This is a genomic window from Pseudomonas plecoglossicida NBRC 103162 = DSM 15088 (assembly GCF_000730665.1).
GTDB lineage: Bacteria > Pseudomonadota > Gammaproteobacteria > Pseudomonadales > Pseudomonadaceae > Aquipseudomonas > Aquipseudomonas plecoglossicida.
Genome location: NZ_BBIV01000040.1, coordinates 1 through 51,805, shown reverse-complemented (window position 1 = coordinate 51,805; position 51,805 = coordinate 1). Strand labels below are relative to the sequence as shown.

The window sequence follows — 51,805 nt, the reverse complement described above, 5'->3', positions numbered from 1 at the left end:
ACATAGCTGATCCTGTGTGAGCCGGCTTGCCGGCGATGAGGCCGGTACAGACGGAAGAGGACGCCATGCCCGAACGCACCCCGCTGGACCCCATCACCGCCCGCTGGATCCCCTGGGTCGTGGCGATCGCTTTCTTCATGCAGTCCCTGGACGGCACCATCCTCAACACCGCCCTGCCGGCCATGGCCCGCTCCCTGGAGGAAGACCCGCTGCGCATGCAGGGTGTGATCATCGCCTACATGCTCACCGTCGCCCTGCTGATCCCCACTTCGGGCTGGATCGCCGACCGCTTCGGCACCAAGCGCATTTTCTTCAGCGCCATCCTGCTGTTCAGCTTCGGCTCGCTGTTGTGCGCCGCAGCCAACAGCCTCGGCTTCCTGATCTTCGCCCGGGTCGTGCAAGGCCTGGGCGGCGCACTGATGCTGCCGGTCGGGCGGTTGGTGGTGCTGCGCGCCTATCCGCGCACCGAACTGGTACGAATCATGAGCTTCATCACCATCCCCGGCCTGCTCGGCCCGCTGCTCGGCCCGACCCTGGGCGGCTGGCTGGTGGAGATCCTCAGCTGGCACTGGATCTTCCTGCTCAACCTGCCGGTGGGCGCGCTGGGCTGCTATGCCGTGTGGCGCTTCATCCCCGACCTGCACGGCGCCGAACGCACCAGCTTCGACGGCCCGGGCTTCATCCTGTTCGGCGCGGCGATGGTGCTGATCACCATCGCCATGGAGGGCCTGGGCGAACTGCACTTGCCGCACTTGCGGGTGATGCTGTTGCTGTTCGCCGGCATGGCTTGCCTTGCCGCCTACTGGCTGCGCGCCGGGCGTGATACGGAGGCGCTGTTCGCGCCCAGCCTGTTCCGTGTGCGCACCTTCGCCATCGGCATCCTCGGCAACCTGTTCGCACGCCTTGGCAGTGGCGCCCTGCCATTCCTGGTGCCGTTGCTGCTGCAGGTGGCGCTGGGCTATTCGCCGGCCCAGGCCGGAATGAGCATGATCCCGTTGGCGGCAGCGGCGATGTTTGCCAAGTCTGTCGCCCGCTCGCTGATCGAACGCCTTGGCTACCGCATCGTGCTCACCGGCAATACGCTGCTGCTGGGCTTGCTGCTGGCGAGCCTCGGGCTGGTCGACGAACAGACGCCGTATGTCCTGCTGCTGGTGCAACTGGGCTTGCTGGGCGCGGTCAACTCGATGCAGTTCACCGCCATGAACACCGTGACCCTGATCGACCTCGACGATTCCTCTGCCAGCAGCGGCAACAGCCTGCTGTCGGTGGTGGCGCAGCTATCGCTGAGCCTGGGCGTGGCCTGCGCCGGCGCGTTGCTCGGCGGCTTCACGGCAGCGGGCAGCGCAGAGGGCGTGGAGACCACCCTGGAAGCCTTCCATCTGACGTTCGTGACCATCGGCATCATGGCCATGCTGGCGGCGGCAATCTTCCTGCAACTGGCGCCGACGGACGGAAGGCGTGCCCGTCGTCCGGAACCGCACGTGGAATCGTAGGGCGAATAGCCACGAGGCTGGTAGACTGTGCGGCATTTTTCGCTTCGCACCGCAGGCCCGCCTCGTGACCACCGACTCCACCGCCTTTGCTACCTTGCCGCTGTCCGCCGCCATGCTGGCCAACCTGGACGCCCTCGGCTATGCCTCGATGACGCCGATCCAGGCCCAGAGCCTGCCGGTCATCCTCAAGGGCCAGGACCTGATCGCCCAGGCCAAGACCGGCAGCGGCAAGACCGCCGCGTTCGGCATCGGCCTGCTCAACCCGATCAACCCGCGCTACTTCGGTTGCCAGGCGCTGGTGCTGTGCCCGACCCGCGAGCTCGCTGACCAGGTGGCCAAGGAACTGCGCCGTCTGGCCCGCGCCGAAGACAACATCAAGATCCTCACCCTGTGTGGAGGTGTCTCGCTGGGCCCGCAGATCGCTTCGCTGGAGCACGGCGCGCACATCATCGTCGGCACCCCGGGGCGCATCCAGCAGCACCTGGACAAAGGCACCCTGGTGCTCGACGGGCTCAACACCCTGGTGCTCGACGAAGCCGACCGCATGCTCGACATGGGCTTCTTCGACGCCATCGCCAGCATCATCGGCAAGACCCCGTCGCGCCGCCAGACCCTGCTCTTCTCGGCCACCTACCCGGCCGGTATCGAGCAGCTGGCCGCCGATTTCATGCGCAAGCCGCAGCAGGTCAAGGTCGAGAGCCTGCACGCCGACAACCAGATCGAGCAGCGCTTCATCGAGATCGACCCGCAGCAACGCCTGGACGCCGTCACCCGCGTGCTCGGCCACTACCGCCCGCAGTCCTGCGTGGCGTTCTGTTTCACCAAGCAGCAGTGCGAGGACGTGGTTGCCCACCTGACCGCCAAGGGCATCGTCGCCCAGGCCCTGCATGGCGACCTGGAGCAGCGCGACCGCGACCAGGTGCTGACCATGTTCGCCAACCGCAGCAGCTCGGTGTTGGTGGCCACCGACGTGGCCGCCCGCGGCCTGGACATCGATGGCCTGGACATGGTCATCAACGTGGAGCTGGCGCGTGATGCGGAAATCCACGTGCACCGTGTCGGCCGTACCGGCCGCGCGGGCGAGAAAGGTATCGCCGTGAGCCTGGTGGCGCCGGCCGAAGGTCATCGCGCCCAGGCCATCGAGGCGCTGCAGAAGAGCCCGCTGCGCTGGGACCAGCTGGACAGCCTGAAGAACAAGGGTGGCGAACCGCTGCTGCCGGTGATGACCACCCTGTGCATTGCCGCTGGGCGCAAGGACAAACTGCGCCCAGGTGACATTCTGGGTGCGCTGACCGGTGATGCCGGTATTCCGGGCAAGCAGGTGGGCAAGATCGCCATTTTCGACTTCCAGGCGTTTGTTGCGGTGGAGCGGGCGCTGGCCAAGCAGGCCATGCAGCGGCTGAACAGCGGCAAGATCAAGGGCCGCGCCCTGAAAGTCCGCATTATCTGAAGATTCTTTGGGGCTGCTTTGCAGCCCAATCGCCGGCAAGCCGGCTCCCACAGGAGGCTTGTATTGCTTTTTGTGGGAGCCGGCTTGCCGGCGATTGGGCCGCAACGCGGCCCCGGTTACTTGAAAGAGGTTACCCCGTGCACACCACCGACGTGATCATCCTCGGCGCCGGCGCCGCAGGCCTGATGTGCGCCCAGCTCAGCGCCCGCCGTGGCCGCCGGGTACTGCTGCTCGACCACGCCAACAAGCCAGGCAAGAAGATCCTCATGTCCGGCGGCGGGCGCTGCAACTTCACCAACATGTACACCGAGCCGGCCAACTTCCTGTCGCAGAACGCACACTTCTGCAAATCGGCCCTGGCCCGCTACACCCAGTGGGACTTCATCGAACTGGTGGCCAAGCACGGCGTGCCCTACCACGAGAAGAAGCTCGGCCAGCTGTTCTGCGACAACAAGGCCAGCGACATCCTCGACATGCTGCTGACCGAGTGCGACGACGCCGGCGCAGAACTGCGCATGCACACCAGCATCGAGCATATCGAGAAGACCGAAGACGGCTACCTGCTGCAAACCAGCGCCGGGCAGTTCGCCTGCCAGTCGCTGGTGATCGCCACCGGCGGCCTGTCGATCCCGACCTTGGGCGCGACCGGTTTCGGTTACCAGGTGGCACGCCAGTTCGGCCACACCCTGCTGCCGACCCGCGCCGGCCTGGTGCCGTTCACCATCACCGAGCCCCAACTCAAGGCACTGTGCACCGAGCTGTCCGGCACTTCGCTCGATTGCACGGCCAGCTGCAACGGCACCAGCTTCCGCGAAAACCTGCTGTTCACCCATCGCGGCCTGAGTGGCCCGGCAATCCTGCAGATCTCTTCGTTCTGGGAAGCCGGCGACACCGTCGAGATCAACCTGTTGCCCGATCGTGACGCACTGAGCTGGCTGCAACAGCAGCAGACCGAACGCGCCAACGCCGAACTCAAGACGGTATTGGGCGAAGTGTTCACCCGCAAGCTGGCCAACCTTCTGGCCGAGCAGTGGTTCGAGTCCAAGCCGATGAAGCAGTACACGCCGGGGGAACTGGCGCAGATCGCCGACAAGCTGGCGGCCTGGCAAGTGGTACCGGCCGGCACCGAAGGCTACCGCACCGCCGAGGTGACCCTGGGCGGCGTGGATACCCGCGAAGTGTCGTCCAAGACCATGGAATCGCTGAAGAGCCCGGGGCTGTACTTCATCGGTGAAGTGCTGGACGTCACCGGCCACCTGGGCGGTTTCAATTTCCAGTGGGCCTGGGCATCGGCCAACGCCGCGGCGCAGTTCGTGTAGAGTAGAATCCATTCAGCAGCACGGAACGCTTCTTGCTGGTCCGTGCGGCAATGCATTCATTCGATCACTGCCCAAGGCCATCATGTCATCGAGCTCGTTCCGTCAGTCACTGCGTCGCCTGTGGGGCCAAGACAAGTTCAGCTACAGCATCCGGGTGACCATTGCCCTCACCGGCAGCCTGGCCTTGTGCTGGTACCAGAACGAGATGGGCCTGCTGATTCCGCTGTTTCTCGGCATCATCGCCAGCGCCCTGGCCGAGACCGATGACAGCTTGCAGGGCCGCCTCAGCGCCCTGGCCGTGACCCTGGTGTGCTTTGCCATTGCCGCGCTGGCGGTCGAGCTGTTGTTCCCCTACCCCTGGGTTTTCGTCATCGCACTGGCCTTGGCGGCCTTCGGCCTGACCATGCTCGGTGCCTTGGGCGAGCGCTATGGCGCGATCGCCTCGGCAACGCTGATCACAGCGGTGTACACCATGATCGGCGTCGACCAGCGCGGCGGCCAGGTGACCGACTTCTGGCACGAGCCGATGCTACTGGTGGCCGGCGCAGCCTGGTATGGCCTGCTGTCGGTGCTGTGGCAGGCGCTGTTCTCCAACCAGCCGGTGCAGCAGAGCCTGGCCAAGCTGTTCTTCGAGCTGGGCCGCTACCTCAAGCTCAAAGCCAACCTGTTCGAACCCATCCGCAACCATGACCTGGAAGCCCGGCGCCTGGAACTGGCCCAGCAGAATGGCAAGGTGGTCGCAGCGCTCAACGCAGCCAAGGAAATCATCCTGCACCGGGTCGGCAACAGCCAGCCCAACTCCAAGGTCAGCCGCTACCTGAAACTGTACTTCCTGGCCCAGGACATCCACGAGCGCGTCAGCGCCTCGCATTACCCCTACAACGCCCTGGCCGATGCGTTCTTCCACAGCGACGTGATGTTCCGCTGCCAGCGCCTGCTGCGCCATCAAGGCTCGGCCTGCCAGGACCTGGCGCGCTCGATTCGCCTGCGCCAGCCGTTCGTGCTCGACAGCCGGTTCGCCGACACCCTGGAAGACCTCAACGCCTCGCTGGAACACCTGCGCAACCAGAACAACCCGGCCTGGCGCGGCCTGCTGCGCTCGCTGCGCGCATTGGCCGCCAACCTGGCCACCCTCGACCGCCTGCTGGGCGCCGCGAGCAACCCGGACAGCCTGGCCGATGCCAGCGACAGCAGCCTGCTCGACCGCTCGCCGCGCAACCTCAAGGACGTCTGGACCCGCTTGCGCACCCAGCTGACACCCACTTCGCTGCTGTTCCGCCATGCCTTGCGCCTACCCTTGGCGTTGTCGATCGGCTACGGCATGGTGCACCTGATCCACCCGACCCAAGGCTACTGGATCCTCCTCACCACGCTGTTCGTCTGCCAGCCCAACTATGGCGCCACCCGGCGCAAGCTGGTGCAGCGGGTATTCGGCACGGCGATCGGCCTGACCGTCGGCTGGGCATTGTTCGACCTGTTCCCCAACCCGCTCATCCAGTCGCTGTTCGCGGTGGTCGCGGGGGTGGTGTTCTTCGTCAATCGCACCACCCGCTACACCCTGGCCACGGCGGCGATCACGCTGATGGTGCTGTTCTGCTTCAACCAGATCGGCGACGGCTATGGCCTGTTCCTGCCGCGGCTGTTCGATACCCTGGTGGGCAGCCTGATCGCGATCCTCGCGGTGTTCCTGTTCCTCCCCGACTGGCAGGGCCGTCGCCTGAACAAGGCGCTGGCCAATACCCTGGCCTGTGCCAGCGTGTACCTGCGCCAGATCATGCAGCAGTACGCGCACGGCAAGCGCGACGACCTCGCCTACCGCCTGGCCCGGCGCAATGCCCACAACGCCGACGCCGCGCTGTCCACCACGCTGGCCAACATGCTCATGGAGCCGGGGCACTTCCGCAAGGAGGCCGATGTGGGCTTCCGCTTCCTGGTGCTGTCGCACACCTTGCTCAGCTACCTCTCCGGACTGGGCGCGCACCGTGACAGTGCGTTGCCGACCGAGGTCCAGGAACACTTGATCGAGGGCGCCGGGCAAAGCCTGGCCAACAGCCTGGACGAGATCGCCAACGGGCTGGCGGCGCGCTTGCCAGTGGCGATTCACAGTGATGCCGAGGAAGCGCTGGCCACGGCGCTGGAGCAGATGCCGGATGAGGTGGATGAGCATCAGCGGCTGGTGCAGACGCAGCTGGCATTGATCTGTCGGCAGCTCGGGCCGCTGAGAACGCTGGCTGCGCATCTGATCAAGGAAAGTGCACCGGCCTGAGTGGTTGTATTGCCTTTACTGGCCCTATCGCCGGCACAGGCACCGCCACTCGTCGCCGACCGGCAGATTTGCGATGATCGACGATCATTTTCAGGAGTTATCCATCATGTCCATCGACTGGGTCTGCAAGCACCACACCGACCTGAGCAAAGAGCAGCTCTACGCCATCCTGCAATTGCGCAGCGAAGTGTTCGTGGTCGAGCAACGCTGCGCCTATCAGGACGTCGATGGCCAGGACCTCGCGGGCGACACCCTGCACCTGATGGCCTGGCAGGATGACCAGTTGGTGGCTTACCTGCGCGTGCTCGATCCGCAATCGCAAGGGGGTGACACGGTCATTGGCCGGGTCGTGACCTCACCACGTGCGCGTGGGCTGAAGCTGGGCCACCCGCTGCTGCTCAAGGGGCTGGAGGCTGCCGCGCATTGCTGGCCGGGCATGCCTGTCTACCTGTCGGCGCAGGCACATCTGCAAGGCTTCTATGGCCAGCACGGCTTCGAGGCAGTGGGTGAGCAATACCTGGAAGACGACATCCCCCATATCGGCATGCGCAAGGTCTGAATCCGGCCCGCGCCTCACGGATAGCCAAGCACCTCGCGGATCTGCCGCAGGTGCTGGATGATCCATTGCTTGTCGATCGCCCCCCAGTCATGGATGCGGTAGTGCCCGGCATGGTTGCGCGCGCCCTCCTGCTGCTCGAACTCGCAGACGATGTCCAGGTCGGCCAGGGCAGCGATGGTGTCCTGGGCCGTGCGCCGCGGCATGCCGGTGGCCTCCATCAGGGCCGGTACGCTGGTGGCGGTCTGGCTGTCGATCAGCCAGGCCACATACAGGCGACGATAGAAGCTGCTCTTGGTCTTGCTCACTTCCATGCTGCGTGGTCCTTACAGGTTGCCTGGCAGTTCCCGATAGGTCAGGTAGACGCGCAGGTCGAATTCCAGTTGGTGGTAGTCCGGTTCCATGTGCTGGCACAACTGATAGAACGCCTTGTTGTGGTCACGCTCACGCAAGTGCGCCAACTCATGCACCACGATCATGCGCAAAAACGCCGGCGCCGCTTCCTTGAACAGCGAAGCGATGCGGATTTCCTTCTTGGCCTTGAGGTTGCCGCCCTGCACCCTCGACACCGCGGTATTGAGGCCCAGCGCGCGGTGGGTGAGGTCCAGGCGATTGTCGAACAGCACCTTGTCCAGGCTTGGCGCGGTGCGCAGGTACTGCTGGCGCAGTTCCTGGGCGTAGCTGTAGAGCGCCTTGTCGCTTTGCACGTCATGGCGGCCTGGGTAGCGACGCTGCAGGTACTCGCCCAGGCGGTCACTGTCGATCATTTGCTGCACCTGTTGCTGCAGGTGCGGCGGGTAGGCTTGCAGGTAGCGTAATACGGTCATGGCACGGCTTTCGGCGTAACGAATGCCGATTCTAGCCAATCAGCGCCGTGGCCAGGGAAAAATTGCCGGAAAACCGCTGGCATCCGCCGCGGTCATGGGGTGGGCGACCAGGAAGCCTTGCACATAGGCACAGCCGTTGGCTTTCAACCAGGCTGCCTGGGCCGGCGTTTCCACACCTTCGGCGATGACCGTGATGCGGTAGTCCGCGCACAGGCCGATGACGCTGCGCACCAGCGCCGCGTCCTGCGCCGAGTCCGGCAGGCGCGCCACCAGGTGCCGGTCGAGCTTCAAGGTGTCGATCGGCAGGTCACGCACCATGCGCAACGAGCAGTCACCCGAACCGAAGTCATCCAGCGCCACCCGCACACCCAGTTCACGCACCCGCTGTATCTGCCTGATCGCAGTGTCGAGGTTGGTCAGCGACGTCTCGGCGACTTCCACTTCGAGCTGCGCCGGGTTCAACCCATACTCCTGGATCACCCGCCGCAGCTCATCGACCAGGCTGGGCACGGCGAACTGCGCCCGGCTCAGGCTGATACCCAGGACCAGGTCGGGGGCAAAGCACTGGCGCCAGGCCTGGCGCTGGGCCGCACCCTGGCGATAGATCCAGCCGGCCAGGCGGTTGATCAGCCGGGCTTCCTCCAACAATGGAATGAACAGCCCTGGTGGCACATCGCCAACGCTGGGGTGCTGCCAGCGCAACAAGGCCTCGAAACCGCGCAAATGGCCGTCGACGAAGCCGACCTGGGGCTGGTACACGAGGCTGAAATCCTGCGCCTCGACCGCGGCGCGGACACTGTCTTCGAGCATCAGCCGGGAACGCGCCCGGCCATTGAGTTCCTGGTCGTAGAAGCGGTACTGCTGACGCCCCGCCTGTTTGGCCGCGTACATCGCGGCGTCGGCCGCACGCAGCAGGCCTTCGACCGTGGCGCCGCATTCCGGGTAGGTGGCGATACCGATGCTCACCCCCAGGCACACGTCCATCCCCTCCAGCTGCTGCTGGATCGACACTCGCTCCAGCAGTTGCTCGGCAAAACGCCCGGCCTGTTCGGGATAGGGCAGGCTGTCGAACAGCGCGGTGAACTCGTCACCGCCCATGCGCGCCAGCAGCGCCTCGCTGCCCAAGCAATCCTTGAACTGCTCGGCGACCCAGCGCAACACTCGGTCACCGGCCTCATGCCCTAAGGAATCGTTGATGCGCTTGAAGCCATCCAGGTCCATGTACATCAGGGCCTTGGCCTTGCCGGAGCGCTCGTTGCGCAGCAGCACGCTTTCGGCAGCCTGGTAGAAGCCTCGGCGGTTCAGCAGCCCGGTCAGCGGATCGGTGACGGCCTGGTACTCGAGTTGCTGGTGCAGGTTGCGCACCACCGACATGTCGAGCACCGTGACCACCATCGCCTGCTGGTCGGCAGGCAATGGCGCGCAGGACAGCGCCACGGGCACCAGGTGGCCGTCAACCGTGCGCAAATGGGCATCGTGGACGCGGAATATGCGCCGTGCCAGATAGGCCTGATGGAACTCGGAATCGTGCCACAGGGTGGCATTGGGCAACTGCACAAGGTCCAGCAGGTGCACGCCCTGAAGCTGCTCCACCGGCGCCTGCAGCAAATGTGAAATCGCCGGGTTGGCAAAGCTGATGGTACCCGCGGCATCGACTACCAGGATGCCCTCGGCGGCATTTTCCAGGATCGACGCATTGAACGCCCTGGCGGCTTCCAGCTCGCGGGTCAGGCGCTGCAGCATGCGCCGATTGCGCTGCTGGTCGAGCTGCGCCTGAACCTTGGGCTTGAGAATCTGCGGGTCGAACGGTTTGAACAGGTAATCCACCGCACCACTGGCATAGCCCTTGAGCACGGCGGCATCGGACTGCTCGTTGGCAGTCAGGAAAATGATCGGGGTGAGGCGGGTACGCTGGCTGCCACGCATCAGCCGGGCGACTTCGAAGCCGTCCATTTCCGGCATCTGCACATCCAGCAGCACCAGGTCGACGTCGTGCTCGAGCAAGGCACTGAGGGCTTCCATCCCCGAGCTTGCCGTCAACACCTGCCAGTCCTTGCGGGCCAGCAGTGCGCGCATGCTGATGAGGTTTTCCGGGTAATCGTCTACCACCAGAAGTACGGAGTTGCTCTCCAGCGGTTGAGGGTAAGCGCCATCCATGCTGCTTCTCTTTTTTGACCGACTTCAACTTGCTTTTGGATCCGATTATAACTCTAGCCTTGGATACCAAACACGCAATGTCCACAGATGGCGAAAAGCCATTCACGACGACGTTAGCCGACTGCCGGTGAGTAAGCAAAGACGAAAAAGGCCCGCGTCGAGCGCGGGCCTCGTGTGGTTGGGAGCATCAGGCGATATTGAACCGCACGAGCAGCCTTGGCGTGCGGCCGGATTCAACCTTGAACAACAACCGGTCACCCTTGCGGATCGGCTGCACGGTCGTGCCATACCTGATCTCGCTGCCGTAGTCCGCATCGCTGGCAATCACCTGGATCGAGGTGGATCCGGAAGTATTGGAGGAAAAATCCAACGACCGCTCCCAGTTGCCATTCGCCAGGTTGTAGATGCCGTAGGACTGTGTCTGAACCCGTGCCCCCGCCGTATTCGGCGAAGACTGAATCACATGCGCACCACGCTGGCGAGCGCGCACAGCGTTTGCGTAGATGATGTTGTCGGCCACGCGGCAGCGAAGCGACCAGTCGGTATTGATGATGTAGTGGGACGCGATGGGGCCCCCTTCTTTCGTGGCGGCAAACCAACTCATGATATGGCCCGAAATATCCTTGGGGGTGAAGAACGGGTTGGAGTAACGCGCCGCCTGAACGGCACGCAAGTCACCGAACACTTTTGGTTCGCTGCCGACTTGCCGAACAAACTTCCCGAGGCTATCGAAACTCGGCGTATTCCTGCCGATCCAGCGCTGATTGACACCGGGCCAGAACGAAGCATCCCTGGCGGCGTTGTTATAGGAAACCACCGTGTTCTTGTTCAATGCCCAGAGCTGCACAATCGCCGCTTCTTTACAGGAAGGCGGAATGATCGATTGACCCAATACACGCTTCAACAGCGCACCGAGTTCTGCATGCGCCGCAGACGTGAAGTTTTTGAAACGATGGAAGTTGAGGATCACGATTTCCTTGTCGGCTTTGGCATTACGTCGGTAACGGAGCAACTCCTGCAGAATATCAGTTTCGATATGCCGTCCATTGGTTGTACTGTGAAAGATGGCGAATCGTTTGGCGCCCGTCGCACCACTGAAGAACTGTACACGCAAGTCGAGTGCACGCACGCCCCACATCAATTGATGGTAGATCTTGACGTCCTGGCAGGTTTCACTCGATGGGGTGCGTGGCGCTTCCTGGTCATACGCCGCGTTGTGCGTACCGAGCAACAGCGTTTCACCGATGGGCAGGACGCGCGCACCCGAGTAACGTTCCATCCAGTTGCTTCGATTGTTGTTTGCCGGCTTGCAGATGTCATCCGGCGACAAACGCCCGTTTGGGCACCAGCCGGTCATTGTTGCTCTCCTTGCATGAGGTGGTCGCAGACGTCCTGGCAACCCCACTCACACGATTGGTGTTCATCGTCGGAAACCTCATCGTGCTCAGCCTGCAGTAATTCTTCCTCACCCGGAAGTTGCAGTTCCGGGGAAAGAAACTCTTCACCCGTTGTTGCGGTAATGAAATGCATCTTCGTTGATTCTCTGTTGACTAAAGGAGACAACAAAGTAACCACTACCGCGGATTTAAGAACCCCGTAGATCTACGAGTAAAGATCGAAACTAATTGACAAGGAAATCATTCCTTATAGCCAAATAAAAAGCCCGCATGAATGCGGGCTTCTCAATCATTTCAGCGCAAATCAGTTGACCTTGGCGGCCAGCTCACCTTTCAGGTAACGCTGGAACATGCCTTCCAGAGAGATCGGCTTGATCTTCGAGGCATTGCCGGCGGTGCCGAAGGCTTCGTAACGGGCGATGCACACATCACGCATGGCCTTCACGGTTTCACCGAAGAACTTGCGCGGGTCGAACTCGCTCGGGTTCTGCGCCATCAGGCGACGCATGGCGCCGGTGGAAGCCAGGCGCAGGTCGGTGTCGATGTTGACCTTGCGCACGCCGTGCTTGATCCCTTCGACGATCTCTTCGACCGGTACGCCGTAGGTTTCCTTGATGTCGCCGCCGTACTGGTTGATGATCGCCAGCCACTCTTGCGGTACCGAGGAAGAACCGTGCATCACCAGGTGGGTGTTGGGGATGCGCTTGTGGATTTCCTTGATGCGGTCGATCGCCAGCACGTCACCGGTAGGTGGCTTGGTGAACTTGTAGGCACCGTGGCTGGTACCGATGGCGATGGCCAGGGCGTCGACCTGGGTCTTCTTGACGAAGTCGGCGGCTTCTTCCGGGTCGGTCAGCATCTGGCTGTGGTCCAGCACGCCTTCGGCGCCGATGCCGTCTTCCTCACCGGCCATGCCGGTTTCCAGCGAACCCAGGCAGCCCAGCTCGCCTTCCACCGAAACGCCGCAGGCGTGGGCCATGGCCACGGTCTGCTGGGTCACGCGGACGTTGTACTCGTAGTCGGTCGGGGTCTTGCCGTCTTCACCCAGCGAGCCGTCCATCATCACCGAGCTGAAGCCCAGCTGGATCGAGCGCTGGCAGACGTCAGGGCTGGTGCCGTGGTCCTGGTGCATGCACACCGGAATGTGCGGGAATTCTTCGATGGCGGCCAGGATCAGGTGGCGCAGGAACGGGGCACCGGCGTATTTGCGGGCGCCGGCCGAAGCCTGGACGATCACCGGGGAGTCGGTCTTGTCGGCCGCTTCCATGATGGCGCGCATCTGCTCGAGGTTGTTGACGTTGAAAGCCGGAACGCCGTAACCGAACTCGGCGGCGTGGTCCAGCATCTGGCGCATGCTAATGAGTGCCATTGTGTATCTCTCTCCCGACAAGCGTCGTTTGTTTCGTGCAAGCCTGCCGCAGGGGCGGTTGCTGTTCAAGTAGTGTGGGCCGCCTGCGCGGCCCGGCCAGTCACGGTGCCTTGCAGCCCCGCCCTATCAGATCGTTGGTTGCCACCCAGTACACCAGGCCTTCTTCGCCCTTGGTGTGGAAGGCCAGCACGCCGTCGCTGTACATCGCACCCGATGCACTCGGCTCGGACTTGAGCCGGTAGACCTGGTCACCGCCGCCGAGGCGAACGTCGACCGCGTCCTGTTGCGTATCGGCGAAGCGCCACAGCACTTCGGTCTGGGTGTCGCAGACCCAGCGGGTCCAGTTGTCGGCCGGGGCGGGTTGCGCCGGCTGCAGCAGCGAGCATCCTGCCAGTGTCGCCAGGGCCGTAACGGCCAAGAGCGCTTTCATCAAATTACTCCGCTTGGGGCTGCTTTGCAGCCCAATCGCCGTCGCCGCTGTACCTGTGGGAGCCGGCTTGCCGACGATGGGCCGCACAGCGGCCCCCTGTTCAAGACCACAAAACAGCCTTCAGGTTGCCAGCTACCCGATCAAGGGCAGCCCGGCGCCTTGCGCTGGTGGTCCTCATCATACTTTTCCAGGCCTTCCGGACCCACGCGCTTGCTGATCACCGGCACCGTCTCGGCCTGCCACTCGGACTGGTAGCAACCGCCCTTGGGCGCTTGCGCCGGGTCGCTGTCCGGGGACGGACTGCTGGAGCAGGCGCCCAACAGCCCCGCCAGGATCATCACAGGCAATCGCTTGACCATCAGGTCGCTCCCTTTGCCAGGCGCTGCCATTGTCAGGCTTTTGCCCGCTCTTCCAGGATCGCCACGGCCGGCAGCACTTTGCCTTCGACGAACTCCAGGAAGGCACCGCCACCGGTAGAAATGTAGGAGATATCCTTGCTCACGCCATACTTGTCGATGGCAGCCAGGGTATCGCCACCACCGGCGATGGAGAATGCCGCGCTGTCGGCGATGGCCTTGGCCAGCACCTTGGTGCCGTTGCCGAACTGGTCGAACTCGAACACGCCGACCGGGCCGTTCCACAGGATGGTCTTCGACGACTTCAGCAGCTCGGCGAAGTTGGCAGCGGTTTGCGGGCCGATGTCCAGGATCATGTCGTCGGCGGCGACGTCGGCGATGGCCTTGACGGTGGCTTCGGCGTCTTCGGCGAAGGCCTTGGCAACCACCACATCGACCGGCAGCGGCACGCTGACCTTGGCGGCGATGGCCTTGGCGGTATCGACCAGGTCAGGCTCGTACAGCGACTTGCCGACCGGATGACCGGCAGCGGCGAGGAAGGTGTTGGCGATGCCGCCGCCGACGATCAGCTGATCGCAGACCGCGCTCAGGCTGTTCAGCACATCCAGCTTGGTGGACACCTTGGAGCCGGCAACGATGGCCGCCATCGGCTTGGCCGGGGCCTTCAGGGCCTTGCCCAGGGCATCCAGCTCGGCCGCCAGCAGCGGGCCGGCGGCAGCGACCTTGGCGAACTTGGCAACACCATGGGTGGAGCCTTCGGCGCGGTGAGCGGTGCCGAAAGCGTCCATGACGAAGACGTCGCACAGGGCAGCGTACTTCTGCGCCAGCTCGTCAGCGTTCTTCTTCTCGCCCTTGTTGAAGCGCACGTTCTCGAACAGCACCAGGTCACCGGCCTTGACCGCGACACCGTCCAGGTAGTCGGCGACCAGCGGCACGTCGCGGCCCAGGGCCTTGGTCAGGTAGTCGGCTACCGGCTTGAGGCTGTTTTCGACCGAGAATTCGCCCTCGGTGGGGCGACCCAGGTGCGAGCAGACCATTACCGCCGCGCCCTTTTCCAGGGCCAGCTTGATGGTCGGCAGCGCTGCCAGGATACGCGCGTCGCTGGTTACCACACCGTCCTTCACAGGCACGTTGAGGTCTTCGCGGATCAGTACGCGTTTACCTTGCAGGTCGAGGTCGGTCATCTTCAACACGGTCATGAATGCAGTCCTTCAGGGCTGTTTGCTGCGGGTTGGGTGGACGACGTGCAGATAATGTTCGGCAACGTCGAGCATACGGTTGGCGAACCCCCATTCGTTGTCGAACCAGGCCAACAGGTTCACCAGGCGAGGGCCTGAGACGCGGGTCTGGCTGGCATCGACGATCGCCGAATGCGGGTCATGGTTGAAATCACAGCTGGCGTGGGGCAGCTCGGTGTAGGCCAGCAAGCCTTTCAGCGGGCCGTCCAGCGCCGCCTCGCGCAGTACCCGGTTGACCTCCTGTGCACTGGTGTCGCGGGCGGTCTGCAGGGTGATGTCCAGGCACGAGACGTTGACGGTCGGCACGCGTACCGCTTTGGCCTGGATTCGCCCGGCAAGTTCCGGGAGCAGGCGCTCGATACCCCGCGCCAGGCCGGTGGACACCGGAATCACCGACTGGAAGGCCGAGCGCGTGCGGCGCAGGTCTTCGTGGTGATAGGCGTCGATCACCGGCTGGTCGTTCATGGCCGAGTGGATGGTGGTGATCTGCACGTACTCGATGCCAAAGGCCTGGTCCAGCACGCGCAACAGCGGCACGCCGCAGTTGGTGGTACAGGAGGCGTTGGACACCAGGCGTTCGGTGCCGGTCAGGCAATCCTGGTTGATGCCGTAGACCACCGTGGCATCCACGTCGGCCTCGCTGGCCATGGGCTGGGAAAACAGCACCCGTGGCGCGCCGGCGTCGAGAAAACGCTGGCCGTCGGCGCGGGTGTGGTAGGCACCGGAGCACTCCAGCACCAGGTCGATATCCAGGGCCGCCCAGTCGACGCCCTCAGGGCTGGCACTGCGCAAGACCTTCACGCAGTCGCCATTGATATGCAGGCAATCGCCATCGACCTTCACCTCGCCGGGGAAACGCCCGTGGGTGGAGTCGAAGCGTGTCAGGTATTCAACGCTGGCCTGGTCGGCCAGGTCGTTCAGCGCGACGATCTCGAAACCGGCCTTTGCCCCTCGCTCGAACAGTGCGCGCAGGACACAGCGGCCGATGCGGCCATAACCGTTGAGTGCAACTTTGTAAGGACGCGGGTGGGGCATTGGTGGCTCGCTAACGGGCATTAGGGGCCGCTTTGCGGCCCATCGCGGGCAAGCCCGCTCCTACAGGGAGTGCGAAAATCCTGTAGGAGCGGGCTTGCCCGCGATGAGGCCATCAAGGCCGCATAGGTCTATCAGTCTTCCAGCAGCTCTTCGGCAGTACCCAGGATGTTCTCCAGGGTGAAGCCGAACTCCTCGAACAGTGCAGCAGCCGGAGCCGATTCACCGTAGGTGGTCATGCCGATGATACGACCTTCCAGGCCGACGTACTTGTACCAGAAGTCGGCGTGAGCGGCCTCGATGGCAATACGCGCGCCCACTTCAAGCGGCAGCACGGACTGCTTGTAGGCAGCGTCCTGAGCGTCGAACACGCTGGTGCACGGCATGGAAACCACGCGCACCTTGCGGCCCTGCTCGGTCAGCTTGTCGAATGCCTGAACCGCCAGGCCCACTTCGGAACCGGTGGCGATCAGGATCAGCTCAGGCTCGCCGGCGCAGTCCTTGAGGACGTAGCCGCCACGGCTGATGTCGGCGATCTGCTGGGTGTCGCGGTCCTGGTGCTGCAGGTTCTGACGCGAGAAGATCAGCGCCGAAGGGCCGTCCTTGCGCTCCAGGGCGTGCTTCCAGGACACGGCCGATTCGACCGCGTCGGCTGGGCGCCAGGTGTCCAGGTTCGGCGTGCTGCGCAGGCTGGTCAGCTGCTCGATCGGCTGGTGGGTCGGGCCGTCTTCGCCCAGGCCGATGGAGTCGTGGGTGTAGACATGGATCACGCGCTGCTTCATCAGCGCCGACATGCGCACCGCGTTGCGGGCGTATTCCATGAACATCAGGAAGGTCGCGCCGTAAGGCACCAGGCCGCCGTGCAGGGCAACACCGTTCATGATCGCGGTCATGCCGAATTCGCGCACGCCGTAGAACACATAGTTGCCGCTGGCGTCATCGGCTTCGACACCCTTGCAGCCCTTCCACAGGGTCAGGTTGGAACCGGCCAGGTCAGCCGAGCCGCCGAGGAACTCGGGCAGCAGCGGGCCGAAAGCGTTCAGGGCATTCTGGCTGGCCTTGCGGCTGGCGATGGTCTCGCCCTTGGCGGCCACTTCATTGATGTAGGCCTGGGCCTTCTCGCTGAAGTCGGCCGGCAGCTCACCGCTGTCACGGCGCTTGAACTCGGCAGCCAGCTCCGGGTAGGCCTTGGCGTAGGCATCGAAACGCAGGTTCCAGTCGGCCTCGGCCTTGGCACCGGCAGCTTTGGCGTCCCACTCGGCATAGATGTCGGCAGGGACTTCGAACGGACCGTGGTTCCAGTTCAGTTCCTTGCGGGCCAGGGCGATTTCGTCGTTGCCCAGCGGCGCGCCGTGGCAATCTTCCTTGCCCTGCTTGTTCGGCGAACCGAAACCGATGATGGTCTTGCAGCAGATCAGGGTCGGACGGTCGCTCTTGCGCGCGGTCTCGATGGCCATCTTGATCTCGTCGGCATCGTGACCGTTGACGTTGCGGATGACCTGCCAGTTGTAGGCTTCGAAACGGGCCGGCGTGTTGTCGGTGAACCAGCCGTGCACTTCGCCGTCGATGGAGATGCCATTGTCGTCGTAGAAGGCGATCAGCTTGTTCAGGCCCAGGGTGCCGGCCAGCGAGGCGACTTCGTGGGAGATGCCTTCCATCATGCAGCCGTCACCGAGGAACACGTAGGTGTTGTGGTCGACGATGCTGTGGCCTTCACGGTTGAACTGGGCACCCAGTACCTTTTCCGCCAGGGCAAAGCCCACGGCGTTTGCCAGACCTTGGCCGAGCGGGCCGGTGGTGGTCTCCACGCCTGGGGTGTAGCCGTATTCCGGGTGGCCCGGGGTACGGCTGTGCAGCTGGCGGAAGCCTTTGATGTCATCGATGGTGACGTCGTAGCCGGTCAGGTGCAGCAGCGAGTAGATCAGCATCGAGCCGTGGCCATTGGACAGCACGAAGCGGTCACGGTCGGCGAAGTTCGGGTTGCTCGGGTTGTGCTTCAGATAGTCGCGCCAAAGCACTTCAGCGATATCCGCCATGCCCATGGGGGCACCTGGGTGGCCGCTGTTAGCCTTTTGCACGGCATCCATGCTGAGGGCACGAATGGCGTTGGCACGTTCACGACGGCTGGGCATCGCTTATCTCCTGGGGCTTGAATAGGTGGTGTCACGAAAAAGGCGGCCATTTTCGCCCACAGGCGGGCCCCGGGGCAATGACGTATGGTCGCAGTTGGGTATTTTTCCTGTGATTGGTCGCCAAAGCGGGTGAAATCCGGGAATCCACGGCGACCACCGCACCCGCCCATCAGCCAATATCAAAACTTTTTGATATTGATCTTGCGAGGGCAACGATGCCTGTCTAGACTGCCGCCCCATGAATCAGCGCGCGCAATCGATCCCGTCCCAGCAAAGCGACACCCTGGCAGCCCTGTGCAAGGCCAGCGGCGACGAGCTGCGCCTGAACGTCCTGCGGGTACTGGCCAGCGACTCGTTCGGCGTGCTGGAGCTGGCGCAGATCTTCGACATCGGCCAGTCGGGCATGAGCCATCACCTCAAGGTGCTGGCCCAGGCGGAGCTGGTGGCCACGCGTCGCGAAGGCAATGCCATCTTCTACCGCCGCGCCCTGCCCCATGGCCGCCTGCACACGGCGCTGCTCGAAGAAGTCGACGAACTGGCCCTGGCGCAGGATGTCCAGGCCCGCATCGCGCAGATCCAGCAACGCCGCGCGGCCACCAGCCAGGACTTCTTCCTGCGCGTGGAAGAGAAGTTCCGCGCTCAGCAAGACCTGATCGCCGGCCTGCCGCAGTACCGCGAAAGCCTGCTGGCACTGCTCGACAAGCTGAATTTCGCGTCAAACGCCAGTGCGCTGGAAGTAGGCCCCGGCGACGGTGGCTTTCTGCCCGACCTGGCCCGGCGCTTCGCCCGCGTCACGGCCCTGGACAACAGCCCGACCATGCTCGAGCTGGCGCGCCAGGTCTGCGATCGCGAAGGCCTGGATAACGTAAACCTGCAGTTGGCCGATGCACTGGGTGCAACGGATGTGGAAGCCGACTGCGTTGTGCTGAACATGGTCCTGCACCATTTCAGCGACCCGGCCCAGGCCCTGCGCCTGTTGGCCAAACGGGTGAAAGCGGGCGGCAGCCTGCTGGTCACCGAACTGTGCAGCCATGACCAGGGTTGGGCGCGGGACGCCTGCGGCGACCTCTGGCTCGGCTTCGAACAGGACGACCTGGCCCGTTGGGCCAATGCGGCAGGGCTGGCCCCCGGGGACAGCCTCTACGTGGGCTTGCGTAACGGTTTCCAGATACAGGTCCGCCATTTCCAGCGGACGACTGGCGACACACACCATCGGTAAATTTTAGGAACCCGTCGAGATGAGCGAATACTCCCTTTTCACCTCCGAGTCCGTGTCCGAAGGGCATCCGGACAAGATCGCCGACCAGATTTCTGACGCGGTCCTGGACGCCATCATCGCCCAGGACAAGTACGCCCGCGTGGCCTGCGAAACCCTGGTCAAGACCGGTGTCGCCATCATCGCCGGCGAAGTCACCACCTCGGCCTGGGTCGACCTGGAAGAGCTGGTGCGCAAAGTCATCATCGACATCGGCTACAACAGCTCCGACGTCGGCTTCGACGGTGCCACCTGCGCCGTGATGAACATCATCGGCAAGCAGTCGGTGGACATCGCCCAGGGCGTCGACCGCTCCAAGCCGGAAGACCAGGGCGCGGGCGACCAGGGCCTGATGTTCGGCTACGCCAGCAACGAGACCGACGTGCTGATGCCGGCACCGATCTGCTTCTCGCACCGTCTGGTCGAGCGCCAGGCCGAAGCACGCAAGTCCGGCTTGCTGCCCTGGCTGCGCCCGGACGCCAAGTCGCAGGTCACCTGCCGCTACGAGAACGGCCGCGTGGTTGGCATCGACGCCGTTGTCCTGTCGACCCAGCACAACCCTGAGGTCTCGCAGAAAGACCTGCAGGAAGCGGTGATGGAGCTGATCGTCAAGCACACCCTGCCTGCCGAACTGCTGCACAAGGACACCCAGTACCACATCAACCCGACCGGCAACTTCATCATCGGTGGCCCGGTGGGCGACTGCGGCCTGACCGGCCGCAAGATCATCGTCGACTCCTACGGCGGCATGGCCCGCCACGGTGGTGGCGCGTTCTCCGGCAAGGACCCGTCCAAGGTCGACCGCTCCGCCGCCTACGCCGGCCGCTACGTGGCCAAGAACATCGTCGCCGCGGGCCTGGCCGAGCGTTGCGAGATCCAGGTGTCCTACGCCATCGGCGTAGCCCAGCCGACCTCCATCTCGATCAACACCTTCGGTACCGGCAAGGTATCCGACGACAAGATCGTCCAGCTGGTGCGCGAGTGCTTCGACCTGCGTCCGTACGCCATCACCACCATGCTCGACCTGCTGCACCCGATGTACCAGGAAACCGCTGCCTACGGTCACTTCGGCCGTACTCCGCAGCAGAAGACTGTTGGCGACGACACCTTCACCACCTTCACCTGGGAGCGCACCGACCGCGCCCAGTCGCTGCGTGACGCTGCCGGCCTGTAAGCTTCCTGCAACGGTAAATGAAAGCCCCTGCCGAGCGATCGGCAGGGGCTTTTTTCATGACATACAGGCTGACAACTGCGCCGTGCACGGACCGCAGCCATTGCCTAGGCTCGGGAACTCCACCCCGCCACGCAAGGATGCTGGCCATGCCCTGGATGCTGCTGATCCTGCTGCTGCACGCCTTCCCCGCCTACGCCCGTGACTGCCCGACCTGGACCGCCCAGCAAGCCGACGCTGAAATCGCCAGGTTGCGCGACACCCTTGGCCACTGGGACGACCACTACCACCGCCTGGGCAAGGCACTGGTAGCCGATGAGCTGTACGACCAGAGCCGCCAGCGCCTGCTGAACCTGCAGCGCTGTTTCGCGGTAGTGACCGAACTGGACTCGCTGGCCAGCTCACGCGGCCCGTCAGCCCACCCGGTTCCCCATACCGGCGTCGACAAACTGCCCGATGAAGCGGCCGTGAGGCGCTGGATGACGGGCAAGACTGGCGTCTGGGTCCAGCCGAAGGTCGACGGTGTTGCCGTATCGCTGATCTACCGGCAAGGCCGGCTGGTGCAACTGCTCAGCCGCGGCGACGGCCTTCAGGGGCACGACTGGAGCCGCCATGTTCCGAACCTCGAGTCGATCCCCCGGCAGCTATCGCGACCGCTGGACCTGACTCTTCAGGGCGAGTTGTACCTGCGCCTGGAGGCGCACGTGCAGGCCCAGGCAGGCAGTGCCAATGCCCGCGGCACCGTGGCCGGCTTGCTGGCGCGCAAGCAACTGGGGCGCGAGCGCGGTGCCAGCATCGGCCTGTTCGTCTGGGACTGGCCACACGGCCCGCCCCGCCAGGCCGAGCGGCTGGAACAACTGACAACGCTGGGGTTCCCGGACAGCCAGCACTACAGCAAAGCCATCGACAGCCCCGAGCAGGCCGCCCACTGGCGGCAGCAGTGGTACCGCTCGGCACTGCCCTTCGCTACCGACGGCGTGATCCTGCGTCAGGACAGCCGCCCGCCAGCCGAGCGCTGGCAGGCCAATGCGCCTTACTGGATCGCAGCCTGGAAGCATCCCTTTGCACAGGCGCTGGCTGAAGTCCGCGCAGTGCATTTCCGGGTTGGCCGCACAGGCAAGATCACCCCGCTGCTGGCACTTCGGCCGGTCGAGCTGGGTGATCGACGCGTCTCCCAGGTAAGCCTGGGCTCGCTGTCCCGCTGGCAGGCGAGCGACATCCGCCCCGGGGATCAGGTGGCGATCAGCCTGGCCGGGCTGACCATCCCGCGCTTCGAACAGGTCGTGCACCGTGCAACCGAGCGCCAACCCGTCACGCCGCCCGAGCCGGGCCGGTACGACGCCCACAGTTGCTGGCAGGCTAGCGCAGGTTGCGAGGAGCAGTTCATCGCCAGGCTCACCTGGCTGGGTGGCAAGCATGGCCTGGCCATGCCCGGCACCGGCCCGGGCACTTGGCAACGGCTGGTGGAAAGCGGCCGGGTGACCACCATCACCGACTGGCTGGCGCTGGATTCCGAGCAGCTGATGAGCGTGCCTGGCATCAGTCAGGCAACGTCCAGGCGCTTGCTGCACGGCTTTGCCGCCGGCCGTTCGCGGCCGTTCGCGCAGTGGCTTCGCGCACTCGGGGTACCGGCGCCACGCGCAGTATCGCTAGACGGAGACTGGCCGGCGCTGGCCAAGCGCTCTGCGCACGACTGGCAAACGCTGCCGGGAGTAGGCCAAATGCGAGCGCGACAACTGGCGAACTTCTTTTCCACAGCCGATGTTCAGCGCATTGCCGAACGGCTGGGTGACTACGATGTAGATGGATTCGGGCTGGCGAACCCCGGCGAAGCGCAATGAGTTTTCACAAAAACAGGTATGAAATGGGCTGGTTTGTTCTAGAAAGTTCCAACAAGGGTTTCTAAATCGGCAAAACCAAGGCAGCATTTGCCCCAACTTTTTGCTGCCCCGCCCCGTCAAGGAGGCCTTGATGAAACGTATTTCCACCCTCGTTCTGCTGGCAACGCTCGGCCTGACCGCAGGCATTGCCCAGGCTGCCCAGCCGGATGCCGGCCTGACTGGCTGCGCCGCCAAGCGCAGCGCCATCGAGAACCAGCTGAAGATCGCGCGTGACCACGGCAACAGCGACCAGGTCGCAGGCCTCGAAGAGGCGCTGCGCGGCGTCGACAACTGCACCGACGCGAGCCTGCGCAAGGAACGCGAGCAGAAGGTGCTGGATGCCCGTCACGAAGTGGCCCAGCGCGAAAAAGACCTGAAGAAGGCCGAGAAGAAAGGCGACGCTGAAAAGATCAACAAGCGCAAGGACAAGCTGGCCGAATCGCGCAAGGAACTGCAGGAAGCGGTCGACGAACTCGACCGCTGATCTGCATGCCCGTGAGGGCCTCATCGCCGGCAAGCCGGCTCCTACAGGATCACCACAGGCCTCAGCGTGGGAGCCGGCTTGCCGGCGATGAGGCCCTCACAGGCAATCAATGATTGCGGAACTCGGTATGGCAGGCCTTGCACGCGGCCTCGACCTTGTCCATCGGCCCCTTGAGCTGCGCAACGTCCAGCGGCTGGTTGCGTGTCACATCGACCAGTTCGCCGGTGACCCCTTCGAGCTGTCGTGCAAGGTCATGGAAGCGCGCCTGCCGCTCCCACACCTCAGGCCGTGCGCTGCTGTCACCGTCATCCCGGACCTGGGGAAAGTGCTGCCATGGCTCATGGGACAAGGCGTCGAGCGTGACCGCGCCGCCGGCGAATTTCACGCCGTCGAACGGCAAGCGCCCGCGCAACATGCCATGGTCTTGAGCATGTCCTTGAAAATCGCCTTGCGCTTGCCCAGTGGCGAGTTCGGGTCGACACGGTCACAGGCAGTCAGGGCAAGGGCGGCGAGCAGTACTACGGTCAATCGCTTGAACATCACGGTCACTTGGGCCTTCGCAAATGGGCGGCCAGTATCGCCGCCCCCCGGCCAAAGACCAATAGCCACATAAAACACAGGGGCGAATCTTCATGTTCGGCCCTGACAGGAAGCTTCCAATGAAATCTGCCCTGCGCCACCTGGCCTGGACACTCCCGGCCCTGGCATTGCTGGCCGGCTGTAACGACGGTGAAAACGCCAAGTCCGAACCCCATGCCATCGCCACCTACGCCCCGGCCGCCTGGAACGACCTGCCCAATGTCAGCGACAGCGACCTGCTGGCGGGTTTCGCTGCCTGGCGGGTTGGCTGTGAAAAACTCAAGCGCGACCCCGTGTGGGCCCCTACCTGTGAAGCCGCGCAGACGGTTGCCCAGGACCCCACCCAGGTACGCACCTTCCTGCAGGAGCAACTGCAGGTCTACGGCCTGCGTTCTGCCGAGCACAATGCCAACGGCCTGATCACGGGCTATTACGAGCCGGTCTACCCTGGCAGCCTGAAGCGTACCGAAGCGGCGCAGGTGCCGGTGTACGGGGTGCCGGAGGACATGATCGTGGTCGACCTGGCCAGCGTGTACCCCGAACTCAAGGGCAAGCGCCTGCGTGGCCGCATCGACGGCCGCGTACTCAAGCCCTACGACACCGCCGAGGTCATCTACCGCGACGGCGCCAAGGCACCCGTGCTGGCCTGGCTGACCGACCCGATGGACCTGCAGTTCCTGCAGATCCAGGGCTCGGGGCGCGTGCAACTGGACGATGGCCGGCAACTGCGCCTGGGCTACGCCGACCAGAACGGCCACCCGTACCGACCGATTGGCCGCTGGCTGATCGAACAGGGCCAGCTGAAGAAGGAAGACGTGAGCATGGGCGCCATTCACGCCTGGGCCCAGGCCAATCCGCAGCGCGTACCGGAACTGCTGGCCAGCAACCCCAGCTACGTGTTCTTCAGCGCGCGCCCTGACAGCAACGAAGGGCCACGCGGCTCGCTCAACGTGCCGCTCACCGCCGGCTACAGCGTGGCCATCGACCGCAAGGTGATACCGCTGGGCAGCCTGCTGTGGTTGTCCACCACGCGACCTGATGGCAGCCCTGTGGTCCGCCCGGTCGGAGCCCAGGATACCGGCGGCGCGATCACCGGTGAGGTGCGCGCAGACCTGTTCTGGGGGACGGGCCCGGAGGCCGGGGAACTGGCTGGCAACATGAAGCAGCAGGGGCAGATCTGGATGCTGTGGCCCAAGGGCAAGCCATTACCCGAGGTGCCGAAGGTTCTGTGAACCTGCACTGGCCTCAGACAGAAACCACGAAGAACGAAACGATCAGCGCCAGCCCGCCGAACCACACCAGCGAGCGCAACGCCGCCCAGTCCGCCAGATAGCAGATGATGTACAGCAGGCGGCTGGTGATATACATCACCGCCAGCACATCCTGCGTCACCTGCTCGGCATTGCCGACGACATCCGCCACCAGCACCGCCGCCGCGAAGGCCGGAAACGCTTCATAGCTGTTCTGCTGCGCGGCATGGGCCCGGCGCGGCAGCCCCGACAGCGTGTCGAGGAAGGCGCGCGGGTCGTGATTGTCCTTCAGACCGAAGCGGCCGCTAGCGACCTTGGCGATCAACGCACAGAGCGGCGCCAGCACCAGCGCGATCAGGATGCACCACAGGGCAACGGTCATGCTCATGACTCCTTGTTCGAAAATGGATTAGAGCTTCATCACCAGCATGCCTGCCAGGACCAGCCCGCAAGCTAGGAGTCTTGGCCCGCCAAAAGGTTCTTTGAGGTAGCGCATGCCCAGCAGCACCACCAGGATCACGCTCAGCTCACGCAACGCTGCTGCCTCGGCCACCGAGCCCAGGTGCATGGCCCACAGCACCAGCGCGTAGCTGAGCAGCACGCACAGTCCCACCGCCAGGCCCAACCGCCATTGCATGCGCCAGAACAGCACGAACGGTGCCCGCCGCGCCACGCTGGCCAGCAATGGGAATGGCCAGGCGCTGAGCAAGGTCAGCCACACCAGGTAGTCCCAAGGCTTGCCCCACAGCCGCACGGCCTGCCCGTCGAACCAGGTGTAGCAGCCGATGCACAAGCCGATCAGCGCCACCACCGGCAACATCGACCAGGGCAGCCGATCTCCGCCGCCGCCCTGCCACAACAGGCAGGCCATGCCGCAAGGGATCAGCAGGATGCCGATGATCTGCTGCTGGCTCAGCGACTCGCCGGCGAACGCCAGGGTCAGCCCCAGCACCACCAGCGGCGACAGCCCGCGCATCAGAGGATAGACCAGGCCCAGGTCGCCAACCCGGTAGGCCTGGATCAGCAGGAAGCGGTACAGCTGCTCGGCCAGCGCCGAGGCCAGCAACCAGGGCCAGATCTCGGCCGGGGGAAATTCGGTGAACGCCACGGCGAACACGGCGAAGACCAGCGCCACGGTGTCCATGCTGGCGATCACCAGCAAGCGCTCACCGCTGAATTTGATCAAGGTGTTCCAGGTCGCGTGCAGCAGGGCGGCGATCAGAACCAGGGAAGTTGCCAACACGCGGGGCGCTCCTTGCAGTCAGAGCTGGCAACGATACAACGCTTCCGGTCCGGAGGGAGCCATGGAACGAAAAGAACAAATCCGGTCAAAGCTGTGTCCCGAAACCATCGCCAGGCCATCAAACAACTGCCCGATGCCCCTCGGGTACGACTTGGAAGCCATCGTTACAGGATTTGGGATGCTTGAATTAGTAGCCGCGTTTATCTGCCTCACCACCCTCCTCACCTACGTCAACTACCGCTTCATCGGCCTGCCGCCCGCGATCGGCGTGATGGTCACGGCACTGCTGTTTTCCCTGATGCTTCAGGGCCTGAGCCTGATCGGCTTCCCGGGCCTGGAAGAACGCGTCGAAGGGCTGATGAACCAGATCGACTTCAATGACCTGCTGATGCACTGGATGCTCGCGTTCCTGCTGTTCGCCGGCGCACTGCACGTCAACCTTGCGGACCTGCGCAGCTACCGCTGGCCCATCGGCCTGCTGGCCACCCTGGGTGTATTGATCGCCACCGTGGTGATCGGTTATCTGTCGCACTGGGTATTCGCCCTGTTCGGCTGGCAGGTGCCGCTGATCTACTGCCTGCTGTTCGGCGCGCTGATCTCCCCGACCGACCCGATCGCCGTGCTCGGCGCCCTGCGGACCGCCAACGCCTCCAAACCGCTGAAAACCACCATCGTCGGCGAGTCGCTGTTCAACGACGGCACTGCGGTCGTGGTATTCACCGTGCTGCTGGGGATCATCCAGCTGGGCGAAACGCCGAGCTTTTCCGACACCGCGCTGCTGTTCGCCCGCGAAGCCATCGGCGGCGTGGTGTTCGGCGGGCTGATCGGCTACGCCACCTACCGCATGATCAAGAGCGTCGAGCAGTACCAGGTCGAGGTCATGCTGACCCTGGCACTGGTCATCGGTGGCTCGGCGATGTGCTACGAGCTGCACGTCTCGGCGCCGATCGCGATGGTGGTGGCCGGCCTGATCATCGGCAACCTGGGTCGCAACCTGGCGATGAACGACATGACCCGCCGCTACATGGACGGTTTCTGGGAACTGATCGACGACATGCTCAACGCCTTGCTGTTCGCGCTGATCGGCCTGGAGCTGTTGCTGCTGCCGTTCAACTGGCTGCACCTGGCGGCGGGCGGTGTGCTGGCGGTGGCGGTGCTGCTGTCGCGCTTGCTGACGGTGGCGCCGGCCATCCTGCTGCTGCGCCGCTGGCGCAGTGTGCCGAAGGGCACGGTGCGGGTGCTGACCTGGGGTGGCTTGCGCGGCGGGGTTTCGGTGGCGCTGGCGCTGTCGTTGCCGCAAGGCAGCGAGCGCGACCTGCTGCTGTCGATCACCTATATCGTGGTGCTGTCGTCGATTCTGGTGCAGGGGTTGAGCATTGGCGGCGTGGTGCGAAGGGTCAGCGCACAGCCTTGAGTATGGCAGGGGCCGCTTGCCGGCGATTGGGCTGCAGAGCAGCCCCAAAGCCATCACTCCACCGCCGAATCCGGGAACTGGTCCTGCACGTACTTGATCTCGGTCCGCCCGTGGGCCGCCGGCAGGCCATCCTCGCCCAGATTGACGAAGACCATCTTGTCGACCGTCAGGATGCTCTTGCGGGTGATCTTGTTACGCACTTCACACTTGAGGGTGATCGAGGTACGGCCGAACTCGGTGGCGGTAATGCCCAGTTCGATGATGTCGCCCTGGCGCGAAGCGCTGACGAAGTTGATTTCCGACATGTACTTGGTCACCACGCGCTGGTTGCCCAGCTGGACGATGGCGTAGATCGCCGCCTCTTCGTCGATCCAGCGCAGCAAGCTGCCGCCGAACAGGGTGCCGTTGGGGTTGAGGTCTTCGGGTTTTACCCATTTGCGGGTGTGAAAGTTCATCAGTACTCCTGACCTGCGTGGCTAACGTGAAGCAATGATGGCAGAGCCGCGACGGGTGCTCCATTGAACATCGACTATCGTCTCGATTAATCGACAGAAAGCCTTTGGTGTGTCACACAGCCACGGCTATAATCCCTGCCGATTCACATGGCAGCCCGTAGCGGTGCCATGCCCGCCACCCACCCGAGGGGCGCTGCAGCAGGGTCTTCCTGTCAGGCTCGGATGGGGCGTTGTCCGCTCCCGCGGACGCTCAACGCACAACGGCGCCCATTCGCACACTACGAATGGAGGCTCTCATGAGCGCTGTAAACACGCCTGCAGGTTTTACCGATTTCAAGGTCGCCGACATCTCCCTGGCCGCCTGGGGCCGTCGCGAAACCATCATCGCCGAGTCGGAAATGCCTGCCCTGATGGGCCTGCGTCGCAAGTACCTGACCGAGCAGCCGCTCAAGGGTGCGAAGATCCTGGGCTGCATCCACATGACCATTCAGACTGCCGTGCTGATCGAGACCCTGGTTGCCCTGGGTGCCGAAGTGCGCTGGTCGTCCTGCAACATCTTCTCCACCCAGGACCAGGCCGCTGCGTCCATCGCCGCCGCCGGTATCCCGGTCTTCGCCTGGAAAGGTGAAACCGAGGAAGAGTACGAGTGGTGCCTGGAGCAGACCATCCTCAAGGATGGCCAGCCATGGGACGCCAACATGATCCTCGACGACGGCGGTGACCTGACCGAGCTGCTGCACAAGAAATACCCGGCCGTGCTGGACCGCGTCCACGGCGTCACCGAAGAGACCACCACCGGCGTGCACCGCCTGCTGGACATGCTGGCCAAAGGCGAGCTGAAAGTCCCGGCGATCAACGTCAACGACTCGGTCACCAAGAGCAAGAACGACAACAAGTACGGCTGCCGTCACAGCCTGAACGACGCCATCAAGCGCGGTACCGACCACCTGCTGTCGGGCAAGCAGGCCCTGGTGATCGGCTACGGTGACGTGGGCAAGGGTTCGGCCCAGTCCCTGCGCCAGGAAGGCATGATCGTCAAGGTCACCGAAGTCGACCCGATCTGCGCCATGCAGGCCTGCATGGACGGCTTCGAGCTGGTCTCGCCGTTCATCGACGGTATCAACGACGGCACCGAAGCCAGCATCGACAAGGCCCTGCTGGGCAAGATCGACCTGATCGTCACCACCACCGGTAACGTCAACGTCTGCGATGCCAACATGCTCAAGGCCCTGAAGAAGCGTGCCGTGGTCTGCAACATCGGCCACTTCGACAACGAGATCGACACCGCCTTCATGCGCAAGAACTGGGCATGGGAAGAGGTCAAGCCACAGGTACACAAGATCCACCGTACCGGCGCTGGCGACTTCGACCCGCAGAACGACGACTACCTGATCCTGCTGGCCGAAGGCCGCCTGGTGAACCTGGGCAACGCCACCGGCCACCCAAGCCGCATCATGGACGGCTCGTTCGCCAACCAGGTTCTGGCGCAGATCTTCCTGTTCGAGCAGAAGTACGCCGACCTGTCGGCCGAGAAGAAAGCCGAGCGTCTGACCGTTGAAGTACTGCCGAAGAAGCTCGACGAAGAAGTGGCCCTGGAAATGGTCCGCGGCTTCGGCGGCGTGGTCACCAAGCTGACCAAGCAACAGGCCGACTACATCGGCGTGACTGTCGAAGGCCCGTTCAAGCCCCACGCCTACCGCTACTAAGCGACAAGCGCCCGTCGGCATGTCGCCGGGCGCTTGTAGTCGTTGAATCTTGATCGATGCCCAAGCCAGGCCGGCCCCCACCGCCCTGGCTTTTACTTGCAGCTTGCGGCCTCTGGCTTGCAGCTGAGGAAACAGAGATGTCACAAGAACGCCGCTACAGTTTCGAATTCTTCCCCACCAAGACCGATGCCGGTCACGAAAAGCTGATGGGCGTAGCCCGCCAGCTGGCCGCCTGCAACCCGGACTTTTTCTCCTGCACTTACGGCGCCGGCGGTTCGACCCGCGACCGCACACTGAACACCGTGCTGCAGCTGGAAAGCGAAGCGAAGGTGCCGGCCGCCCCGCACTTGTCGTGCGTCGGTGACACCAAGGACGAGCTGCGCGCCCTGCTTGCCCAGTACAAGACCGCAGGCATCAAGCGCATCGTTGCCCTGCGCGGCGACCTGCCATCGGGCATGGGTATGGCCAGTGGTGAACTGCGCTATGCCAGCGACCTGGTCGAATTCATCCGCCAGGAAAGCGCTGACCACTTCCACCTGGAAGTAGCCGCCTATCCGGAAATGCACCCGCAGGCGCGCAACTTCGAAGCCGACCTGGCCAACTTCGTGCACAAGGTCAAGGCCGGTGCCGACAGCGCCATCACCCAGTACTTCTTCAACGCCGACAGCTATTTCTACTTCGTCGAGCGCGCACAGAAGCTGGGCGTGGACATCCCGGTGGTGCCCGGCATCATGCCGATCACCAACTACAGCAAGCTGGCACGCTTTTCCGATGCCTGCGGCGCCGAGATCCCGCGCTGGATCCGCAAGCAGCTGGAAGCCTATGCCGATGACACCGCCAGCATCCAGGCATTCGGCGAGGAAGTGATCACGCGCATGTGCGAGCAACTGCTGCAAGGCGGCGCTCCAGGCCTGCACTTCTATACCCTGAACCAGGCCGATGCCAGCCTGGCGATCTGGAACAACCTGAAGCTGCCTCGCTGAAGCTTTCCGGCAAGATTGCCTTCAGAAAGAACCAAGGCCTTAGTCATGGACTGAGGCCTTGTTTTCTTCCGGCCCGACAGGTCTTGCCTGAGATGCGACCGCTTTCGCATCCCCGCCCACAGCGGGTCTACCTGACCTTTGACCCGGCCATCAGGCATCAGAAGGCCTGTTTCAACATCGTCTGCGTTCTGGCCTTGCCACGGCTGAGCGCGTAATCTCGCGCCATGCCTGTTATCAACCGCCTGTTGTGCATTTTCCTGCTCGCCTGCCTGAGCCCGATGGCGCTGGGCGAACGACTGCGCCTGGTCAGCGACGACTGGGCGCCGTACATCTATCGGCAGGCCGATCAGCCCACCGGTATCGACTATGAAGTCACCACCGAAGTCTTCAGGCGCCTGGGGGTCGAGGTGGAATGGGAATTCCTGCCCTGGAAGCGCTGCCTGGCCATGGTCGAACAAGGCCTGGCGGATGGGGTGATGGACATCTTCAAGATCGAAGCGCGCAAGGGCTACATGGTATACCCGGTCGAGCCCATGTCGGATGTCGAGTTCGTGCTGTACCAGGCGAGCAAGCGCCGCCATGTGGTCGACCAGCTCAGCGACCTGCGCGACCTGACCGTGGGCACCTCGCCAGGCTATGCCTATGGCCCTGCCTTCGAACAAGCCGCGGGCTTCACACGTGAATCGGCCCAGAGCCATGAAGCCAATTTCGGCAAGCTCGTGCTCGGGCGCATCGACCTGCTGGTGACCGACCGCATGGTCGGGCGCTACCTGCGACGACAACTTGGCCTGGAGAAACAGGTCGAAGAGTTGCCTCTGGTCATCAGCCGTCAGTCCCAATACCTGGGCCTGGCCCGCAAACCTGGGCGCGAAAAACTGGCCCAGGCTTTTGCCGATGAGCTGCGACGGTTCAAGCAAGAACCGGCCTACGTTGCAATAATCGCACGCTATATCGGCGACACCGGCCATCTTCCCGACGCCGTTGAGCAGCAGGAAAGCAGCACGCAGCGCTAGCTCTGTTATACTCGGGCCTTCCCGCCCGGCTCACGCCCGGACGCTCGGCCTCGCAACAAGCACCCAGATCGGTACTGACGCCCCTTGGCGCTCATCCCCCGCTTCCGGGATGCGCAGTGAAAGCCCAGCTGGACCGGACGCGATCGCATCCCACCGATGCCCGTCGCGCCAGGCAGAACATCCCAACGGGCCCAGCCCCAACGAGAACAGGATTGCCCATGTCCTTTGCTTCCCTCGGTCTCTCCGAGGCTCTTGTCCGCGCTATCGAAGCAGCGGGCTATACCCAGCCGACTCCGGTGCAACAGCGGGCCATTCCCGCCGTGTTGCAAGGTCGCGACCTGATGGTTGCCGCACAGACTGGTACTGGTAAGACCGGCGGCTTCGCCCTGCCGATTCTCGAGCGCCTGTTCCCGGCCGGTCACCCTGACAAATCCCAGCGCCATGGCCCGCGCCAACCGCGTGTACTGGTGCTGACCCCGACCCGCGAGCTGGCAGCCCAGGTGCACGACAGCTTCAAGGTGTATGCCCGTGACCTGCCGTTGGTCAGCGCCTGCATCTTTGGTGGCGTCGGCATGAACCCGCAGATCCAGGCGATCGCCAAAGGCGTCGACATCCTGGTGGCCTGCCCTGGCCGCCTGCTCGACCTGGCCGGCCAAGGCAAGGTAGACCTGGCCCATGTAGAAATCCTGGTGCTGGACGAAGCCGACCGCATGCTCGACATGGGCTTCATCCACGACGTCAAGAAGGTCCTTGCCCGCCTGCCGGCCAAGCGCCAGAACCTGCTGTTCTCGGCGACCTTCTCCAAGGACATCACGGACCTTGCCGACAAGCTCCTGCACAACCCGGAGCGCATCGAGGTCACCCCGCCGAACACCACGGTCGAGCGTATCGAGCAGCGCGTCTATCGCCTGCCTGCCAGCCACAAGCGCGCACTGCTGGCGCACCTGATCACCCTGGGTGCCTGGGAGCAGGTGCTGGTGTTCACCCGCACCAAGCACGGCGCCAACCGCCTGGCCGAATACCTGGAAAAGCACGGCCTGAGCGCCGCCGCGATCCACGGCAACAAGAGCCAGAACGCCCGCACCAAGGCCCTGGCCGACTTCAAGGCCAACTCGGTGCGCGTGCTGGTCGCCACCGACATCGCCGCACGCGGCCTGGATATCGACCAACTGCCCCACGTGGTCAACTTCGAGCTGCCGAACGTCGAGGAAGACTACGTTCACCGTATCGGCCGTACCGGCCGTGCCGGGCGTTCGGGCGAAGCCATTTCCCTGGTCGCGCCGGATGAAGAGAAACTGCTCAAGAGCATCGAGCGCGTCACCAAGCAGAAGATCGCCGATGGCGACCTGATGGGCTTCGACCCAAGCCAGGTGGAGGCCGAGAAGCCTGAAGTGCGCGAACGCCCGCAAAACAGCGGCCGTGGCGGTCGCAACCAGCAGGCCCGTGGCGACGGTGGCAAAGAAGGCAGCGGTGGCCGCAAGGACAAGGGCAAGGACAAAGGCAAGGCCAAGCCGCAGGCAGCGGACAAGCCCGCCGACAAGGAAAAGACCGGCGACAAGCAACAGCCGCGCAAGCCGCGTGACAAGAAGCCGCGCCAGCAACAGGCAGGCCAGGCTGGCGCGCCGAAAGCGCCTGCCGACCGTGACCCGGAAGAATTCCTGGACGACGACGTCGACAACTTCGGCAACCGCGCCGACTACGTCAGCCCGTACCAGAACGCCAAGAACCAGGGCCGCAATCGTCGCCCAGGTGGCGCTGCCAGCCAAGGCCAACAAGGCCAGGCTACTGGCCAGGGCAACACTGGCGGCGGCCAGGGCCGCACCGGTGGTGGTGGGCAGCCACGTAACGCCAGCGGCGAGAAGCGTCCGCCGCGCAACAACACGGGCGGTGGTGGCCGTCGCGATGGTGGTGGCGGTCGCAACCGCCCTGCCGGTCGTGACGATGCCTCGCGCCAGGAGCCAGCGGTACGCAGCTCGCGTGAGCCGCAGAACCAGCCAGTGATCATCCGCAAGGAATCCAAGCTCGACCGTTATCCGACGCCCGAGCAACTGGACGACCTGCCGAGCCGCCCGCGCGGTGAGCGCCCTGCGCTGCTGACCCGCAAGGGCTGAGTCTGTATCGGCCCTATCGCCGGCAAACCGGCTCCCACAGGGTTTTGCACCACCCTCTATTGTGGGAGCCGGCTTGCCGGCGATGACGCCCGAACAGACAAACGAAAACGCCGCCTGAAAAGGCGGCGTTTTTTATTACCAAGGCAAAGGCTTACTTCTGCTTCACACCTTCGACACTGATATCCAGGTCCAGGGTCTGCGAAGTCGCGCCTGGACCCTTGATGCCGAAGTCGTTCAGGTTAAGGGTGGTGGTGGCATTGAAGCCGGCACGCTCACCGCCCCATGGGTCCTTGCCTTCACCGTTGAAGGTGGCCTTGAAGGTCACCGGCTTGGTCACACCGTGCATGGTCAGGTCACCGGTGACGTCCGCGGTCTTGTCACCGGTCGATTTGACGCTGGTAGACACGAACTTGGCGTTTGGATACTTCTTCGCATCCAGGAAGTCTTTGCTGGCGATGTGCTTGTCACGCTCGGCGTGGTTCGACCACAGGCTGGCTGTCTTCAGGTCGACGTTGATCTTGCTGGCTTCAGGCTTGGCGCTGTCCCAGGTGAAATTACCGTCGAAGTCCTTGAAGGTACCGTGAATGAAGCTGTAGCCCAGGTGGCTGATCTTCCAGTCGACGAACGCGTGCTGGCCTTCCTTGTCGATCTTGTACTCGGCAGCCATGGCCTGGCCAGCGGAGATCAGAGCGGTACCGAGCGCCAGGGCGGCAAAAGTCTTTTTCAACATCCTTACTTTCCTTCCGTTGCAATTGAGGTTGAGAGTCAAGCTTTGCGGCCCAGCATGCGAGTCAGGGTCGCGTCACGGTCGATGAAATGGTGTTTCAAGGCTGCCAGGGCATGCAGCACGGCAAAGATCACCAGGCCCCAGGCCAACCAGAGGTGAATGGCACCTGCCACGTCAGCCTGGTCGGGCAGGTCGCTGATCAAGGCCGGCACTTCGAACAGGCCGAAGACCGGAATGCCAACGCCATCGGCGGTCGAAATCAGGTAACCGGCGGCCATCACCGCAAACAGCCCAAGGTACAGTGCCAGGTGGCCCACTTTGGCGGCCACGCGGGTCAGCGGGCCGTGGTTAGCGGGTGACGGCGGCGGTGGGCTGACGAAGCGCCAGATCACACGCAACAGCATCACAGCCAGCAGCACCAGGCCGATGCTCTTGTGCAGGTCAGGGGCAGATTTTCGCCACGGGCTGTAGTAGTCGAGCCCGACCATCCACAACCCCAGGCCAAACAGGCCGAAGACTGCCAGCGCCACGCCCCAGTGCAGGACAATGCTGACGACGCCATAGCGAGAAGATGAATTGCGCAGTTGCATGATTTGCAGTGTTTCCCCGTGAAAGCTGTGCAAAGACTAACGCGAAACGTATCGAATAAAAGCGGAAAAAATCGCTCAGGATTATCGAGAAAATCGATAAATAGTGTGTGAGATCGCTATTAAGGAAACATTAACGATAGCGGGGAAATCGAACTTGTCAGCACCGGCCTCGTGACGGGCAAAGCCACGTCCGCAGAGGCCGGTAGCTTACAGACTCAGTTGGCCTTGGCCTGGGCGTTGGCGACCGGTTTCTTCACCGGCTCCGACTTGGCGGTGGCTTTTTTCGGTTCGGTAGCTTTATGGGCCTGCTTGGCCGCCGGTTTGTGCGCAGGCTTGGTCGGTGTCTTGCTGGCAGCTGGCGTGGCCGGCTCTTCCTTGGCGATCGCAGCTGGCACAGCCTCGGCCGTAGCAGCAACCGGTGCCGGCGCTGGTGCAGGTTCCTCGGCCTTGGCAACCGGTGCTGCCTTCACCTCAGGCTTGTCAGCACCGCCAAACAGCCGCGAGAAGAAGCCGCCCTTGTCCTTCGCCACTGCTGCGCCCGTCGTTGCAGCGGCGGCCACGGTCGCAGCCTTGGCCGGGTCAAACGATTTGCCAGCGAGCAAGTCCTGTACCTGGCTGGCGGCACGCTGGCCGCTGCGCAGGGCGCCCTCGAGGGTGCCCGGGTACAGGGCATCGGTGTGCTCGCCTGCGAAGGCGATGCGCTGCACCGGGCGCTCCCACAGGCGCCAGTACTTGCTGATCTGCCCCGGGCCGTAGGCCAGGTAGGCGCCGCCCGTGCCGGCGTCGGTGCTGTAGCGCTTGACCTCGTAACCGGTGAACGCGCCACGGGCCTGTGGATAGAAGGCATGCAGGCGGATCAGCACCTGATCAACCATCTGCTTGTCACCGAAGGCCTGCAGCAGCCGTGCGTTGTCGCCGGACAGGTTGATCACCACATTGGCGCCGCCCTTGAGCGCAGGCTCGATCCACAGCATGCCAAGACCGGCGTTGCTGAAGATTTCGCCGGACATGCGTGAACGGCTTTCCCACACAGGCTGCTTGAACTTGAGCATCAGCTGGTCGCGCCAACCGTAGTTGGTGCCCCTCAGCGCGGCCACGTGCTGGGTATCCAGGCCCGGGGTGATCTGGATCTTGGCCAAGGCCCGCAGGGGCACGGCCATGACCACGTAGTCGGCCTGGTAGGAAGCGCTGCCGGCCTTGACCGTGACACCGTCCTTGTCCTGCACGATGGAGGTGACCGGCGAGTTGGTCTTGATGGTCTTCAGCTGTTTGACGAACGCCTGGGCCAGCACCGGGCTGCCGCCGGGCAGGCGCGCAGCGCGCAGGTCACGGTCGCTGACGCCACGGTAGACCCGGTTCTGCTGGGCGAAGTACAGCAGCGAAAGGCGCGACGGCTCATCGTAGCGGGTGCGGATCTGCTGGTTGATCAACTGGCGTGCGGTGGTCGGCAGTTGCAGCTTGTCGAGCCAGGTGGAGACGTTCATCTGGTCGAGGGCGAACAGCGTGCTGGTCGCCTGCGGGTTGAGCGGGTCGTCGATCGAGCGGGCCAGGTCGTCAAGGGTCTTTTCGTAGCGTTTGAGCGCCTCGGCGGTGGTCGGTTGCTTGGTGGGCAGGTCGGTGGCGCTGAAATACTCACCGTCGATCAGGTAGCCGGGGGTTCGCACGAATTCAGGCGCCGGCAGTGTCTCGAGCTTGAAACGGTCCAGGTACTGGTTGAGTACCGGCTGGGCCTTGCCATTGCCGATCCATTCGCTGGTGGCCAGGCCCGAACGACCGCCCATGCCTGCCTTGGCTTCCAGCAAGGTCACCTGCCAGCCTTTGTTCTGCAGCTCGTAGGCTGCGGTCAGGCCTGCCAGGCCACCGCCCACGACGATCGCCGAAGGTGTCTTGTCCTTGGCCAGCGTGGCGCCGCTGGACACACCGATCAATACCAACGCGCACAGGCGCACCCAAGCAGCAGCCATGATGGCGAACTCCAAGTCAGACGTTACAGAAATGGGAAGAGGCAGGAATGCCCCGAGGCGATGCGTTAAGAATACGTCAGGTATGCAGACCCTGCCAGCACAGTGACATCAAGTCCCTTTGGCAACTGGCATTTTTGTCAGTAGCCAGGCCTTGCGCCGCTGCGCGAGGCTTACGAGCGTGTCGAGAAAGCCGACAAAAGGAGCTACCCATGGTCTACGAGGAGCACTTTGCACAGGTCCCCCGGCAGCACCTGTCGCACAAGCAGACACTGTTGACCCCCTCAGGGTTGAGCATCCGCTCCAACGGTACCTCCGGGGCCGGCTTTCATGAGGCCTTCAAGGGCGAGCACGGCACGGAGCTGGTGATCGGCGAGCACAGCGACGTGGAAATCGCCTTCGAGCAGGAAGTCGACAGCCTACTCCTGGAGTACTACGTCGTCAGCGACCGACATTTCGACGATGTGCGGATGCTGCTGGATACCGATGGCTACGATGTCGACCTGATCGCGCCGACCCCGCGCGACTTCTACTGGCTGACGCTCTCGGGCAGCGGTTATACCGAGTTCCTGCCCGGTCCCCTCGCCACGCAGCCTTACCACCAGGTCATCGGCGGGCCGTTCAGGCGCCTGACCATCTCCACTTCACAGGCCGGCACCGTGCACATCCGCAAGCTCGAATGGACCCGCACCTGTCGTCATTGACCCTTGGCGGTTGTCCTGCCCCCTGGCATTGCTTAGGCTTACGCGGTCAACCCAAGCCGCAATGCCAGGAGAAGTGCCGATGGGCCTCAACGATCAGTGGATGCAACGTGACCTCAAGGTCCTGTGGCACCCCTGCACCCAGATGAAAGACCATGAGCAACTGCCACTGATCCCGATCAAGCACGGCGAAGGCGTATGGCTCGAGGACTTCGATGGCAAGCGTTACCTGGATGCCGTCAGCAGCTGGTGGGTCAATGTGTTCGGCCACGCCAACCCACGCATCAACCAGCGCATCAAGGACCAGGTCGACCAGCTCGAGCACGTGATTCTCGCCGGTTTCAGCCACCAGCCGGTGATCGAGCTGTCCGAGCGGCTGGTGGCCATGACGCCGGCCGGGCTGGACCGGGTGTTCTACGCCGACAATGGCTCTTCGTGCATCGAAGTGGCACTGAAGATGAGCTTCCACTACTGGCAGAACATCGGCAAACCGGCGAAGAAGCGCTTCGTCACCCTGACCAACAGCTACCACGGCGAAACCATCGCCGCGATGTCGGTCGGCGATGTGCCGCTGTTTACCGAAACCTACAAGGCCTTGCTGCTCGACACCATCAAGGTGCCCAGCCCGGACTGCTACCTGCGCCCCGAGGGCATGGGCTGGGAAGAACATTCACGCAACATGTTCGCGGCCATGGAGCAGACCCTGGCCGAACACCATGAAACCCTTTCGGCGGTGATCATCGAGCCGCTGATCCAGGGCGCGGGCGGCATGCGCATGTACCATCCGGTCTACCTCAAGCTGCTGCGCGAGGCCTGCGACCGCTATGGCGTGCACCTGATCCACGACGAGATTGCCGTGGGCTTCGGTCGCACCGGCACCATGTTCGCCTGCGAACAGGCCGGCATCCGCCCGGACTTCCTGTGCCTGTCCAAGGCCCTGACCGGCGGCTACCTGCCGCTGGCCGCCTGCCTGACCACCGACACCGTGTACCAGGCGTTCTACGACGACTACCCGACCCTGCGCGCGTTCCTCCATTCGCACAGCTACACCGGTAACCCGTTGGCCTGTGCTGCCGCCCTGGCGACCCTGGACATCTTCGAGCAGGACAACGTGATCGAGGCCAACAAGGCACTGTCGGCACGCATGGCCAGCGCCACCGCGCACCTGGCCGACCACGCCCATGTCGCCGAAATTCGCCAGACCGGCATGGCGCTGGCCATCGAGATGGTGCAGGACAAGGCCGGCAAGGTCGCCTACCCCTGGCAGGAGCGCCGTGGCCTGAAGGTGTTCGAGCACGCCCTGACCCGTGGCGCGCTGTTGCGCCCGCTGGGCAGCGTGGTGTACTTCCTGCCGCCGTATGTGATTACCCCGGAGCAGATCGACTTCCTCGCCGACGTGGCCACCGAGGGCATCGACATCGCCACCCGCAGCAGCGTCAGCGTGGCGGTACCTGCCGACTTCCACCCCGACTTCCGCGATCCGGGCTGATTGCTGACTTCGCCACACCACCATCCCCTGTAGGAGCGGGCTTGCCCGCGATCAAGGGCGAAGCCCTTGCCAGACACCGCGGTGCCTTCATCGCGGGCAAGCCCGCTGCTACAGGTAAAGCACTGTGTTCCTAATTTCCCGAGCAGAACCATGAGACTGTCCCGCTTCTTCATCGACGCCCCCCTGAGCCTCGGCGAGCACGACCTGCCCGAAGCCCAGGCCCACTACATTGGCCGCGTCCTGCGCATGGCCCCCGGCGATGCCGTGCAACTGTTCGACGGCAGCGGCCAGGAGTACCTCGGCCAGTTGCTCGAAGTCGGCAAGAAGAGCGTGCGCGTCAGCCTCGACCAGGCGCTGCCTGGCCAGGCCGATTCACCGCTGCAGATCCACCTGGGCCAGGGCCTGTCCCGCGGCGAACGCATGGACTGGGCCATCCAGAAGGCCACTGAGCTGGGCGTCAACGAGATCACCCCGATCGTCAGCGAACGCTGTGAAGTGCGCCTGAAGGACGAGCGCGCAGACAAACGCCTGGCCCATTGGCGCCAGGTAGCCATCAGCGCCTGCGAGCAGTGCGGCCGCTCGACCCTGCCGGTGATCCACCCGCCAGTGACCCTGGCCGAGTGGATCAAGACCAGCGAAGCGGACCTGAAACTGGTACTGCACCCGGTCGCCGAGCCGCTGACCAGCCACGCCAAGCCCACGCGCCTGGCCTTCCTGATCGGCCCCGAAGGCGGCTTGAGCGAGGCCGAAGTAGACCAGGCCAAGGCGGCAGGCTTCCACGCCGCCCGCCTGGGCCCGCGCGTGCTGCGTACCGAGACCGCGCCGGTGGTTGCACTCGCGGTGGCGCAGCAGTTGTGGGGCGATTTTTCGTAAAAAAAGCTAACGCACGTACAGCGACACCGCGACAAAGTGCATCAGGCTGCCGGCAATCACGAACAAGTGCCAGATGCCATGCCAGTGGCGGAACCGGCTGTCGAAGGCGAAGAAGAGGATGCCCACGGTGTAGAACACCCCGCCGGCCGCCAGCCAGGCGAAGCCGGCGGTGCCGAGGCTGTTCAGCAAGGGTTTGACTGCCACCAGGACGATCCAGCCCATCACCGCGTAGATGACGATCGACAGGACCCGCGCCTCGGAGCGCGGTTTGATTTCCTGCAGCATGCCGATCACCGCCAGGCCCCAGACCACGCCGAACAGGCTCCAGCCCCAGGGGCCGCGCAGGCTGACCAGGCAGAAGGGCGTGTAACTGCCGGCGATCAGCAGGTAGATCGACAGGTGATCGAGCTTGCGCATGATCACCTTCGCGCGGCCGCGGGTGCTGTGGTACAGGGTCGAGATGCTGTAGAGCAACAGCAGCGTGGCGCCGTAGATGGAGAAGCTGACGATCTTCCAGGGGTCGCCCTGCAGACCTGCGACGACGATCAGCCAGATGGCACCGATACAGGCCAGGACGGCACCGACCAGGTGGGTCCAGGCGTTGAAGCGTTCACCGTGATACATGCAAACACAGACCTCCTTGGGTGGGCTGGGTTCCTTCATGGGCCCTATCGCCGGCAAGCCGGCGATAGGGCCATCGGCCTCACATCCTACCCAACCCCAGGTTGCAATTGCGCGTCACGCACCAGCCTTTCCAGCCCGACCAGGTCCGGCACCCGCGCCACCTGCTCCCCCACCTGCACCGCCGCCAGCTCCAGGCTGCCCAGCGCCACATCCACATAGTTGAGCTGGCTGTCGAGCTTGCACGAACGCGGAATGTCCTGCAGCAACACCGCCAGATACCGCAAGCCGGTGTCACCCAAGGCATTGAGCACCACGATGCGCGCCCGCTCGCCACACGGTGTGTCGCCCCCGCAGGCGGCCTCGAAGCCGATCAGCGGCAGGTGCTGCTGGCGCCAGTCGATCCAGCCCAGGTGCCAGCCGGGCTCGCCTGGCCGGCAGAACAGGTTGCGCTGGTCTATCAGTTCCGCCACGGCCACGTTCGGCAGCACCAGGGTGCGGTCGCCCAATGGCAACAGCAGGCCAGTCAGGCTGCTGCGCTGGCCTGCGATCAGTTCAAGCATGCTGTTGGCTCCAGTGGGCGATGCTCTGCAACAACACCGACTCCTGGTACGGCTTGCCCAGGTAATCGTTGACGCCGATGGCCATGGCCCGGTCGCGGTGCTTCTGCCCGGTACGGGAGGTGATCATGATGATCGGCAGGTCCTTGAGCCGCTCGTCGCGGCGAATGCGTGTGGCCACTTCGAAACCATCCATGCGCGGCATCTCGATATCCAGCAGCAGCACGTCGGGGCGGTGCTCGTCCAGCAAGGCCATGGCGTCGACCCCGTCCTTGGCGGTCAGCACGCTCATGCCATGACGTTCGAGCAAGCGGCTGGTGACCTTGCGCACGGTCACCGAGTCGTCCACCACCATCACCAGCAAGGCGCGCCGCGGTGACGGGCCGAACAGCGTGCCCTGCACCCCGCTGCCGCCCGGCAGGCGCGCCAGGCGGCGTTGCTGGCCACGCAGCTGGCCAAGCAGGTCGATGATCAGCACCACCCGGCCATCGCCCAGCAAGGTGGCGCCCGACAACCCCGCCACAGCGGCGAACTGCGGGCCGAGGCTTTTCACCACGATCTCGCGGCTCGGCGACAGGCTGTCGACCTGGATGGCGAACGATTGCTCATGGGAGTGCACCAACAGCACCGGCAGCGGCACGCTCTGCCCCAGCAGGCCGGGCCGCGGCAGGCCTTGCAACAGCTCGCCCAGGTAACGCAGCTGGTACTCATGGCCGGCATACACGTAGCGCGGCACTTCCAGCTGATAGCAGGCAGCCAGCTCGGCCGGCGGTACGCGGACGATGCCCTCGATGGTATTGAGCGGGATGGCGTACTGCTCTTCGCCCAGGTGCACCATCAGGGCGCGGTTGATCGACACCGTGAACGGCAGGCGGATCAGGAAGCGCGCACCCTTGCCCTGGGCCGACTCGATGGTCATCGAGCCACCCAGCTGCTTGACCTCTTCGTGCACCACGTCCATGCCCAGGCCACGCCCGGAAATCTGGGTGATCTTCTCGGCCGTGGAGAACCCGGGGCGCAGGATGAACTGGAGGATTTCGTGATCGCTCAAGTTGGCCTGAGGGTCCAGCAGGCCACGCTTGATGGCTTTGCGTCGTACCGCGTCCAGCGGTACACCGGCGCCATCGTCAGTCATTTCGATGACGATATCGGCGCCTTCGTGCAGCAGATTCAACGCAATGATGCCCTGCTCCGGCTTGCCGGCAGCCAGGCGCACATCACTGGCCTCGAGGCCATGGTCGACGGCATTGCGCAGCATGTGCTCAAGCGGTGCGACCATGCGCTCGAGCACGCTGCGGTCCAGCTCGCCTTCGGCGTTGCCGACCACCAGCTCGACCTGCTTGCCCAGTTCGCTCGCCACTTGCCGCACCACCCGCTGCAGGCGGGGCACCAGACGCTCGAACGGCACCATCAAGGTGGCGGTCAGGCCTTCCTGCAACTGGCTGTTCACCCGCGCCTGCTGCTGCAGCAGGCCGTAGGCCTCCTGCGCGCGCTGGGCCAGGGTTTCCTTCAGGTCGAGCAAGTCGGAGGCCGATTCGAACAAGGCCCGCGACAACTGCTGCAACTGGGAATGCCGGTCCATCTCCAACGGGTCGAAATCTTCGTAGGCGTCGCCTTCGAATGGCTGCCGGCTGGTGATCCGCCCCTGGGTCTCGTTGTCCAGCCGCAGCAGCTGGTCACGCATGCGCTCCAGGGTGGTTTCCATCTCGTTGAGGGCGAACTGGGCGTCGTTCACCTGCTGTTCGATACGACCGCGAATGACCGAGTGCTCACCGGCCAGGTTGCCCAGGTCGTCGAGCAGCTCGGCGTCGACCTTGACCATGTCGCCGGCCGCACGCTCCGGCGCGGCCGTGGGCAGGTCGGCCGGCGCGGCTTCGGCTGGCGCCTGGCCCGCGGCGCTGTCGGTCAGGGCAGCGCTGCTGAAGTTGCGGATGTAGTCGATCAGTGCGGTAGCCGCATGCAGCGGTTGCCCCAGGCGCACGGCATCGAGCATGTGCGCCAGGCGGTCGTGGCAGTTCTGCAACAGCGCGAACAGCGGCGCGCTGGGCGGCAGGCGCCCGGCAGCCAGCAATTCGTAGAGAAATTCCAGTTCGTGGGCAAGGTCGCCGATGGCGGCGATCTCGACCATGCGCGCACTGCCCTTGAGGGTGTGCAGGTCGCGCAGCAGGTTGTCCACTTCGGCGCCGTTGCGCGGGTCGGCCTGCCAGCGCGCCAGTGCGGCAGCGGCGCTTTCGACGATGTCCGAGCTTTCTTCCAAGAAGACCTCGAGCAGCTCCTTGTCACCCGGACTGTCGATGTCCTCTTCGGCCGCTTCCATCGCCGTCGGCAGCGCTGTCACCGAGCCTGGCGCCACCAGGCCCGTGGCCTCCGGCGCCAGGGCACCGGCCAGCAGGCCGCGCAGGTTGTCGACGCAGTCGGGACGCGGCGTCACCTCCTGGCCGGCAGCGACCTGGTCAAGCATGTCGAGCAGTGCTTCATGGGCTTGCCGGGCCTGGGCGAAGAAGTGCCCATCGGCGCCCAGGCTACCCTCTTCCACCGCGCCGTAGAGATCCAGCAGGGCTTCACAGACATCGTCCATCTGCCAGAGGTCGGCCAGGTGGGCGGCGTGGCACAGCGTGGTCAGTTCATCGAGCAGGCTGTCCAGCGACTGGCGCTGGCCCGGCTGCTCCTGCCAGCGTGACAGCAGGGACTCGGCATCCAGCAGAATGTCCATGGCCTGGGCCAGGAAGCTGGCCGTGCGCTGCGGGTCGCGAGCGCTGCGCCGGGCATGGGTCTGCTCGTCATGCAAGCTCGCCAGGCGCTCGTCCACCGCCTCGCCGACCTGCTCGATCAACTGCGCCGCGCCCGCGATGGCGGCCAGCGGGGTGCTGCCGAGCTGCGCCAGACCCTGCTGGAACTGGGCCCGCGCTGCGTCCAGCCAGGCGATTTCGGCGCCCTGCAAGGGTAACTGGTGACTGCGGTATTCGCGGACCAGGCGGTCGAAGGCAGTGGCCAGTTCAGCGATCGGCATCACCCCGGCCATGGCGGCGCTGCCCTTGAGCGTGTGCAGCGCGCGTTGCAGCTCATCGCTGACCGGCGTGTCCCGGCCATTGGCCGCCTGCAAGTAGGTGTCAAGGCTCGCCAGGTGGCCCTGAGCTTCATTGCGGAAGATGTCCAGCAACTGCGGGTCGAGGCCCTCGATGTCGGCACTGACGGGCGTGTCGTTCTCGGCAAGGGCATGCAGATGGCTGGCCAACTGCTCGATCTCGGTCACCTGCGGCATCTGCCCGGCGGCGAAGTCGGCCAGCAGGTCCGGCAGGTGCACGACCACCTGTTGCAGCGCCCTGGCCCCCTCTGGTGCCAGGGCCATGCGCCCCTCCAGTACGCGATTGAGCAAATGCTCGCCGCCCCAGGCCAGCTCGGCGACGGCCTCGGCATGCACCATGCGCCCGCTGCCCTTGAGCGTGTGCAGGTCGCGGCGAAGTTCCAGCAAGGCTTCGCGCAGGTTGTTGTCGGCGCGCCAGCGCAACCACTGGCGCTCGATTTCCGGCAGCAGCTCCCCGGCCTCCTCGAGAAACACCTCGCGCAACTCGTCGTCGATACCATCGCCATTGCCATCCTGGCTGCGCAGGACTTCGCCATGGCTGCACGGCATGCCCAGCGCCGCCAGGCTCGAGCAGGCCATGTCGAGGAACGGCTGGCCATCGGCCAAGGGGTCGGCCACCCGCCATTGCAGGTAGCACTCGCCAGCACTGAGCGCCTGGGCCAGCTGATCCAGTTCGTCAGCGGGCGGCTCCACATCCAGGTGCTGCAACCAGCCCTGCACATAGCGGGCACATCCGCCGAACACCTGCGCGGCGGCAGGCAGCATCAGCATCGCCAATGCCCCGCGCACCTGCTGCAACAGCCCTGGCAAGGGTTGCAGGCGTTGCCGCGGCCAGCCCGATTCCAGGCAATCGCCGATCAGGTCCTTGGCCTGCTGCAACACCGACAACGATTCGTTCAGGACCAGCTGGCGGATCTCTGCCAGGTCCGAGCCAGGCAGAGCCCCCTGGCCGTTCTCCTCGAGCGGGCCGACCATGCCATTGAGGCTGGCTTCCACGTACAGCAGAGCACCCGCCACATCCATCAGCACCGGGTCATCCACCGCCCGCTCGCCCTGGGCCAGGGCCTGCAAGGCCAGGACCTGATCGATGATGACCCGTCGCGGCTGCTGGAAGCCCAGTACCGCCAAGGTGTCGGCCACATGCCGCAACGGTGCGAGCAATGCGTCCAGCTGTTCGATGTGCTGCCGATCACTGCGCACGAACAGGTCCAGGCGTTCCTTGATCCGCACCAGGTCATCGCACAGTGCCGTCACCACCGAACGCAAGGCATCACGCCCGGGCCCGGCCTGCACCTGTTCACGCCAGTTGCCCAGCGACAGGTCGAGGTTGGCCAGGTCGTCGGAACCCGCGAAGCGCTGGGCCGCGCCGCCGATCAGGCTGGCCTGGGCCAGCGGTTCGACGCCGCGACAGGCACGCAGCTGATTGAGCAGCGGCAGCATCACCAGCGGCAGGTCATGCCGCGCACCGCGCAGCCGCTCAAGATACGAGGGCAGTTGCTCGAGCCCGCGAAACAGCGGCCCCAGGCAATCGCCACGCGGGCTCACCTGGCCATCGGCCAAGGCCTTGGCCAGCAGCTCGAGCTCCTCGGCCAGGCGTGTGGCGCCGCGCAATTCGAGCATGCGCAGGCAACCGTGCACCTGGTGCAGGTTGTCCACCACGAACGCCAGGATGGAGCGGTCGTCGGTCTCGCCGGCAAAGCGCTCAAGGGCCTGGCGCGCCTGGCCCAGGCAGTCGAGGATGGCCGCTCGGGTCCAGGCCAGGGCGACCGTGTCGTGGCGCTCGGGGTTTACTGCTGCTGAAGCCATGGACATGCCCCTCAGCGCCGCTCGGCCGGGGCCGGCAAGGTGAACCCAGACACCGAACGGCGCATCTCGCTGGCCATGCGTGCCAAGTGACGGATGCTGTCGGCGGTGGCGCCGGAGCCGGCGGAGGTCTGCGCGGTAATCTGCTGGATGACGGCCATGGTGTGGGAAATCTGCCCTGCCGATGAGGTCTGCAACTGCGCGGCGTCGGAGATGCTGTGGATAAGTTCGGCCAGGGTCTGCGACACCCCTTCGATTTCCGCCAGCGCCACCCCGGCGTCCTGGGCCAGGCGCGCACCGCGCACCACTTCGGCGGTGGTCTGTTCCATGGAGATCACCGCCTCGTTGGTGTCGGCCTGAATGGTCCGCACCAGCGCCTCGATCTGCCGCGTGGCCGAGGACGAGCGCTCGGCCAGCCGCTGCACTTCGTCGGCAACCACGGCAAAGCCTCGCCCGGCTTCGCCAGCCAGGGAGGCCTGGATCGCCGCGTTGAGCGCCAGGATGTTGGTCTGATCGGCAATGTCGTCGATCAGGCTGACGATGTCACCGATTTCCTGGGAAGACTCGCCAAGCCGCTTGATTCGCTTGGCAGTGTCCTGGATCTGTTCGCGGATGTTGTCCATGCCATCGATGGTGTTGTGCACCACTTCGTTGCCCTTGTTGGCGATGGCCACCGAACGCTCGGCCACCTTGGCCGACTCGTAGGCATGCGCCGATACCCGGTCGATCGACTCGACCATGTCGCCCACCGCCTCGGACGCCTCGCTGATCTGGTCGGCCTGGTGCTCCGAGGCCTTGGCCAGCTGGCGAGCGGTGTTCTGCGTGTCCTGCACGGCCGCTGCCACCTGCTCGGCGCTGTGGTTGATGGTGGCCACCAGGTCGCGCAGCTGGTCGACCGAATAGTTGATCGAATCGGCGATGGCGCCGGTGAAGTCCTCGGTGACCGACACGGTGACGGTCAGGTCGCCGTCGGCCAGCTCCTCGATTTCATCGAGCAGGCGCATGATCGCCTGCTGGTTGCGTTCGTTCTTCTCGGCGGTCTCGCGCAGCTGGCGGTTGGTGGTTCGCACCATCACCAGGCCGATCAGGATGATCGAGGCCAGCGCCAGCAGGCCCAGCACATAGCCGCCGACGGTATCGAGGGTACGGCTGCCGGCCAGGTTCTCGAAACCGTTGGCCAGGTGCGAGGCTTCCTCCAGCAGTGTCTGCGACAGGCTGAAGATATTGCCCGCGGCCTCACGCACGCGGAACAGCTCGGGCGAGGTTTCGAGGATTTCATCCACAGACCCTGCGACGAACTGGAACAGCTCGGCGATTTCCGCCAGCCGCGCCCGGGCGTCGGCATCCTCTACCCGGGTGACCTGGATCGCCGGGTTGCCGGCGAGCATGCCTTCGAGCACCTGGCCGAACCGGCTGGCGTCGCGGCCGAAGGCATCGGCGGCCTGGGCCGCGGTGTCGTCGCCAGCCAGCACGGTGTTGACCGAGCCGAGGATGCGTTCGGCGAGCAGCAACTGGCGCTGGGCCACCACCACCTGGTTGGCCGGGGCGCCGCTCTGCAGCAGGATCTCGACGACTTTCTCGTATTCCACCTGCAGTTGCGGTACGGTTTCGGCGAGGGTCGCCGCCACCTGGTGCAGCGACAACACGGTCTGTTCGCTGGCGAGGATGATGTCGGTATTCTTGCGCAGGTTTTCCCAGTCCTGGCGCACGGCTTCCATTTCATCGCGCACACCGACGGGTGCCGCGGGCAGGCCGGTGGTCTTGTCACCCTCGCGCAGGTAGCTCCAGCGCCTTTCGAAATCGTTGCGCGCATCCGACAGCAGTTTGAACGCCAATGCCTTGCCCGCCGCCGCCTCGGTGGCGTTCTTGGCGATGCGTTGGGACAGCACGCGCAGCTCGCCGGCATGGCCGATGTACTGCTTGTCGTGGTTGGACTGGGTGTTGAGGTAGGCGAAGTTGGCGAACAGCAGGATGATCGCCAGGATCAGCACCACGAACAGCACGGTGATCTGCACGATGCTGCGCGTGCGCGGGGTCATGCTGTTGGGGGCGACACCGATGGCCGGCTTGTTCACGTTCGAAAGTCCTATAGCGCCACATCGAGAAAGCCCGGCGCCTGGGCCAGGGCGAAGGGGCTGAAGATCGCCCAGTTGCGTTCACGCGGGAAATGCCCCTGGACGAACCGCGCAGCGGCGCGTAGCAGCGGCTGCGGCGGCGACAGTTCCAGGCTGCTCAGGGCGAAATGCTGAAGGCCCAGCACCTCGTCGACCAGCAGGCCGACGAACAGGTCCTCGTGGTCCAGCACCAGTACCCGCCGCTGCTTGCCCGGCGCCGCCGGGCCAAGGCCGAAGAAACTGCTCAGGTCCATCACCGGCAGCAACCGGCCACGCAGGTTGGCCACGCCGCAGACCCAAGGCTGCACACCCGGCACGCGGCTGCTGCGCGGCTCGCGCAAGACCTCGGCGACCTCACCCATGGGCGCCACGAACCACTGCCCGGCAATGCGAAAACCGATGCCGCTCCATTGTTGCAGGCGGGTGTCCTGCGGGGGTTGATCAGCCACCAGCAGGCGGCAGCGCCGGTCGATGTCCAGCAACAGCTCGAAAGCGGTCAGCGACGCGCCCTGCGGGCGGGTGGTCAAGCGCCCAACACTTCGTTGAGCTTGGCGATCAGGGCGTCTTCCTCCACCGGCTTGGTGACGAAGCCTCGCGCACCCTGGCGTTGGGCCCAGATACGGTCGGTTTCCTGGTCCTTGGTAGTCACGATCAGTACCGGAATGGCGCTGGTTTCCGGGTCCTTGCTCAATTGCCGGGTAGCTTGGAAACCGTTCATGCCGGGCATGACGATATCCATCAGCACGGCATCAGGCTTCTCTTGCCGCGCCAGGGCCACCGCGTCGGCACCGTTGCTGGCCTTGAGCACCTGGTGGCCGTGCTTTTCCAGCCAGGCGGTCAGTTTGTACATTTCTGTCGGCGAGTCGTCGACAATCAGAACTCGGGCCATGCTGTTTCCCCATCAGGAAATAGAGGCCGCGCCACCTCGGGCGCGGTCAGGGTGCGTGTTGTTCATGCGCGGCGAAACCGGGCACATGGGCCCTGATCGCGTCGAGCAGTTCGTCCTTGCTGAAGGGCTTGGTCAGGAACTGGTCGGAGCCGACCACCCGGCCGCGGGCCTTGTCGAACAGGCCGTCGCGTGATGACAGGAGAATCACGGGAATGTCCTTGAAGGCGCTGTTGTGCTTGATCACGGCGCAGGTCTGGTAACCGTCCAGGCGCGGCATCAGCACATCGACGAAAATGATCTGCGGCTGGTGGTCGACGATCTTGGCCAGGGCATCGAAACCGTCACTGGCGGTGATCACCTCGCAGCCCGCTTCGCCGAGCAACATCTGCGCGGTGCGGCGGATCGTGCGCGAGTCGTCGATCACCATCACCTTCAGGGGTTGTTCCATAGATGCCTACCAGAAGAAATTTAGCTGCAAGTTGCAAGCGTCAAGCTGCAAGAAAAAGCGCACTGGCGCATGGCTGGCTTTTTCTTGAAGCTTGTAGCTTAAGGCTTGCAGCTCATTTTTAGCACACTCCGGATAGCCATTCCATCTGCCGCACCCCTTGACCCGCGGCGTTCGCGGCGCCACCCTGAACCACTTTTCTTTCGATTCGTCGCGGCACCTGCCGCCAAGAGGAACCACCCCCATGAGCGTTCGCCTCGGCATTGTCATGGACCCCATCGCGTCCATCTCCTACAAGAAGGACAGCTCGCTGGCCATGCTGTTGGCCGCCCAGGCCCGCGGCTGGAGCCTGTTCTACATGGAGCAGCGCGACCTGTACCAGGCACAAGGCAAGGCCCGCGCCCGCATGCGCCCGCTCAACGTGTTCGCCGACCCGACTCGCTGGTTCGAGCTGGGTGAAGAGCAGGACAGCCCGCTGGCCGAACTGGACGTGATCCTGATGCGCAAGGACCCGCCGTTCGACATGGAGTTCGTCTACAGCACCTACCTGCTGGAACAGGCCGAGGCCGAAGGCGTGCTGGTGGTCAATCGCCCGCAGAGCCTGCGCGACTGCAACGAAAAACTGTTCGCCACGCTGTTCCCGCAGTGCACGCCGCCGACACTGGTCAGCCGCCGCCCGGACATCATTCGCCAGTTCGCCGCCGAGCACGGTGACGTGATCCTCAAGCCGCTGGACGGCATGGGCGGCACCTCGATCTTCCGCCACCGGGCAGGCGACCCCAACCTTTCGGTGATTCTCGAGACCCTGACCGCGCTGGGGGCCCAGCAGATCATGGCGCAGGCCTACCTGCCGGCGATCAAGGACGGCGACAAGCGCATCCTGATGATCGACGGCGAACCTGTGGACTACTGCCTGGCGCGCATCCCGGCAAGCGGCGAGACCCGCGGCAACCTGGCCGCCGGTGGGCGTGGCGAAGCCCGCCCGCTGAGCGAGCGGGACCGCTGGATCGCCGCCCAGGTCGGCCCGACCCTGCGCGAGAAGGGCCTGCTGTTCGTTGGCCTGGACGTGATCGGCGATTACCTCACCGAGATCAACGTCACCAGCCCGACCTGCATCCGTGAAATCGATGCGGCCTACGACACCGATATCGGTGGCAAGCTGATGGACGCCATTGATCGCCAGCTCAAGGCCCGCTGACCGCCGACGCGGAGCAATGACGCGCAGTGGGGTATGATGCCGGTTTAATTCTACTGAGCTGCTGCCCCGCCCTGCGGTTGCTGGATACCTGATGACGCTGCCTGCCGACATCCCCACCGATTTGCTGCCACCCCGCGTTCGCCCGCTGGACCGGCTTGGCTTTACCCTGTTCCTGGCTGCCCTGGTGCACCTGGCGCTGATCCTTGGCGTGGGTTTCACCGTGGTCAAGCCTGCGGAAATCCGCCAGACCATGGACATCACCCTGGCGACCTTCAAGAGCGAGAAACCGCCCGAAAAGGCCGACTTCCAGGCCCAGGACAACCAGCAAGGCAGCGGCACCCTGGAGAAGAAGGCGGTGCCCAAGACCACCGAGGTGGCGCCGTTCCAGGACAGCAAGATCAACAAAGTGACCCCGCCGCCAGCCGCCAGGCCGGAGGTGGCGCCACCGCCCAAGCCCGAGAAATCCGCCGTGGCCACCAAGGCCCCCAAGCCGCAGAAGGTCGAGCCCAAGCCGAAGGAAAGCAAGCCGCAGCCCAAGCCTGCGGCAACTCCGGATTTCGACAGCTCGCAGCTGTCGAGCCAGATCGCCAGCCTTGAGGCGGAGCTGTCCAACGAGCAGCAGATGTATGCCAAGCGCCCGCGCATCCACCGCCTCAATGCCGCCTCGACCATGCGCGACAAGGGTGCCTGGTACAAGGAGGAGTGGCGCAAGAAGGTCGAGCGGGTGGGTAACCTCAACTACCCGGATGAAGCACGCCGGCAGCAGATCTACGGCAACTTGCGCATGATGGTATCGATCAACCGCGATGGCTCGCTGTATGAAGTGCTGGTGCTGGAGTCGTCCGGGCAGCCGGTGCTGGACCAGGCCGCGCAACGCATCGTGCGGCTGGCGGCGCCATTTGCGCCGTTTACCGGGGATCTGGCGGAGTTCGACCGGCTGGAGATCATCCGTACCTGGCGGTTTGCGCGTGGGGATCGGTTGTCCAGTAATTGATTGCCAGGGCTCGCCGATGTTTTTCCATCGTTCGTGAGATCGAGCGCCGCCCGCGCGGCGCATCGCGAGCTGCGCTCGCTCCTACGTCCGTTTCGGGCCAATCATTTCTGTGGGATTTGCGCGCGAATGCCTTGGCGCATGACACGATATCGCGTCGAACAAACAAGGCGGTCGCGCGCCTCCATCACA

44 protein-coding genes, 1 pseudogene and 1 riboswitch are annotated in these 51,805 nt (G+C 64.3%); of the genes and pseudogenes, 20 read left to right on the top strand and 25 right to left on the bottom strand.

Annotation, left to right across the window (positions count from 1 at the left end):
* The first annotated feature begins 65 nt into the window (after positions 1–65).
* The 5 genes from mdtD to PPL01S_RS19835 all read left to right on the top strand — a co-directional run bounded on the left by mdtD (position 66) and on the right by PPL01S_RS19835 (position 7,087).
* Positions 66–1,493: a multidrug transporter subunit MdtD gene (mdtD, locus tag PPL01S_RS19855; protein ID WP_016395299.1), complete on the top strand. Its 1,428-nt coding sequence runs from the start codon at positions 66–68 to the stop codon at positions 1,491–1,493.
* Between the two features lie 112 nt (positions 1,494–1,605).
* Positions 1,606–2,943, top strand: coding sequence for an ATP-dependent RNA helicase DbpA (gene dbpA, locus PPL01S_RS19850; RefSeq protein ID WP_244212839.1), 1,338 nt, complete (start codon positions 1,606–1,608; stop codon positions 2,941–2,943).
* A gap of 137 nt (positions 2,944–3,080) precedes the next feature.
* Positions 3,081–4,262 (top strand): BaiN/RdsA family NAD(P)/FAD-dependent oxidoreductase, encoded by a 1,182-nt coding sequence (locus PPL01S_RS19845; RefSeq protein WP_028625100.1) that lies wholly within the window; start codon positions 3,081–3,083, stop codon positions 4,260–4,262.
* Between the two features lie 82 nt (positions 4,263–4,344).
* A complete protein-coding gene (gene yccS, locus PPL01S_RS19840) occupies positions 4,345–6,528 on the top strand; it encodes a YccS family putative transporter (protein ID WP_016395302.1) in 2,184 nt (727 codons plus the stop codon).
* A gap of 106 nt (positions 6,529–6,634) precedes the next feature.
* Entirely contained in the window at positions 6,635–7,087 is a 453-nt protein-coding gene (locus PPL01S_RS19835; protein WP_016395303.1) for a GNAT family N-acetyltransferase, read from the top strand.
* Positions 7,088–7,101: 14 nt separating this feature from the next.
* On the opposite strand, the gene PPL01S_RS19830 is transcribed toward PPL01S_RS19835, so the two are convergent.
* From PPL01S_RS19830 to tkt, 11 genes are all read right to left on the bottom strand, one after another.
* Positions 7,102–7,398 carry a winged helix-turn-helix domain-containing protein gene (locus PPL01S_RS19830; RefSeq protein ID WP_016395304.1) on the bottom strand — a complete coding sequence of 99 codons (297 nt, stop codon included), beginning with the start codon at positions 7,396–7,398 and terminating at the stop codon, positions 7,102–7,104.
* Between the two features lie 12 nt (positions 7,399–7,410).
* Positions 7,411–7,911: a M48 metallopeptidase family protein gene (locus PPL01S_RS19825; protein WP_016395305.1), complete on the bottom strand. Its 501-nt coding sequence runs from the start codon at positions 7,909–7,911 to the stop codon at positions 7,411–7,413.
* Positions 7,912–7,950: 39 nt separating this feature from the next.
* Positions 7,951–10,068 carry a putative bifunctional diguanylate cyclase/phosphodiesterase gene (locus tag PPL01S_RS19820; protein WP_028625099.1) on the bottom strand — a complete coding sequence of 706 codons (2,118 nt, stop codon included), beginning with the start codon at positions 10,066–10,068 and terminating at the stop codon, positions 7,951–7,953.
* Between the two features lie 187 nt (positions 10,069–10,255).
* Complete coding sequence (locus PPL01S_RS19815) at positions 10,256–11,425, bottom strand: PI-PLC domain-containing protein (protein WP_028625098.1); 1,170 nt, start codon at positions 11,423–11,425, stop codon at positions 10,256–10,258.
* A complete protein-coding gene (locus PPL01S_RS25205; protein ID WP_156042654.1) occupies positions 11,422–11,598 on the bottom strand; it encodes a hypothetical protein in 177 nt (58 codons plus the stop codon). Before PPL01S_RS25205 ends, PPL01S_RS19815 begins: the two co-directional genes overlap by 4 nt.
* 171 nt (positions 11,599–11,769) lie before the next feature.
* Positions 11,770–12,834: a class II fructose-bisphosphate aldolase gene (gene fba / locus PPL01S_RS19810; protein WP_008093958.1), complete on the bottom strand. Its 1,065-nt coding sequence runs from the start codon at positions 12,832–12,834 to the stop codon at positions 11,770–11,772.
* Positions 12,835–12,934: 100 nt separating this feature from the next.
* Complete coding sequence (locus tag PPL01S_RS19805) at positions 12,935–13,264, bottom strand: MliC family protein (protein WP_016395308.1); 330 nt, start codon at positions 13,262–13,264, stop codon at positions 12,935–12,937.
* Between the two features lie 140 nt (positions 13,265–13,404).
* Complete coding sequence (locus tag PPL01S_RS19800; protein WP_028625097.1) at positions 13,405–13,623, bottom strand: hypothetical protein; 219 nt, start codon at positions 13,621–13,623, stop codon at positions 13,405–13,407.
* A gap of 32 nt (positions 13,624–13,655) precedes the next feature.
* Entirely contained in the window at positions 13,656–14,819 is a 1,164-nt protein-coding gene (locus PPL01S_RS19795; protein ID WP_028625096.1) for a phosphoglycerate kinase, read from the bottom strand.
* A gap of 12 nt (positions 14,820–14,831) precedes the next feature.
* A complete protein-coding gene (gene epd / locus PPL01S_RS19790; protein ID WP_016395311.1) occupies positions 14,832–15,893 on the bottom strand; it encodes an erythrose-4-phosphate dehydrogenase in 1,062 nt (353 codons plus the stop codon).
* 131 nt (positions 15,894–16,024) lie between these two features.
* Positions 16,025–18,022, bottom strand: a complete 1,998-nt coding sequence (tkt, locus tag PPL01S_RS19785; RefSeq protein ID WP_016395312.1) for a transketolase — start codon at positions 18,020–18,022, stop codon at positions 16,025–16,027.
* A 238-nt stretch (positions 18,023–18,260) separates the two neighbouring features.
* Here tkt and PPL01S_RS19780 point away from each other — a divergent pair, with 238 nt between their 5' ends.
* The 4 genes from PPL01S_RS19780 (at position 18,261) to PPL01S_RS19765 (ending at position 22,812) form a co-directional block, all read left to right on the top strand.
* The gene (locus PPL01S_RS19780) at positions 18,261–19,241 is read left to right on the top strand and encodes an ArsR/SmtB family transcription factor (protein WP_016395313.1); all 981 of its coding nucleotides are present in this window, start codon (positions 18,261–18,263) and stop codon (positions 19,239–19,241) included.
* A 19-nt stretch (positions 19,242–19,260) separates the two neighbouring features.
* Positions 19,261–20,451: a methionine adenosyltransferase gene (gene metK, locus PPL01S_RS19775; protein WP_016395314.1), complete on the top strand. Its 1,191-nt coding sequence runs from the start codon at positions 19,261–19,263 to the stop codon at positions 20,449–20,451.
* A 146-nt stretch (positions 20,452–20,597) separates the two neighbouring features.
* Positions 20,598–22,289, top strand: coding sequence for an NAD-dependent DNA ligase LigB (gene ligB, locus PPL01S_RS19770; RefSeq protein ID WP_028625095.1), 1,692 nt, complete (start codon positions 20,598–20,600; stop codon positions 22,287–22,289).
* Positions 22,290–22,419: 130 nt separating this feature from the next.
* Complete coding sequence (locus PPL01S_RS19765; RefSeq protein WP_016395316.1) at positions 22,420–22,812, top strand: DUF1090 domain-containing protein; 393 nt, start codon at positions 22,420–22,422, stop codon at positions 22,810–22,812.
* A 106-nt stretch (positions 22,813–22,918) separates the two neighbouring features.
* Here the strand turns inward: PPL01S_RS19765 and PPL01S_RS19760 are convergent.
* Positions 22,919–23,352 (bottom strand): annotated as a pseudogene (locus PPL01S_RS19760) (c-type cytochrome).
* A 119-nt stretch (positions 23,353–23,471) separates the two neighbouring features.
* Between PPL01S_RS19760 and mltA the strand changes: the two are divergent.
* The gene (mltA, locus tag PPL01S_RS19755) at positions 23,472–24,623 is read left to right on the top strand and encodes a murein transglycosylase A (protein WP_016395318.1); all 1,152 of its coding nucleotides are present in this window, start codon (positions 23,472–23,474) and stop codon (positions 24,621–24,623) included.
* Positions 24,624–24,636: 13 nt separating this feature from the next.
* Here the strand turns inward: mltA and PPL01S_RS19750 are convergent, their stop codons facing one another.
* Positions 24,637–25,023 carry an MAPEG family protein gene (locus PPL01S_RS19750; RefSeq protein WP_016395319.1) on the bottom strand — a complete coding sequence of 129 codons (387 nt, stop codon included), beginning with the start codon at positions 25,021–25,023 and terminating at the stop codon, positions 24,637–24,639.
* Between the two features lie 27 nt (positions 25,024–25,050).
* On the bottom strand, positions 25,051–25,884 hold the full coding sequence (locus tag PPL01S_RS19745) for an EamA family transporter (RefSeq protein WP_016395320.1): 834 nt from the start codon (positions 25,882–25,884) through the stop codon (positions 25,051–25,053).
* Between the two features lie 178 nt (positions 25,885–26,062).
* Here PPL01S_RS19745 and PPL01S_RS19740 point away from each other — a divergent pair, with 178 nt between their 5' ends.
* The gene (locus PPL01S_RS19740) at positions 26,063–27,298 is read left to right on the top strand and encodes a cation:proton antiporter (protein WP_016395321.1); all 1,236 of its coding nucleotides are present in this window, start codon (positions 26,063–26,065) and stop codon (positions 27,296–27,298) included.
* Positions 27,299–27,351: 53 nt separating this feature from the next.
* Here the strand turns inward: PPL01S_RS19740 and PPL01S_RS19735 are convergent, their stop codons facing one another.
* Complete coding sequence (locus PPL01S_RS19735; RefSeq protein ID WP_012274534.1) at positions 27,352–27,753, bottom strand: acyl-CoA thioesterase; 402 nt, start codon at positions 27,751–27,753, stop codon at positions 27,352–27,354.
* A 179-nt stretch (positions 27,754–27,932) separates the two neighbouring features.
* A riboswitch (S-adenosyl-L-homocysteine riboswitch) is annotated at positions 27,933–28,029 on the top strand.
* Between the two features lie 20 nt (positions 28,030–28,049).
* Here PPL01S_RS19735 and ahcY point away from each other — a divergent pair.
* From ahcY to rhlE2, 4 genes are all read left to right on the top strand, one after another.
* The gene (gene ahcY, locus PPL01S_RS19730; protein WP_016395322.1) at positions 28,050–29,459 is read left to right on the top strand and encodes an adenosylhomocysteinase; all 1,410 of its coding nucleotides are present in this window, start codon (positions 28,050–28,052) and stop codon (positions 29,457–29,459) included.
* 137 nt (positions 29,460–29,596) lie between these two features.
* Complete coding sequence (gene metF / locus PPL01S_RS19725; protein WP_016395323.1) at positions 29,597–30,442, top strand: methylenetetrahydrofolate reductase [NAD(P)H]; 846 nt, start codon at positions 29,597–29,599, stop codon at positions 30,440–30,442.
* Positions 30,443–30,666: 224 nt separating this feature from the next.
* A complete protein-coding gene (locus PPL01S_RS19720; RefSeq protein ID WP_016395324.1) occupies positions 30,667–31,455 on the top strand; it encodes a substrate-binding periplasmic protein in 789 nt (262 codons plus the stop codon).
* A 218-nt stretch (positions 31,456–31,673) separates the two neighbouring features.
* Positions 31,674–33,566, top strand: a complete 1,893-nt coding sequence (gene rhlE2 / locus PPL01S_RS19715) for an RNA helicase RhlE2 (RefSeq protein WP_016395325.1) — start codon at positions 31,674–31,676, stop codon at positions 33,564–33,566.
* A 151-nt stretch (positions 33,567–33,717) separates the two neighbouring features.
* On the opposite strand, the gene PPL01S_RS19710 is transcribed toward rhlE2, so the two are convergent.
* The 3 genes from PPL01S_RS19710 to PPL01S_RS19700 form a co-directional block, all read right to left on the bottom strand.
* Positions 33,718–34,296 carry a YceI family protein gene (locus PPL01S_RS19710; RefSeq protein WP_016395326.1) on the bottom strand — a complete coding sequence of 193 codons (579 nt, stop codon included), beginning with the start codon at positions 34,294–34,296 and terminating at the stop codon, positions 33,718–33,720.
* 35 nt (positions 34,297–34,331) lie between these two features.
* On the bottom strand, positions 34,332–34,883 hold the full coding sequence (locus tag PPL01S_RS19705; RefSeq protein ID WP_016395327.1) for a cytochrome b: 552 nt from the start codon (positions 34,881–34,883) through the stop codon (positions 34,332–34,334).
* Between the two features lie 215 nt (positions 34,884–35,098).
* Entirely contained in the window at positions 35,099–36,847 is a 1,749-nt protein-coding gene (locus PPL01S_RS19700; protein ID WP_028625094.1) for an FAD-dependent oxidoreductase, read from the bottom strand.
* Positions 36,848–37,056: 209 nt separating this feature from the next.
* Here PPL01S_RS19700 and PPL01S_RS19695 point away from each other — a divergent pair, with 209 nt between their 5' ends.
* From PPL01S_RS19695 to PPL01S_RS19685, 3 genes are all read left to right on the top strand, one after another.
* Complete coding sequence (locus PPL01S_RS19695) at positions 37,057–37,548, top strand: hypothetical protein (protein ID WP_016395329.1); 492 nt, start codon at positions 37,057–37,059, stop codon at positions 37,546–37,548.
* Between the two features lie 79 nt (positions 37,549–37,627).
* The gene (locus PPL01S_RS19690) at positions 37,628–39,034 is read left to right on the top strand and encodes an adenosylmethionine--8-amino-7-oxononanoate transaminase (protein WP_016395330.1); all 1,407 of its coding nucleotides are present in this window, start codon (positions 37,628–37,630) and stop codon (positions 39,032–39,034) included.
* Between the two features lie 150 nt (positions 39,035–39,184).
* Positions 39,185–39,907, top strand: a complete 723-nt coding sequence (locus PPL01S_RS19685; RefSeq protein ID WP_016395331.1) for a 16S rRNA (uracil(1498)-N(3))-methyltransferase — start codon at positions 39,185–39,187, stop codon at positions 39,905–39,907.
* Between the two features lie 6 nt (positions 39,908–39,913).
* On the opposite strand, the gene trhA is transcribed toward PPL01S_RS19685, so the two are convergent.
* The 7 genes from trhA to PPL01S_RS19650 form a co-directional block, all read right to left on the bottom strand.
* Positions 39,914–40,531 (bottom strand): PAQR family membrane homeostasis protein TrhA, encoded by a 618-nt coding sequence (gene trhA, locus PPL01S_RS19680; protein WP_016395332.1) that lies wholly within the window; start codon positions 40,529–40,531, stop codon positions 39,914–39,916.
* A gap of 86 nt (positions 40,532–40,617) precedes the next feature.
* On the bottom strand, positions 40,618–41,091 hold the full coding sequence (locus tag PPL01S_RS19675) for a chemotaxis protein CheW (protein ID WP_016395333.1): 474 nt from the start codon (positions 41,089–41,091) through the stop codon (positions 40,618–40,620).
* On the bottom strand, positions 41,084–45,979 hold the full coding sequence (locus PPL01S_RS19670; protein WP_028625093.1) for a hybrid sensor histidine kinase/response regulator: 4,896 nt from the start codon (positions 45,977–45,979) through the stop codon (positions 41,084–41,086). Before PPL01S_RS19670 ends, PPL01S_RS19675 begins: the two co-directional genes overlap by 8 nt.
* An 11-nt stretch (positions 45,980–45,990) precedes the next feature.
* Positions 45,991–48,015 carry a methyl-accepting chemotaxis protein gene (locus PPL01S_RS19665; protein WP_244212840.1) on the bottom strand — a complete coding sequence of 675 codons (2,025 nt, stop codon included), beginning with the start codon at positions 48,013–48,015 and terminating at the stop codon, positions 45,991–45,993.
* A 47-nt stretch (positions 48,016–48,062) separates the two neighbouring features.
* Entirely contained in the window at positions 48,063–48,617 is a 555-nt protein-coding gene (locus PPL01S_RS19660; RefSeq protein WP_008094837.1) for a chemotaxis protein CheW, read from the bottom strand.
* The gene (gene pilH / locus PPL01S_RS19655) at positions 48,614–48,979 is read right to left on the bottom strand and encodes a twitching motility response regulator PilH (RefSeq protein WP_016395336.1); all 366 of its coding nucleotides are present in this window, start codon (positions 48,977–48,979) and stop codon (positions 48,614–48,616) included. The genes PPL01S_RS19660 and pilH overlap by 4 nt, the downstream gene beginning before the upstream one ends.
* Positions 48,980–49,025: 46 nt before the next feature.
* The gene (locus tag PPL01S_RS19650) at positions 49,026–49,427 is read right to left on the bottom strand and encodes a response regulator (RefSeq protein ID WP_016395337.1); all 402 of its coding nucleotides are present in this window, start codon (positions 49,425–49,427) and stop codon (positions 49,026–49,028) included.
* Positions 49,428–49,668: 241 nt separating this feature from the next.
* Here PPL01S_RS19650 and gshB point away from each other — a divergent pair, with 241 nt between their 5' ends.
* Both gshB and PPL01S_RS19640 read left to right on the top strand, forming a co-directional pair.
* Positions 49,669–50,622, top strand: coding sequence for a glutathione synthase (gshB, locus tag PPL01S_RS19645; protein WP_016395338.1), 954 nt, complete (start codon positions 49,669–49,671; stop codon positions 50,620–50,622).
* A 91-nt stretch (positions 50,623–50,713) separates the two neighbouring features.
* The gene (locus PPL01S_RS19640) at positions 50,714–51,616 is read left to right on the top strand and encodes an energy transducer TonB (RefSeq protein WP_016395339.1); all 903 of its coding nucleotides are present in this window, start codon (positions 50,714–50,716) and stop codon (positions 51,614–51,616) included.
* Positions 51,617–51,805 lie beyond the last annotated feature (189 nt).

What these genes read in the sequence shown, in the direction of transcription:
- mdtD (WP_016395299.1), top strand. Translation starts at nt 66, where the DNA reads ATGCCCGAACGCACCCCGCTGGACCCCATCACCGCCCGCTGGATCCCC.
- dbpA (WP_244212839.1), top strand. Translation starts at nt 1,606, where the DNA reads ATGCTGGCCAACCTGGACGCCCTCGGCTATGCCTCGATGACGCCGATC.
- yccS (WP_016395302.1), top strand. Translation starts at nt 4,345, where the DNA reads ATGTCATCGAGCTCGTTCCGTCAGTCACTGCGTCGCCTGTGGGGCCAA.
- PPL01S_RS19835 (WP_016395303.1), top strand. Translation starts at nt 6,635, where the DNA reads ATGTCCATCGACTGGGTCTGCAAGCACCACACCGACCTGAGCAAAGAG.
- PPL01S_RS19830 (WP_016395304.1), bottom strand. Translation starts at nt 7,398, where the DNA reads ATGGAAGTGAGCAAGACCAAGAGCAGCTTCTATCGTCGCCTGTATGTG.
- PPL01S_RS19825 (WP_016395305.1), bottom strand. Translation starts at nt 7,911, where the DNA reads ATGACCGTATTACGCTACCTGCAAGCCTACCCGCCGCACCTGCAGCAA.
- PPL01S_RS19820 (WP_028625099.1), bottom strand. Translation starts at nt 10,068, where the DNA reads ATGGATGGCGCTTACCCTCAACCGCTGGAGAGCAACTCCGTACTTCTG.
- PPL01S_RS19815 (WP_028625098.1), bottom strand. Translation starts at nt 11,425, where the DNA reads ATGACCGGCTGGTGCCCAAACGGGCGTTTGTCGCCGGATGACATCTGC.
- PPL01S_RS25205 (WP_156042654.1), bottom strand. Translation starts at nt 11,598, where the DNA reads ATGCATTTCATTACCGCAACAACGGGTGAAGAGTTTCTTTCCCCGGAA.
- fba (WP_008093958.1), bottom strand. Translation starts at nt 12,834, where the DNA reads ATGGCACTCATTAGCATGCGCCAGATGCTGGACCACGCCGCCGAGTTC.
- PPL01S_RS19805 (WP_016395308.1), bottom strand. Translation starts at nt 13,264, where the DNA reads ATGAAAGCGCTCTTGGCCGTTACGGCCCTGGCGACACTGGCAGGATGC.
- PPL01S_RS19800 (WP_028625097.1), bottom strand. Translation starts at nt 13,623, where the DNA reads ATGGTCAAGCGATTGCCTGTGATGATCCTGGCGGGGCTGTTGGGCGCC.
- PPL01S_RS19795 (WP_028625096.1), bottom strand. Translation starts at nt 14,819, where the DNA reads ATGACCGTGTTGAAGATGACCGACCTCGACCTGCAAGGTAAACGCGTA.
- epd (WP_016395311.1), bottom strand. Translation starts at nt 15,893, where the DNA reads ATGCCCCACCCGCGTCCTTACAAAGTTGCACTCAACGGTTATGGCCGC.
- tkt (WP_016395312.1), bottom strand. Translation starts at nt 18,022, where the DNA reads ATGCCCAGCCGTCGTGAACGTGCCAACGCCATTCGTGCCCTCAGCATG.
- PPL01S_RS19780 (WP_016395313.1), top strand. Translation starts at nt 18,261, where the DNA reads ATGAATCAGCGCGCGCAATCGATCCCGTCCCAGCAAAGCGACACCCTG.
- metK (WP_016395314.1), top strand. Translation starts at nt 19,261, where the DNA reads ATGAGCGAATACTCCCTTTTCACCTCCGAGTCCGTGTCCGAAGGGCAT.
- ligB (WP_028625095.1), top strand. Translation starts at nt 20,598, where the DNA reads ATGCCCTGGATGCTGCTGATCCTGCTGCTGCACGCCTTCCCCGCCTAC.
- PPL01S_RS19765 (WP_016395316.1), top strand. Translation starts at nt 22,420, where the DNA reads ATGAAACGTATTTCCACCCTCGTTCTGCTGGCAACGCTCGGCCTGACC.
- mltA (WP_016395318.1), top strand. Translation starts at nt 23,472, where the DNA reads ATGAAATCTGCCCTGCGCCACCTGGCCTGGACACTCCCGGCCCTGGCA.
- PPL01S_RS19750 (WP_016395319.1), bottom strand. Translation starts at nt 25,023, where the DNA reads ATGACCGTTGCCCTGTGGTGCATCCTGATCGCGCTGGTGCTGGCGCCG.
- PPL01S_RS19740 (WP_016395321.1), top strand. Translation starts at nt 26,063, where the DNA reads ATGCTTGAATTAGTAGCCGCGTTTATCTGCCTCACCACCCTCCTCACC.
- PPL01S_RS19735 (WP_012274534.1), bottom strand. Translation starts at nt 27,753, where the DNA reads ATGAACTTTCACACCCGCAAATGGGTAAAACCCGAAGACCTCAACCCC.
- ahcY (WP_016395322.1), top strand. Translation starts at nt 28,050, where the DNA reads ATGAGCGCTGTAAACACGCCTGCAGGTTTTACCGATTTCAAGGTCGCC.
- metF (WP_016395323.1), top strand. Translation starts at nt 29,597, where the DNA reads ATGTCACAAGAACGCCGCTACAGTTTCGAATTCTTCCCCACCAAGACC.
- PPL01S_RS19720 (WP_016395324.1), top strand. Translation starts at nt 30,667, where the DNA reads ATGCCTGTTATCAACCGCCTGTTGTGCATTTTCCTGCTCGCCTGCCTG.
- rhlE2 (WP_016395325.1), top strand. Translation starts at nt 31,674, where the DNA reads ATGTCCTTTGCTTCCCTCGGTCTCTCCGAGGCTCTTGTCCGCGCTATC.
- PPL01S_RS19710 (WP_016395326.1), bottom strand. Translation starts at nt 34,296, where the DNA reads ATGTTGAAAAAGACTTTTGCCGCCCTGGCGCTCGGTACCGCTCTGATC.
- PPL01S_RS19705 (WP_016395327.1), bottom strand. Translation starts at nt 34,883, where the DNA reads ATGCAACTGCGCAATTCATCTTCTCGCTATGGCGTCGTCAGCATTGTC.
- PPL01S_RS19700 (WP_028625094.1), bottom strand. Translation starts at nt 36,847, where the DNA reads ATGGCTGCTGCTTGGGTGCGCCTGTGCGCGTTGGTATTGATCGGTGTG.
- PPL01S_RS19695 (WP_016395329.1), top strand. Translation starts at nt 37,057, where the DNA reads ATGGTCTACGAGGAGCACTTTGCACAGGTCCCCCGGCAGCACCTGTCG.
- PPL01S_RS19690 (WP_016395330.1), top strand. Translation starts at nt 37,628, where the DNA reads ATGGGCCTCAACGATCAGTGGATGCAACGTGACCTCAAGGTCCTGTGG.
- PPL01S_RS19685 (WP_016395331.1), top strand. Translation starts at nt 39,185, where the DNA reads ATGAGACTGTCCCGCTTCTTCATCGACGCCCCCCTGAGCCTCGGCGAG.
- trhA (WP_016395332.1), bottom strand. Translation starts at nt 40,531, where the DNA reads ATGTATCACGGTGAACGCTTCAACGCCTGGACCCACCTGGTCGGTGCC.
- PPL01S_RS19675 (WP_016395333.1), bottom strand. Translation starts at nt 41,091, where the DNA reads ATGCTTGAACTGATCGCAGGCCAGCGCAGCAGCCTGACTGGCCTGCTG.
- PPL01S_RS19670 (WP_028625093.1), bottom strand. Translation starts at nt 45,979, where the DNA reads ATGGCTTCAGCAGCAGTAAACCCCGAGCGCCACGACACGGTCGCCCTG.
- PPL01S_RS19665 (WP_244212840.1), bottom strand. Translation starts at nt 48,015, where the DNA reads ATGACCCCGCGCACGCGCAGCATCGTGCAGATCACCGTGCTGTTCGTG.
- pilH (WP_016395336.1), bottom strand. Translation starts at nt 48,979, where the DNA reads ATGGCCCGAGTTCTGATTGTCGACGACTCGCCGACAGAAATGTACAAA.
- PPL01S_RS19650 (WP_016395337.1), bottom strand. Translation starts at nt 49,427, where the DNA reads ATGGAACAACCCCTGAAGGTGATGGTGATCGACGACTCGCGCACGATC.
- gshB (WP_016395338.1), top strand. Translation starts at nt 49,669, where the DNA reads ATGAGCGTTCGCCTCGGCATTGTCATGGACCCCATCGCGTCCATCTCC.
- PPL01S_RS19640 (WP_016395339.1), top strand. Translation starts at nt 50,714, where the DNA reads ATGACGCTGCCTGCCGACATCCCCACCGATTTGCTGCCACCCCGCGTT.